This is a genomic window from Streptomyces sp. NPDC097129 (assembly GCF_055668065.1).
On sequence record NZ_JBVOQE010000001.1, the window covers coordinates 167,999 to 224,923 of the forward strand.

General features: G+C 72.6%; 52 protein-coding genes (2 of these 52 only partly in view). 20 read left to right on the forward strand and 32 right to left on the reverse strand.

Annotation, left to right across the window (positions count from 1 at the left end):
* Positions 1-362 carry the 3' end of a zinc ribbon domain-containing protein gene (locus AC0B9F_RS00785; RefSeq protein ID WP_471998039.1) on the forward strand. Its footprint begins 535 nt before the window's first position, so only the last 362 of its 897 coding nucleotides appear in the window; its start codon lies beyond the left edge, outside the window; its stop codon occupies positions 360-362.
* Here the strand turns inward: AC0B9F_RS00785 and AC0B9F_RS00790 are convergent.
* On the reverse strand, positions 359-2,794 hold the full coding sequence (locus AC0B9F_RS00790) for a polysaccharide lyase 8 family protein (RefSeq protein WP_471998041.1): 2,436 nt from the start codon (positions 2,792-2,794) through the stop codon (positions 359-361). The genes AC0B9F_RS00785 and AC0B9F_RS00790 overlap by 4 nt on opposite strands.
* A 225-nt stretch (positions 2,795-3,019) precedes the next feature.
* Here AC0B9F_RS00790 and AC0B9F_RS00795 point away from each other — a divergent pair, with 225 nt between their 5' ends.
* Positions 3,020-4,066, forward strand: a complete 1,047-nt coding sequence (locus tag AC0B9F_RS00795; protein ID WP_471998042.1) for a LacI family DNA-binding transcriptional regulator — start codon at positions 3,020-3,022, stop codon at positions 4,064-4,066.
* A gap of 174 nt (positions 4,067-4,240) precedes the next feature.
* On the opposite strand, the gene AC0B9F_RS00800 is transcribed toward AC0B9F_RS00795, so the two are convergent.
* Both AC0B9F_RS00800 and AC0B9F_RS00805 read right to left on the reverse strand, forming a co-directional pair.
* Positions 4,241-4,855 (reverse strand): TetR/AcrR family transcriptional regulator, encoded by a 615-nt coding sequence (locus tag AC0B9F_RS00800; RefSeq protein WP_471998043.1) that lies wholly within the window; start codon positions 4,853-4,855, stop codon positions 4,241-4,243.
* A 53-nt stretch (positions 4,856-4,908) separates the two neighbouring features.
* Positions 4,909-5,634, reverse strand: a complete 726-nt coding sequence (locus tag AC0B9F_RS00805) for a vWA domain-containing protein (protein ID WP_471998044.1) — start codon at positions 5,632-5,634, stop codon at positions 4,909-4,911.
* Positions 5,635-5,780: 146 nt separating this feature from the next.
* Between AC0B9F_RS00805 and AC0B9F_RS00810 the strand changes: the two genes are divergently transcribed.
* Entirely contained in the window at positions 5,781-6,704 is a 924-nt protein-coding gene (locus AC0B9F_RS00810) for a rhomboid family intramembrane serine protease (RefSeq protein ID WP_471998045.1), read from the forward strand.
* A gap of 19 nt (positions 6,705-6,723) precedes the next feature.
* Positions 6,724-7,623, forward strand: a complete 900-nt coding sequence (locus tag AC0B9F_RS00815) for a chitosanase (protein ID WP_471998046.1) — start codon at positions 6,724-6,726, stop codon at positions 7,621-7,623.
* Positions 7,624-7,725: 102 nt separating this feature from the next.
* On the opposite strand, the gene AC0B9F_RS00820 is transcribed toward AC0B9F_RS00815, so the two are convergent.
* The 3 genes from AC0B9F_RS00820 to AC0B9F_RS00830 form a co-directional block, all read right to left on the reverse strand.
* Complete coding sequence (locus AC0B9F_RS00820; RefSeq protein WP_471998047.1) at positions 7,726-9,189, reverse strand: glutamate synthase subunit beta; 1,464 nt, start codon at positions 9,187-9,189, stop codon at positions 7,726-7,728.
* Positions 9,182-13,777 carry a glutamate synthase large subunit gene (gene gltB / locus AC0B9F_RS00825; RefSeq protein ID WP_471998048.1) on the reverse strand — a complete coding sequence of 1,532 codons (4,596 nt, stop codon included), beginning with the start codon at positions 13,775-13,777 and terminating at the stop codon, positions 9,182-9,184. Before gltB ends, AC0B9F_RS00820 begins: the two co-directional genes overlap by 8 nt.
* Positions 13,778-14,162: 385 nt before the next feature.
* A complete protein-coding gene (locus AC0B9F_RS00830; protein WP_471998050.1) occupies positions 14,163-14,894 on the reverse strand; it encodes a VIT1/CCC1 transporter family protein in 732 nt (243 codons plus the stop codon).
* Between the two features lie 254 nt (positions 14,895-15,148).
* Here AC0B9F_RS00830 and AC0B9F_RS00835 point away from each other — a divergent pair, with 254 nt between their 5' ends.
* The 6 genes from AC0B9F_RS00835 (at position 15,149) to AC0B9F_RS00860 (ending at position 22,535) form a co-directional block, all read left to right on the forward strand.
* The gene (locus AC0B9F_RS00835; RefSeq protein WP_471998052.1) at positions 15,149-16,585 is read left to right on the forward strand and encodes an ADP-ribosylglycohydrolase family protein; all 1,437 of its coding nucleotides are present in this window, start codon (positions 15,149-15,151) and stop codon (positions 16,583-16,585) included.
* Positions 16,582-17,697 (forward strand): ADP-ribosylglycohydrolase family protein, encoded by a 1,116-nt coding sequence (locus AC0B9F_RS00840; protein ID WP_471998053.1) that lies wholly within the window; start codon positions 16,582-16,584, stop codon positions 17,695-17,697. The genes AC0B9F_RS00835 and AC0B9F_RS00840 overlap by 4 nt, the downstream gene beginning before the upstream one ends.
* A gap of 8 nt (positions 17,698-17,705) precedes the next feature.
* Positions 17,706-18,884 (forward strand): ADP-ribosylglycohydrolase family protein, encoded by a 1,179-nt coding sequence (locus AC0B9F_RS00845; protein WP_471998055.1) that lies wholly within the window; start codon positions 17,706-17,708, stop codon positions 18,882-18,884.
* Positions 18,872-20,227, forward strand: coding sequence for an ADP-ribosylglycohydrolase family protein (locus AC0B9F_RS00850; RefSeq protein WP_471998057.1), 1,356 nt, complete (start codon positions 18,872-18,874; stop codon positions 20,225-20,227). The genes AC0B9F_RS00845 and AC0B9F_RS00850 overlap by 13 nt, the downstream gene beginning before the upstream one ends.
* Positions 20,228-20,343: 116 nt before the next feature.
* Positions 20,344-21,543, forward strand: coding sequence for a CaiB/BaiF CoA transferase family protein (locus AC0B9F_RS00855; protein WP_471998972.1), 1,200 nt, complete (start codon positions 20,344-20,346; stop codon positions 21,541-21,543).
* Positions 21,540-22,535, forward strand: coding sequence for an HpcH/HpaI aldolase/citrate lyase family protein (locus AC0B9F_RS00860; protein WP_471998058.1), 996 nt, complete (start codon positions 21,540-21,542; stop codon positions 22,533-22,535). The genes AC0B9F_RS00855 and AC0B9F_RS00860 overlap by 4 nt, the downstream gene beginning before the upstream one ends.
* 68 nt (positions 22,536-22,603) lie before the next feature.
* Here the strand turns inward: AC0B9F_RS00860 and lgt are convergent, their stop codons facing one another.
* The 11 genes from lgt to hisI all read right to left on the reverse strand — a co-directional run bounded on the left by lgt (position 22,604) and on the right by hisI (position 31,522).
* Entirely contained in the window at positions 22,604-23,638 is a 1,035-nt protein-coding gene (gene lgt / locus AC0B9F_RS00865) for a prolipoprotein diacylglyceryl transferase (RefSeq protein WP_471998060.1), read from the reverse strand.
* Between the two features lie 102 nt (positions 23,639-23,740).
* Positions 23,741-24,517, reverse strand: a complete 777-nt coding sequence (locus tag AC0B9F_RS00870; protein ID WP_471998061.1) for a DsbA family protein — start codon at positions 24,515-24,517, stop codon at positions 23,741-23,743.
* A 120-nt stretch (positions 24,518-24,637) separates the two neighbouring features.
* Positions 24,638-25,456: a tryptophan synthase subunit alpha gene (gene trpA, locus AC0B9F_RS00875; protein WP_471998063.1), complete on the reverse strand. Its 819-nt coding sequence runs from the start codon at positions 25,454-25,456 to the stop codon at positions 24,638-24,640.
* Complete coding sequence (gene trpB, locus AC0B9F_RS00880; RefSeq protein WP_471998064.1) at positions 25,453-26,736, reverse strand: tryptophan synthase subunit beta; 1,284 nt, start codon at positions 26,734-26,736, stop codon at positions 25,453-25,455. Before trpB ends, trpA begins: the two co-directional genes overlap by 4 nt.
* Before the next feature lie 69 nt (positions 26,737-26,805).
* Positions 26,806-27,045, reverse strand: a complete 240-nt coding sequence (gene trpM, locus AC0B9F_RS00885; RefSeq protein WP_471998065.1) for a tryptophan biosynthesis modulator TrpM — start codon at positions 27,043-27,045, stop codon at positions 26,806-26,808.
* Between the two features lie 21 nt (positions 27,046-27,066).
* Positions 27,067-27,876, reverse strand: coding sequence for an indole-3-glycerol phosphate synthase TrpC (trpC, locus tag AC0B9F_RS00890; protein ID WP_471998066.1), 810 nt, complete (start codon positions 27,874-27,876; stop codon positions 27,067-27,069).
* 139 nt (positions 27,877-28,015) lie between these two features.
* A complete protein-coding gene (locus tag AC0B9F_RS00895; RefSeq protein ID WP_471998067.1) occupies positions 28,016-28,429 on the reverse strand; it encodes a DUF2752 domain-containing protein in 414 nt (137 codons plus the stop codon).
* A gap of 97 nt (positions 28,430-28,526) precedes the next feature.
* Positions 28,527-28,790, reverse strand: a complete 264-nt coding sequence (locus AC0B9F_RS00900) for an HGxxPAAW family protein (RefSeq protein WP_471998068.1) — start codon at positions 28,788-28,790, stop codon at positions 28,527-28,529.
* A 116-nt stretch (positions 28,791-28,906) separates the two neighbouring features.
* Entirely contained in the window at positions 28,907-29,554 is a 648-nt protein-coding gene (locus AC0B9F_RS00905) for a TIGR02234 family membrane protein (protein WP_471998069.1), read from the reverse strand.
* Between the two features lie 70 nt (positions 29,555-29,624).
* The gene (locus AC0B9F_RS00910) at positions 29,625-31,115 is read right to left on the reverse strand and encodes an anthranilate synthase component I (protein WP_471998070.1); all 1,491 of its coding nucleotides are present in this window, start codon (positions 31,113-31,115) and stop codon (positions 29,625-29,627) included.
* Positions 31,116-31,126: 11 nt separating this feature from the next.
* Positions 31,127-31,522, reverse strand: coding sequence for a phosphoribosyl-AMP cyclohydrolase (gene hisI, locus AC0B9F_RS00915; RefSeq protein WP_471998071.1), 396 nt, complete (start codon positions 31,520-31,522; stop codon positions 31,127-31,129).
* 70 nt (positions 31,523-31,592) lie between these two features.
* Between hisI and AC0B9F_RS00920 the strand changes: the two genes are divergently transcribed.
* Positions 31,593-32,228 (forward strand): TIGR03085 family metal-binding protein, encoded by a 636-nt coding sequence (locus AC0B9F_RS00920; protein WP_471998072.1) that lies wholly within the window; start codon positions 31,593-31,595, stop codon positions 32,226-32,228.
* Positions 32,229-32,330: 102 nt separating this feature from the next.
* Here AC0B9F_RS00920 and AC0B9F_RS00925 read toward each other — a convergent pair whose 3' ends face one another.
* From AC0B9F_RS00925 to hisD, 10 genes are all read right to left on the reverse strand, one after another.
* Positions 32,331-33,572 carry an MFS transporter gene (locus AC0B9F_RS00925; protein ID WP_471998073.1) on the reverse strand — a complete coding sequence of 414 codons (1,242 nt, stop codon included), beginning with the start codon at positions 33,570-33,572 and terminating at the stop codon, positions 32,331-32,333.
* Between the two features lie 40 nt (positions 33,573-33,612).
* Complete coding sequence (locus AC0B9F_RS00930; RefSeq protein WP_471998074.1) at positions 33,613-34,203, reverse strand: ArsR/SmtB family transcription factor; 591 nt, start codon at positions 34,201-34,203, stop codon at positions 33,613-33,615.
* 133 nt (positions 34,204-34,336) lie between these two features.
* A complete protein-coding gene (gene hisF / locus AC0B9F_RS00935) occupies positions 34,337-35,092 on the reverse strand; it encodes an imidazole glycerol phosphate synthase subunit HisF (protein WP_471998075.1) in 756 nt (251 codons plus the stop codon).
* A complete protein-coding gene (locus AC0B9F_RS00940; protein ID WP_471998076.1) occupies positions 35,089-35,499 on the reverse strand; it encodes a RidA family protein in 411 nt (136 codons plus the stop codon). Before AC0B9F_RS00940 ends, hisF begins: the two co-directional genes overlap by 4 nt.
* Positions 35,496-36,221 (reverse strand): bifunctional 1-(5-phosphoribosyl)-5-((5-phosphoribosylamino)methylideneamino)imidazole-4-carboxamide isomerase/phosphoribosylanthranilate isomerase PriA, encoded by a 726-nt coding sequence (gene priA, locus AC0B9F_RS00945; RefSeq protein ID WP_361639086.1) that lies wholly within the window; start codon positions 36,219-36,221, stop codon positions 35,496-35,498. Before priA ends, AC0B9F_RS00940 begins: the two co-directional genes overlap by 4 nt.
* Positions 36,218-36,871 (reverse strand): imidazole glycerol phosphate synthase subunit HisH, encoded by a 654-nt coding sequence (hisH, locus tag AC0B9F_RS00950; RefSeq protein ID WP_471998077.1) that lies wholly within the window; start codon positions 36,869-36,871, stop codon positions 36,218-36,220. Before hisH ends, priA begins: the two co-directional genes overlap by 4 nt.
* Positions 36,871-37,035 (reverse strand): hypothetical protein, encoded by a 165-nt coding sequence (locus AC0B9F_RS00955; protein WP_363269144.1) that lies wholly within the window; start codon positions 37,033-37,035, stop codon positions 36,871-36,873. The genes hisH and AC0B9F_RS00955 overlap by 1 nt, the downstream gene beginning before the upstream one ends.
* A 5-nt stretch (positions 37,036-37,040) precedes the next feature.
* Positions 37,041-37,634 carry an imidazoleglycerol-phosphate dehydratase HisB gene (hisB, locus tag AC0B9F_RS00960; RefSeq protein WP_055416452.1) on the reverse strand — a complete coding sequence of 198 codons (594 nt, stop codon included), beginning with the start codon at positions 37,632-37,634 and terminating at the stop codon, positions 37,041-37,043.
* Positions 37,631-38,740 carry a histidinol-phosphate transaminase gene (locus tag AC0B9F_RS00965; protein WP_471998078.1) on the reverse strand — a complete coding sequence of 370 codons (1,110 nt, stop codon included), beginning with the start codon at positions 38,738-38,740 and terminating at the stop codon, positions 37,631-37,633. The genes hisB and AC0B9F_RS00965 overlap by 4 nt, the downstream gene beginning before the upstream one ends.
* Entirely contained in the window at positions 38,737-40,062 is a 1,326-nt protein-coding gene (gene hisD / locus AC0B9F_RS00970; protein WP_471998079.1) for a histidinol dehydrogenase, read from the reverse strand. Before hisD ends, AC0B9F_RS00965 begins: the two co-directional genes overlap by 4 nt.
* Positions 40,063-40,310: 248 nt before the next feature.
* On the opposite strand from hisD, the gene AC0B9F_RS00975 reads away from it, so the two are divergent.
* The 4 genes from AC0B9F_RS00975 to ybaK all read left to right on the forward strand — a co-directional run bounded on the left by AC0B9F_RS00975 (position 40,311) and on the right by ybaK (position 44,530).
* Positions 40,311-41,888: an oxidoreductase gene (locus AC0B9F_RS00975; protein ID WP_471998080.1), complete on the forward strand. Its 1,578-nt coding sequence runs from the start codon at positions 40,311-40,313 to the stop codon at positions 41,886-41,888.
* 197 nt (positions 41,889-42,085) lie between these two features.
* Complete coding sequence (locus AC0B9F_RS00980) at positions 42,086-43,099, forward strand: hypothetical protein (protein ID WP_471998081.1); 1,014 nt, start codon at positions 42,086-42,088, stop codon at positions 43,097-43,099.
* 162 nt (positions 43,100-43,261) lie between these two features.
* Complete coding sequence (locus AC0B9F_RS00985) at positions 43,262-44,002, forward strand: LON peptidase substrate-binding domain-containing protein (RefSeq protein ID WP_471998082.1); 741 nt, start codon at positions 43,262-43,264, stop codon at positions 44,000-44,002.
* Between the two features lie 18 nt (positions 44,003-44,020).
* Positions 44,021-44,530, forward strand: coding sequence for a Cys-tRNA(Pro) deacylase (ybaK, locus tag AC0B9F_RS00990; protein WP_471998083.1), 510 nt, complete (start codon positions 44,021-44,023; stop codon positions 44,528-44,530).
* Between the two features lie 224 nt (positions 44,531-44,754).
* Here the strand turns inward: ybaK and AC0B9F_RS00995 are convergent, their stop codons facing one another.
* The 4 genes from AC0B9F_RS00995 to AC0B9F_RS01010 all read right to left on the reverse strand — a co-directional run bounded on the left by AC0B9F_RS00995 (position 44,755) and on the right by AC0B9F_RS01010 (position 48,615).
* Positions 44,755-45,429, reverse strand: a complete 675-nt coding sequence (locus tag AC0B9F_RS00995; protein ID WP_471998084.1) for an AAA family ATPase — start codon at positions 45,427-45,429, stop codon at positions 44,755-44,757.
* A 34-nt stretch (positions 45,430-45,463) separates the two neighbouring features.
* The gene (locus tag AC0B9F_RS01000; RefSeq protein WP_471998085.1) at positions 45,464-46,288 is read right to left on the reverse strand and encodes an ABC transporter permease; all 825 of its coding nucleotides are present in this window, start codon (positions 46,286-46,288) and stop codon (positions 45,464-45,466) included.
* 37 nt (positions 46,289-46,325) lie between these two features.
* Entirely contained in the window at positions 46,326-47,345 is a 1,020-nt protein-coding gene (locus tag AC0B9F_RS01005) for an ABC transporter ATP-binding protein (protein ID WP_471998086.1), read from the reverse strand.
* 64 nt (positions 47,346-47,409) lie between these two features.
* On the reverse strand, positions 47,410-48,615 hold the full coding sequence (locus tag AC0B9F_RS01010; RefSeq protein WP_471998087.1) for an NYN domain-containing protein: 1,206 nt from the start codon (positions 48,613-48,615) through the stop codon (positions 47,410-47,412).
* 222 nt (positions 48,616-48,837) lie between these two features.
* On the opposite strand from AC0B9F_RS01010, the gene AC0B9F_RS01015 reads away from it, so the two are divergent.
* Positions 48,838-48,999 carry a hypothetical protein gene (locus AC0B9F_RS01015; RefSeq protein ID WP_363267206.1) on the forward strand — a complete coding sequence of 54 codons (162 nt, stop codon included), beginning with the start codon at positions 48,838-48,840 and terminating at the stop codon, positions 48,997-48,999.
* Between the two features lie 102 nt (positions 49,000-49,101).
* On the opposite strand, the gene dnaE is transcribed toward AC0B9F_RS01015, so the two are convergent.
* A complete protein-coding gene (gene dnaE, locus AC0B9F_RS01020) occupies positions 49,102-52,641 on the reverse strand; it encodes a DNA polymerase III subunit alpha (RefSeq protein ID WP_471998088.1) in 3,540 nt (1,179 codons plus the stop codon).
* Between the two features lie 232 nt (positions 52,642-52,873).
* Between dnaE and AC0B9F_RS01025 the strand changes: the two genes are divergently transcribed.
* The 4 genes from AC0B9F_RS01025 to AC0B9F_RS01040 all read left to right on the forward strand — a co-directional run.
* Complete coding sequence (locus AC0B9F_RS01025) at positions 52,874-54,199, forward strand: DUF2252 domain-containing protein (RefSeq protein ID WP_471998089.1); 1,326 nt, start codon at positions 52,874-52,876, stop codon at positions 54,197-54,199.
* Positions 54,200-54,280: 81 nt separating this feature from the next.
* Positions 54,281-54,973 (forward strand): hypothetical protein, encoded by a 693-nt coding sequence (locus AC0B9F_RS01030; RefSeq protein WP_471998090.1) that lies wholly within the window; start codon positions 54,281-54,283, stop codon positions 54,971-54,973.
* 105 nt (positions 54,974-55,078) lie between these two features.
* Positions 55,079-55,903 (forward strand): thioredoxin domain-containing protein, encoded by an 825-nt coding sequence (locus AC0B9F_RS01035; RefSeq protein ID WP_471998973.1) that lies wholly within the window; start codon positions 55,079-55,081, stop codon positions 55,901-55,903.
* A gap of 101 nt (positions 55,904-56,004) precedes the next feature.
* A protein-coding gene (locus AC0B9F_RS01040; protein WP_471998091.1) for an alkaline phosphatase D family protein crosses the window boundary here: on the forward strand, positions 56,005-56,925 show its 5' portion. The gene runs 753 nt beyond the window's last position; only the first 921 of its 1,674 coding nucleotides appear in the window; its start codon is at positions 56,005-56,007; its stop codon lies beyond the right edge, outside the window.

The window sequence follows — 56,925 nt, forward strand, 5'->3', positions numbered from 1 at the left end:
TGCTGGCGAAGCGGTCGCTGCTGTTCGGGGAGGACCCCTCGACGTGGTTCACCAGCGCCCGGGCGTACGAGGCGTACGGCGCGGGGATGGCGCTGGCCCGGCTGGACGAGCGGCAGCCGCCGCTCACGGCGGCCGGCTGGGCGGGACGCCGGCGCTACGCGCGCGATCGCCGTCACGCGCAGGAGCACGCGCGCGTGACGGCGCCGGACGGCGTGCCGTACAGCTTCGCCCCGGACGGGCACGGGCCGTTGCGGGTGTCGTTCCCGTGCCCGACCTGCCATCAGCGGATCAGGGTGCCGGTGCGGGGGCGGGTACGCGCGCGGTGCGCGCTGTGCCGGACGGTGTGGGAGTGCGACACCTAGGCCAAGGTGAGCTGTGCTGTGTGTACGGCGCCGAGGGTGCCCGGGGTGATGCGCAAGGTCAGTGCGGTGCCGGTCGCGAGCACCTGCACCGTGGGGTCGGCCGACCGCACCGCGGACACCGGCCGGTTCCAGGTGACGTCGATGGGCGCGCCGTCGCGCAGCGGGCCGGAGACGCAGAGGGTGGCCGTGCCGCCGCCGCAGCGGATCATGACGCTCGCCGGGGTGCTCGCGGTGAGGTCGCCGACGGTGCCGGCGAGCCAGAAGTTGACGCCGGTGAAGCCGAGGGCGGGTGCGCGCACGGCCTGCTGGTCGCCGGTGTTGGCGAGGATCTTCAGCCGGCCGGCGTCGGCGGCGCGGGCGGCGGTCTGCCGGGCCGTGGCGCCGGGCAGGATCGCGTACGCGTAGTCGGCCGCGGCCGGGTCGGTGCCGTGGTCCGTCCAGAGGGTGAGGTAGCGGCGGGTGACGGGGTCGGTGGTGCCGCCGGTGTTGATGGCGGACCAGGAGCCGGTGCGGGCCTCGCGCAGCGTCTGCAGGGTGGCACCGCCGGGGAAGACGTAACCGCCGAAGCCGGCGAGGTGGGCCCAGCGGGCGCGGGGGAACGCGGTGTGCCGGCCGAGGGTGGTGGGCTGCGGGACGCCGTCGACGGTGAGGGCGTGGGTGCCGGTCGCGCCGAGGTTGCGGTTGTCGACGATCGTCTCGACGCCGGCCGCGTCGTCGCTCTGGATGCCGGCCCCCAGGCAGACGATCATGTCGTCGAGGAAGAACCAGGACTTCTTGGCCTGCAGGGTGGAGGACAGGCCCTTGAGGTGCTGGCCGACGGCCGCGTACGTGCCGTCGGTGGCGCCGCCGACCCAGCGCACGTCGGGACGGGCCGCGCCCCAGGCGCCGCCCTCGCCGTCGGCGAGCGGCTTGCGGGAGACGGTGGTGCCGGGCAGCCGCATGGGGTCGACGGTGGCCCAGAAGCTGTCGCTGTACTGGCCGTTGCCGAAGGTGTCGCCCCACCAGTAGAGCATTCCGGAGCCGCTGTGCCAGCCGTGCAGGTGCTCGCCGTTGCCGTTCTCGTAGTAGGTGATCCGGTTCGAGGCCATGGAGACGCTCGCGGCCCAGCCGGGGCGGCGGTGCACGGCCCGGTCCATGCCGGGGAAGAGGCGGTGGCCGGTGGGTTCGGGGGCGGCGGTGGTCGTGGTGGAGTCGGCGATCGACTTCAGGCGGGCCAGCTGGGCCACGTTCAGGGCGTCGCTGGTGAGGATCGGGCGGTAGGCGGCGCGGGCGATCCAGCCCTTGATCATGGCCTCCCAGCGGGTGCGTTCGGCCGGGGACGCGCTGTGGGCGAGCAGGGCGACGCAGGCGATGATGGCGTGTCCGCGCAGGTGGTCGTCCTGGAGGACGGCGCGGGTGTCGCTTTTCTGCACGCCCCGGCTGACCGCGCGTCCTGAGACGTTGTCGATGGCGAGGCCGTTGAAGAGGAACGGCGCGTACGCCTTCTCGACGGAGTCGAGGATGACCTGCCGGCCCGGGTCGGTGACCTCCCAGGCCGAGCCTTCCAGCAGGGCGAACAGCAGGGACAGCCCGCCGAGCATGACCGCGCCGTAGGAGCCGGCGTAGGGGACGTAGGTGTGCTGGATGAAGCTGCCGTCGGCGTAGAGGCCGTCGCCGGAGGTGACGTAGGGGAAGACGGGGCTGAGGGCGTCGCGGGCGAGGGCGAGCTTGGCGGGGTCCTTGCCGAGGACGCCGCGCAGGGCGATGACCCGGCACAGGTCGACGCGGTTGGCGCCGGTGGAGGTGCCGGTGTACTGCGCGACCGCGCTGTCGGGGACGAAGTGGTCGACGGCGGCGGCGTAGTCGGCGATCCGGGTGGCGCCGAGGCTGTCGTAGAGGTGGGTGGCGATGTCGAGCAGGGCCTGCGGGGCGCCGATCTGCCAGCTCCACCAGTTGCCGTAGCGGGCCTGGCCCGCGTTGTACACCTCGGTGTGCAGATGGTCGAGGCCGGTGACGATCCCGGCGAGCAGCGCGGCGTCGCCGGTGAGGCCGGTGCCGGGCTGGGCGTAGGCCTCGCTGAGGGTGCGCAGCCGGGTGTAGCTGGTGGCCATGTTGCCGGAGTACGTGTACGACGCGCTGTCGGTGTCCGGGTCGGGGTCGGCGTAGGGCAGGTCGGGCCACAGGGAGCCGGGCGCGGGGTTCATCGTGGCGCGCAGTCCGGCGGCGGTGGCGCCGAGGGCGGTGAGGCGGCCGGCGTAGGGCTCGGCGGTGGGGTCGAAGCCGGTGCCGAGCAGGAGGCTGCGCCATTTCAGGCGGAGGGTGTCGTAGGGGTCGGCCTGCGAGGGGGTGGTGTCGGCGGCTTGGGCGGTGCCGGGGAGGGCGAGGGCGAGGGGGGCCGCTGCGGCGGTGGTGAGGGCGGCGCGCAGTACGGCGCGGCGGGTCATGCGGGGCATGCGGTGTACCTCCGGTGCGAGGAGGGCGCGGACCGGGGTGGGGCGGCCCTGTCCGCGGTGAGGTGAAGCGGTTTCTAACACGAACGAACACGGGTCGGCAATGAATCGCACAAGGTGGCATGGATTTGTTCGTTCGCTCAGAAACGTTCAAATGCGGTCGGGTGCGGGCTAGGGTGCTGGTGAGGGTCAGGATGAGTTCGTGGTGCCGTCGTAAGGGGAGCTGACGTGGCGCACGCCAGGGAACGGCATCAGGAGATTCTGCGCAGGGTGCGGGAGAGCGGTTCCGTGCGGGTCAGTGACGTCGCCGCCACGCTGGGGGTCTCGGCGATCACCGTCCGACGGGATGTGGAGGCGCTCGCCGAGCGCGGGTTGCTCGTCCGGGTGCACGGGGGTGCGGTGCTGCCGGAAGCCGTCCCGGTGGCGCAGGCCGGGGCGCCCGGGTGGGGCGGGCGGGAGCCTGTCGTGGGGCTCGTCGTGCCTGCCGCGGACTACTACTACCCCGAGGTGATCAAGGGTGCGCGGGAGGCGGCCGCCGAGCGGGGGGTGCGGCTCGTCCTCGGCATCTCGCAGTACGACCCGGAGCAGGAGCGGGCGCAGGTGCGGCACATGCTCTCCGAGGGGATCGACGGGTTGCTGATCACTCCGTGCGAGCGGGTGGGTGAGGGCTTCCTGCCGGATGAACCCGGGGTGCCGTATGTGCTCGTGGAGCGGCAGCCGGGGGACGACGTCACGGACGCCGAGCAGGTGGTCAGCGACCATGCCTACGGTGCGCGGATCGCCGTGCGGCATCTGGCGGGGGGTGGCCGGTCGCGGATCGGGTTGTTGCTGCGGGACGACAGTCCGCACCGGGGGCTGGTGCGGGAGGGGTTCGTGGGCGGGCTCGCGGGGGTGGGGCTGCCCGGTGACGTCGTGATGCCGCTGCCGTCGCAGGGACGGGCCGGGGAACGGGAGCGGGTGCTGGAGGAGTTCACCGACGCGGTGGTGTCGGGGCGGGTCGATGCGGCGCTCGTGCACAACGACCATGACGCGATCGTGGTGCTGCAGCGGCTGCGGGCGCGGGGGGTCCGGGTGCCGGACGACGTGGCGCTGGTGGCGTACGACGACGAGGTCGCGGCGCTGGCCGACGTTCCGCTGAGCGCGGTGGCGCCGCGGAAGCGGGCGGTGGGGGTGGCAGCGGTCGAGCTGATCGCGTGGAGGCTGGCCGAGCCGGAGCGGGCCCGGCATCGGGTGGCGATTTTGCCGGAGCTGCGGGTGCGGGGGTCCAGTGGGTAGGCCTGCGGCGCCGGGTCGCCCTTTGTCTGAGGCTTTCGTTGTGGCTGGTCGCGCCCACGCGGCGGAGCCGCATATCGATACAGCCCAGCGTGCCCTCCGCCGGTGCCGGCCGCTGCGGGCGGACACCCCCCACCCCGTCCCCTCCCCGCCGCGGGCGGCTGCGGGCCGTCGTGTCTAACCGCCTACCGCGATGCCCTCCAGGACCATCGACAGGTACTGGCGGGCGATCTCCTCAGGGGTGTGACGGCCTCCGGGCCGGTACCAGGAGGCGGCGACCCAGACGGTGTCGCGCAGGAAGCGGTAGGTCAGGCGGAGGTCGAGGTCGGCGCGGAACTCCCCCGCGGCCACCCCGCGTTCCAGGGTGGACAGCCATGCCTGTTCGAAGCGGCGCTGCGACTCGGCGAGGAAGGCGAACCGCTCCTGGGTGACGAGGTGGCGGGACTCCTTCTGGTAGATGGCGACCGCGTCGCGGTGCCGGTCGATCTCCCGGAAGGACTCGGTGACCAGGGCCCGCAGCGTCTCGCCGGGGCCCAGCTCGGCGGCCAGGACGGTGTCGTAACCGGCCCAGAGCTCGTCGAGGAAGGTGCGCAGGATCTCCTCGAGCATCGACTCCTTGGAGTCGAAGTGGTAGTAGAGGCTGCCGGCGAGCATGCCCGCGTGGTCCGCGATGCGGCGGACGGTGGTGGCGTTGTAGCCCTGCTCGGCGAAGACCTCGGCGGCGGTAGCGAGGAGTTCCTGGCGGCGCTCCGGGGGGGCGGCGGTCACCTGCGGCTTCTTCTTGGTCGGCACGGGTCCATTGTGGCCGTACCCGGGCGGCTTCGGTTCGGCGGGCGGTGGCACGGTCAGGCGGGGCGCACGATGCCCTGGGCGCGGGCGGCCGCCAGCCACTGCGGGAACTCCCCCAGCAGGCGGTCGTACAGCTCGGTGTCGGAGATGGTGCGCGGGTCCGCGCCGGCGTGGAAGAAGCCGGCGTTGTCGACCGGCCGTTTGTCCGGTACGGCGAGGTCGTCGAGCTTGCGCAGGAAGTCGAACTGCCCGCTGTCCGGGTCGCCGAAGCCGACGAACTGCCAGAACAGCGGGAGGCGCGCCGACTTGCACAGGTAGCGTTCCGCGGCGAGCTTGTTGATCGGGCCGCCGTCGGTCTGGAAGACCACCAGGGCGGGTTCCCGCGCGCCGCTGTCGAGGTAGTGGTCGATGACGGTGTCCATGGCCAGGTGGTAGCTCGTCCGGCCCATGTGGCCGAGCCCGGCGACGATCCGGTCGATCCGGCCCCGGTGGTCGGCGAGCGCGATGTCGGTGACGGCGTCGACGTCCGTGGAGAAGAAGACGACCGGCACGCTGCCGTCGTCGTCGAGGTGCGCGGCCAGCCCCAGCACGCGGTCGGCGAGCGCCTGCACGCTGCCGTCCTTGTAGTACGGCTTCATCGAGCCCGAGTAGTCGATCACGAGGTGGACGGCCGCCCTGAGGCCGTCCAGGCCGTGCCGGGTGAGCGAGACCCCGGCGGACTTGTAGAGGCTCACCAGCGCGGGCGCGGTCTCCTCCACCTTCGTCAGACTGATCGCGGCCATGCGCGTCTCCCCCTCGGATGTGTGGTCATGGCTGCCGAGAGTACGTCGCAGACGCCCTGGCCTCCCCCGATCCACCGGCGTTCGTTATTTTGTTCGCCGCCGACCCCACCGGCTCACCGTCCGTCCCATCTCTGCAAGGAGCCTGCGTGGAACCCGAGTCCGCCGTCACCACCTGCTTTCGCCACCCCAAGGTGGAATCCCACGTCCGCTGCACCCGCTGCGAGAGGTTCATCTGCCCCGGCTGCATGCGCGAGGCGGCGGTCGGCCACCAGTGCGTGGAGTGCGTGAAGGAGGGCGCGCGTTCGGTGCGGCAGGCCCGTACCGTCGTGGGCGGCCGGGTGCCGGCGGCGCCGGTACTCACCTGCGTGCTGATCGGCCTGAACGTGCTCGCCTATGTGGCCGAGCTGGTGCGGCCGCAGACCGTGGAGCGGTTCTCCATGCTCGGCGCCCGGCTGGTCGGCCCGGACGGCGGCTACTACCTCTACGACAGCGGCTTCCCGGCGGACTACCACGCCCAGGGTGTGGTGGCCGGCGAGTGGGAGCGGCTGCTGACCGGCGCCTTCCTGCATCTGCCGCCCACCCAGGGCGCGTTCGGGATCGCGCACATCGTGATGAACATGCTCGCGCTGTGGCAGATCGGCCGCGTCGCGGAGGCCCTGCTCGGCCGGGTCCGCTACCTGGCGCTGTATCTGCTGGCCGCGCTCGGCGGTTCGGTGCTGGAGCTGCTCATCGCCGACCCGGCGACCGAGTCGGTGGGCGCCTCGGGGGCTGTCTTCGGGCTGGGCGCGGCGTACTACGTCCTGGCGCGGCGCATGGGCGGCGACCTCGGGCAGGTCAACCGGTACATGGGCGGGCTGCTGCTGTGGATGCTGATCTCGGCCGGTCTGACGTCCTGGCAGGGCCACCTCGGCGGTCTGCTGACCGGCGGAGCGGTGAGCCTGGCGTACGCCTACGCGCCGCGCGGCCGCTACCGCGGTCTGGTCCAGGCGGGCGCGTGTGTGGCGCTGCTGGCGCTGCTCGCGCTGTGCGCGTGGGGCAAGGTCGTCGAGCTGACCTCGGTCACGGCGTGAGCGGGAGGGGAGACACGCCATGAAACGCGCCGGTTGTCTGCTGTTCGCCGCCTTTCCCGTCGTCGCGACGGCGGCGTTCTACTTCCTCGCCCCGTCGGACGACGGCCGCCCGGCGCCGGCCGGGCAGCAGTCCCGCCAGGACGCCAAGGTCCGCGCGGAGCAGGGCCGCCGGCTGCGGTCGGAGGACGCCCAGGTGCCGGCCGACGCCCCGCCGGGGCTGGCCGCGCCCGCGAAGAAGGAGCTGGCGCAGAAGATCGTGGCCAGCGCCGAGAGCTCCACGCTCGACTGGCGGGCCTCCTACGGCTCCATCGAGGACAGCGGCGACGGCTGCGGCTACACGGCCGGCGTCATCGGCTTCTGCACCGCCACCCATGACCTGCTCGGCCTCGTCGAGCGCTACAGCAAGGACCACCCGGGCAACGGCCTGGCGCGCTATCTGCCGGCGCTGCGCGCGGTGGACGGCACCGACTCGCACGAGGGTCTCGACCCGGGTTTCCCGGCCGCGTGGAAAGCGGAGGCGAAGCTGCCGGCGTTCCGGCGGACGCAGGACCGCGAGCGCGACGAGGTGTACTTCGAGCCGGCGGTGCGCCTGGCCAAGCTGGACGGCCTGGGCACGCTGGGCCAGTTCGTGTACTACGACGCGATGGTGCTGCACGGGCCGGGCATCGACGCCGACGGCTTCTACGTGCTGCGTGAGCGGGCGATGCGGCAGGCGAAGACCCCGGCGCAGGGCGGCGAGGAGAAGACGTACCTCTCGGCCTTCCTGGACGTGCGCCGCGCGGCGATGAAGCAGCGCCGGACCACGCAGGACACCTCCCGCATCGACACGGCCCAGCGGCGCTGGCTCGGGGCCGGCAATCTGGCCCTGGACACCCCGCTGAGCTGGGAGGTGTACGGGGAGTCGTACCGGGTGCCGTAGGTGTGTGCGGAAAGGCGACGGCGCCTGCCCGGGGTCCGGTCGGGGACAGGGCAGGCGCCGTCTGTGTTCCGTACGCCGTTGTACGGGACGTATGCGGGGCCGTCAGACCGTCAGGGCGCGGTCGGTCGGCCGGATCGGGGCCGGCAGGTCGCTGGCTCCGGTCAGGTGGCGGTCGACGCCGCGGGCGGCCGAGCGGCCCTCCGCGATCGCCCACACGATCAGGGACTGGCCACGGCCGGCGTCACCGGCGACGAAGACACCGGGGACGTTGGTCTGGAAATCGGCGTCGCGGGCGATGTTACCGCGTTCGTCGAGGTCCAGGCCGAACTGCTCCACCAGGCCGTTGTCCCGGTCGGTGCCGGTGAAGCCCATCGCGAGGGTGACCAGCTGGGCGGGGATCTTGCGCTCGGTGCCCGGCTTGGTGGTCAGCCTGCCGTCGACGAACTCGACCTCGGCCAGGTGCAGCCACTGCACGTTGCCGTCCTCGTCGCCCTCGAAGTGGGTGGTGGAGGCGGAGTAGATCCGCTCGCCGCCCTCCTCGTGGGCCGAGGTGACCTTGTACAGGATCGGGAAGGTCGGCCAGGGCTGGTTCGTCGGGTGCCGCTCCTCGCTGGGGCGGGGCATGATCTCCAGCTGGGTGACGGAGGCGGCGCCCTGGCGGTGGGCGGTGCCCACGCAGTCGGCGCCGGTGTCACCGCCGCCGATGACGACGACGTGCTTGCCCTCGGCGGAGATCGGGGGCGCCACGAAGTCGCCCTCCTGGACCTTGTTCGCCAGGGGCAGGTACTCCATGGCCTGGTAGATGCCCTTGAGCTCACGGCCCGGCACGGGCAGGTCGCGGGCGGTGGTGGCGCCCACGGCGAGCACGACCGCGTCGTACCGCTTCTTCAGGTCCGTGGCCTTCAGGTCGCGGCCGATCTCGATGCCGGTGCGGAAGCGGGTGCCTTCCGCGCGCATCTGCTCGATACGGCGGTTGATGTGCCGCTTCTCCATCTTGAACTCGGGGATGCCGTAGCGGAGGAGGCCTCCGACGCGGTCCGCGCGCTCGTAGACGGCGACCGTGTGGCCGGCCCGGGTGAGCTGCTGGGCGGCGGCCAGGCCCGCGGGGCCCGAGCCGACGACGGCGACGGTCTTGCCGGACAGGCGCTCGGGGATCTGCGGGGCGACGTCCCCGGTCTCCCACGCCTTGTCGATGATCGAGACCTCGACGTTCTTGATGGTGACCGGCGGCTGGTTGATGCCGAGCACGCACGCCGACTCGCAGGGCGCCGGGCACAGGCGACCGGTGAACTCCGGGAAGTTGTTGGTCGCGTGCAGGCGCTCGGAGGCGGCGCCCCAGTCCTCGCGGTAGGCGTAGTCGTTCCACTCGGGGATGAGATTCCCGAGCGGACAGCCGTTGTGGCAGAACGGGATGCCGCAGTCCATGCAGCGGCTGGCCTGCTTGGAGATGATCGGCAGCAGGGAGCCGGGGACGTAGACCTCGTTCCAGTCCCTGACGCGCTCGGGCACCGGGCGGGACTTGGCGACCTCGCGGCCGTGGTTCAAAAAGCCCTTCGGGTCAGCCATTGATCGCCGCCTCCATCATCTTCTCGGTGATCTCGGTCTCGGACAGACCGGCTCGCTCGGCGGCGTCCTTGGCGGCGAGCACTGCCTTGTACGTGCTGGGGATGATCTTGCTGAAGCGCTCGACGGCGGTGTCCCACTCGGCCAGGAGCTTGGCGGCCACGGTGGAGCCGGTCTCCTCCTGGTGGCGGCGCACGACGTCGTGCAGCCACTGCTTGTCCGTCTCGTCCAGCGCCTCCACCGCGTCGAGGTTGCCGACGTTGACGTTGTCGCGGTCCAGGTCGATGACGTACGCGATGCCGCCGGACATGCCGGCCGCGAAGTTGCGGCCCGTCTCACCGAGGACGACCGCGTGACCGCCGGTCATGTACTCGCAGCCGTGGTCGCCCACGCCCTCGGAGACGACCAGCGCACCGGAGTTGCGCACGCAGAAGCGTTCGCCGGTCTTGCCGCGCAGGAACATCTCGCCGCCGGTCGCGCCGTAGCCGATGGTGTTGCCGGCGATGACGCTGTACTCGGCGAGGTGGTCGGCGGCCCGGTCCGGGCGGACGACGATCCGGCCGCCGGACAGGCCCTTGCCGACGTAGTCGTTGGCGTCGCCCTCCAGGCGCAGCGTGACGCCGCGCGGCACGAAGGCGCCGAAGGACTGGCCGGCGGAGCCGGTGAAGGTGATGTCGATGGTGTCGTCGGGCAGGCCCGCACCGCCGAACTTCTTCGTCACCTCGTGGCCGAGCATGGTGCCGACCGTGCGGTTGATGTTGCGGATGGCGACCTGGGCGCGGACCGGCTGTGCGTCCGTCGCGCTCCCGGCGGCCAGCGCGTCGGCGGCCAGCTTGATCAGCTCGTTGTCGAGGGCCTTCTCCAGGCCGTGGTCCTGGGCGATGACCTGGTGGCGGACCGCGCCCTCGGGCAGCTCGGGCACGTGGAAGAGCGGGTTCAGGTCCAGGCCCTGAGCCTTCCAGTGGTCGACCGCGCGCTCGACGTCCAGCACCTCGGCGTGGCCGACGGCCTCCTCGATGGAGCGGAAGCCCAGCTCGGCCAGCAGCTCGCGGACCTCCTGCGCGATGAACCGGAAGAAGTTCACCACGTACTCGGCCTTGCCGGCGAAGCGGTCGCGCAGCACCGGGTTCTGGGTGGCGATGCCGACCGGGCAGGTGTCCAGGTGGCACACGCGCATCATCACGCAACCGGAGACGACCAGCGGAGCGGTCGCGAAACCGAACTCCTCGGCGCCCAGCAGCGCGGCGATGACCACGTCACGGCCGGTCTTGAGCTGGCCGTCGGTCTGCACGACGATCCGGTCGCGCAGGCCGTTGAGCAGCAGGGTCTGCTGGGTCTCGGCGAGACCGAGCTCCCAGGGACCGCCCGCGTGCTTGAGCGAGGTGAGCGGGGAGGCGCCCGTGCCGCCGTCGTGGCCGGAGATGAGGACGACGTCCGCGTGCGCCTTGGACACACCGGCCGCGACCGTGCCGACGCCGACCTCGGAGACCAGCTTCACGTGGATCCGCGCCTGCGGGTTCGCGTTCTTCAGGTCGTGGATGAGCTGGGCGAGGTCTTCGATGGAGTAGATGTCGTGGTGCGGCGGCGGGGAGATCAGGCCGACACCCGGCGTGGAGTGACGGGTCTTCGCGACCCACGGGTAGACCTTGTGGCCGGGCAGCTGGCCGCCCTCGCCGGGCTTGGCGCCCTGGGCCATCTTGATCTGGATGTCGTCCGCGTTGACCAGGTACTCGGAGGTCACGCCGAAGCGGCCGGAGGCCACCTGCTTGATCGCCGAGCGGCGCGCCGGGTCGTACAGGCGCTCCGGGTCCTCGCCGCCCTCACCGGTGTTGGACTTGCCGCCCAGCTGGTTCATGGCGATGGCGAGGGTCTCGTGCGCCTCCTGCGAGATGGAGCCGTACGACATCGCGCCGGTGGAGAAGCGCTTGACGATCTCCGAGACCGGCTCGACCTCGTCGACCGGGATCGGTCCGCGGCCGGACTTGAAGCCGAACAGGCCGCGCAGCGTCATCAGGCGCTCGGACTGCTCGTTCACGCGGTCCGTGTACTTCTTGAAGATGTCGTAGCGGCCGCTGCGCGTGGAGTGCTGGAGGCGGAAGACCGTCTCCGGGTCGAACAGGTGCGGCTCGCCCTCGCGGCGCCACTGGTACTCGCCGCCGATGTCCAGCGCGCGGTGCGCCGGGGCGATGCCGGAGGCCGGGTAGGCCTTGGCGTGGCGGGCGGCGACCTCCTTGGCGACGACGTCGATGCCGACGCCGCCGATCTTGGTGGTGGTGCCGCTGAAGTACTTGGTGACGAACTCCTCGTCCAGGCCGACGGCCTCGAAGACCTGGGCGCCGCGGTAGGAGGCGACGGTGGAGATGCCCATCTTCGACATGACCTTCAGCACGCCCTTGCCGAGGGCGTAGATCAGGTTCTTGATGGCCTTCTCGGGCTCCAGGCCGTTCAGGAAGGTCCCCGCGCGCAGCAGGTCCTCCACCGACTCCATCGCCAGGTACGGGTTGACGGCGGCGGCGCCGTAGCCGATCAGCAGGGCGACGTGGTGGACCTCGCGGACGTCGCCGGCCTCGACCAGCAGGCCCACCTGGGTGCGCTGCTTGGTGCGGATGAGGTGGTGGTGGACGGCCGCGGTGAGCAGCAGCGACGGGATCGGCGCGTGCTCGGCGTCGGAGTGGCGGTCGGAGAGGACGATCAGGCGGGCGCCGTTGTCTATGGCGGCGTCGGCCTCGGCGCAGATCTCCTCGATGCGGGCCGCGAGGGCCTCGCCGCCGCCGTGCACCCGGTACAGGCCGGACAGGGTCGCGGCCTTGAAGCCGGGCATGTCGCCGTCGGCGTTGATGTGGATGAGCTTGGCCAGCTCGTCGTTGTCGATCACCGGGAAGGGCAGGGTGACCGAGCGGCACGAGGCGGACGTCGGCTCCAGCAGGTTGCCCTCCGGGCCCAGCGAGGAGCGCAGCGAGGTGACGAGCTCCTCGCGGATCGCGTCCAGCGGCGGGTTGGTGACCTGCGCGAACAGCTGGGTGAAGTAGTCGAAGAGCAGGCGCGGGCGCTCGGAGAGGGCCGCGATCGGGCTGTCGGTGCCCATGGAGCCGATCGGCTCGGCGCCGGCGCGGGCCATCGGGGCGAGGATGACGCGCAGCTCCTCCTCGGTGTACCCGAAGGTCTGCTGGCGGCGGGTGACCGAGGCGTGGGTGTGGACGATGTGCTCGCGCTCGGGCAGGTCGCCCAGCTCGATCTCGCCGGCCTCCAGCCATTCGGCGTAGGGGGCCGCGGCGGCGAGCTGCGACTTGATCTCGTCGTCCTCGATGATGCGGTGCTCGGCGGTGTCGACGAGGAACATCCGGCCGGGCTGCAGACGGCCCTTGCGGACGACCTTCGCGGGGTCGATGTCGAGGACGCCGACCTCGGAGCCGAGGACGACGAGGCCGTCGTCGGTGACCCAGTAGCGGCCGGGGCGCAGACCGTTGCGGTCGAGCACGGCGCCGACCTGGGTGCCGTCGGTGAAGGTGACGCAGGCGGGGCCGTCCCAGGGCTCCATCATCGTGGAGTGGAACTGGTAGAAGGCACGCCGGGCCGGGTCCATGGAGTCGTGGTTCTCCCACGCCTCCGGGATCATCATCAGCACGGAGTGCGGCAGCGAACGGCCGCCCAGGTGCAGCAGCTCCAGCACCTCGTCGAAGGACGCGGAGTCGGAGGCGTCGGGCGTGCACAGGGGGAAGATCCGCTCGATCTTCTCCTGCGGCCCGAACAGGTCGGAGACCAGCTGCGACTCGCGGGCGGTCATCCAGTTGCGGTTGCCCTTGACGGTGTTGATCTCACCGTTGTGCGCGACGAAGCGGTAGGGGTGCGCGAGCGGCCACGACGGGAAGGTGTTCGTGGAGAACCGGGAGTGCACGAGCGCGATCGCGGAGGCGAAGCGGCGGTCGGAGAGGTCCGGGAAGAAGGGCTCGAGCTGGCCGGTGGTCAGCATGCCCTTGTAGACGATGGTCCGCGCGGACAGCGACGGGAAGTAGACGCCCGCCTCGCGCTCGGCGCGCTTGCGCAGCACGAACGCCTTGCGGTCCAGGGCGATGCCGGTGCTGGCGCCCTCGGAGACGAAGAGCTGGCGGAAGACCGGCATGGTGGAGCGGGCGGTGGCGCCCAGCAGCTCCGGGGCGACGGGGACCTCGCGCCAGCCGAGGACGGTCAGGCCTTCGTCGGCGGCGATCGTCTCGATCTGTGAGACGGCGTCGGCGGCGCCGTCCTCCGGCAGGAAGGCGATGCCGACGGCGTAGGCGCCGGCCTCGGGCAGCTCGAATCCGGCCACCTCGCGGAAGAACGCGTCGGGGACCTGGGAGAGGATGCCCGCGCCGTCGCCCGAGTCGGGCTCGGAGCCGGTGGCACCGCGGTGCTCCAGGTTGCGCAGGACCGTCAGGGCCTGTTCGACCAGCGTGTGGGACGCCTCGCCGGTAAGGGTGGCGACGAAGCCGACGCCGCAGGCGTCGCGCTCGTTGCGGGGGTCGTACATACCCTGGGCAGCAGGGCGAGCATCCATGAAGGACCACTTCTGGCCATTCGCGGAATGCTGGGACGGCTGGCGCGGCGTACGCATCGGCTCTCCCGTCGTCGTCAAGTGGCATGTGCAGGTGCCGAGGGACGACGTTGGCCCTCTGCGTGATCGCAAAATTTCGTGCAGGTTACATGATGGAGCGGTTCTCGGGAACCGGATACTCCGTTCCATCATGCGGACGCCGCGGGGTGCGCGGGTGGGGGTGAAGCGACCCCGGACGGGAAGTGATGGGGGGTCCGGCGCGGGCAGATCGATGCCTGCCGGACCGAGACCGGGACGGGCGTCGTCGCACACCCCGGTGGGGGTACCGCGAGCTACCGCGAGCCTCATTGCCCGCAGCGCTTACGGCTCATGCCCCGCCGTCATGCAGCTGAAACCAGCGGGTAATGGAGAACTTATGCGCCCCTTCGCATAAGTACCAGCCGCGTCATCCTACGGCCGTTCCGAACAGGCTGCCCAGGGCGTACGTCACACCGGCCGCGGCACCACCCAGGACAAGCTGGCGCAAACCGCTGTACCACCAGCTGCGCGCGGTCACCTTGGCGACCACCGCGCCGCAGGCGAACAGCCCGAACAGCGCGAGCAGCAGGGAAGGCCACAGCACGGTCGCGCCGAGCAGATAAGGCAGCACGGGCAGCAGGGCGCCGAGCGCGAAGGAACCGAACGACGACACGGCCGCGACCAGCGGCGACGGCAGATCGCCCGGGTCGATGCCCAGCTCCTCGCGGGCGTGTATCTCCAGCGCCTGCTCGGGGTCCTGCGACAGCTGCCGGGCGACCTCACGGGCCAGCTCGGGCTCCACGCCCCGCGCCGCGTACAGGGCGGCGAGCTCCGCCTCCTCGTCCGCGGGGTGCTTGCGCAGTTCGCGCCGCTCCACGTCCAGTTCGGCCTCGACCAGCTCGCGCTGGGAGGCGACCGAGGTGTACTCGCCGGCCGCCATCGAGAAGGCGCCGGCGGCCAGGCCCGCGAGCCCGGTCAGCACGATCGTGTGCTGGCCGACGGATCCGCCCGCGACACCGGTCATCAGGGCGAGGTTGGAGACCAGGCCGTCCATCGCGCCGAAGACGGCGGGGCGCAGCCACCCTCCGTTGACATCACGGTGGGTGTGGTTGTCGCGGTGCGCCTCGTGCAGCGCCGCCCGGGTGTCGATGATGGCCATTGCGGTCCCCCAAGAAAGCTAAGGCAAAGCTAAGTCTGGACAGATTCCAAGTTCTGACAACGCCAAATCTAGCTCGGTGCTTCCTTCGCCGCCAGCAAGGAAAGGCTGCGCTAACCTGCGGCTTTACCCGCTCACCGGGGGACGGCCGACCGGGTGACACCGGGCCGGGACGCGCGAGGCGGGTCGGCCGCCGTGGCACACCTGGCGCAAAGGGCTGCACGCCCTCGACGGGACTCCCCGGAGGTGACGCCGCCATGGCCTCGATCCGTGAGCGGGCCCGCGGCGCCCTGCTCGGCCTCGCCGTCGGAGACGCCCTCGGGGCGCCCGCGGAGAACCTCAAGCCCTCCGAGATCCGCGCCCGCTGGGGCCGTATCACCGGATTCGTCGCCGCCGAGCCCGCCGGCACCGACGACACCGAGTACACGATCTTCTCCGGGCTGCTGCTCGCCCGGCACGGCTCGGCGCTGACCCCGGCCGACGTCGAGGCGGCCTGGCACGAGTGGATCGCCGACCGCGCCGAGGGCCCCTTCCGCGGCGCGGGCTTCAGCGAGCGCGGCACGCTGGAGAACCTGCGCCGGGGCCTGGCCGCGCCCATCTCCGCCCAGCACCGGCACGCCTGGAGCGACGGGCTCGCCATGCGCGCCGCGGTGTCCGGGGTGCACGCCGCGGGCCGCCCGGCGGAGGCGGCACGGCTCGCCGCGATCGACGGCTCGGTCAGCCATGAGGGCGAGGGCATCTACGGCGGCCAGGCGGTCGCGGCCGGGGTCGCGGCGGCGATGGGCGGCGCCGCGCCGGAGGCGGTCGTCGCGGCCGCGCTCACCGTCGTACCGGACGACTCCTGGACGGCCCGCTCCCTGCGGCGCGCGGTCATCGCCGCCCACCGCGGCGAACGCGCGGTGCGCACCGCCGTCGTCATCGGCGGCTACCCCTGGACCGACCTCGCCCCCGAGGCGGTCGCCCTCGCCTTCGGCGCCTACGCGGCGGCCGACGGCGACTTCCGCGACGCGGTGCTCACGGCCGTCAACATGGGCCGCGACGCGGACACGACGGCCGCGGTGGCGGGCGCCCTGGCGGGCGCGACGCAGGGGGTGGCGGCGATCCCGGCCGACTGGGCGGCGGCGATCGGCCCGGCCCGGGGCAGCTGCCTGCCGGCGATGAAGGGACGGCACGTACTGGAGGTGGCGGACCTGCTGGTGAGCGGCGCGAGCGGGGGCGACGAGGCAACCCACGGGGCCCGGGCCCGGGCCGACGGCGAGACCGGCGCGTGGGCGGCGCGGATCGTGGCGCCCGGCGGCGGGGTGCCGAGCGGAGTGACGCCGAGCGGCGGGGTTCCCATCGGCGTGGTGCCCGGCGGCGGGGTGCCCGACTTCGTGCCGGACGAGGTGCGGGAAGAGGTCAGGAACGAGGTACGGGAAGGGGGGCGGGGCGAGGCACCGGAAAAGGCGCGGGACGACGTGGGGGACGAGGCACCGGAAGAGGCGCGGGACGACGTGGGGGGCGAGGTACCGGAAGAGGCGCGGGACGACGTGGGGGGCGAGGTGCGGGAAGAGGTGCCGGGCTCCCCCGCGTCCGGCCCTCCCCCGGCCGAGCCGGCCGGCGGGTGGGCGGCGCCGTCCCGGGGTTCCCGGGCGCTGAACCCTCTCGTACCGGCAGTGGATCCCGGTGAGCCCGACGACGAGGTGAAGCCGTGACCCGCCGTATCGAAGGGCTGCTCCTCGGGCTCGCCGCCGGCGACGCGGCCGGATGGCCCGCCGCGCGGCACCGCGCCGCGCGGATGCCGGAGTGGACCCGTCGGCTCACCCGCGAGCTGGACACCTTCGCCGAGCAGAACGCCACGACCACCCTCCCCGTCCCCATCGCCCTCAACCAGCCCCCGGAACCGCTGCGGCTCGGCCCCTCCGACGACGCCGAGTGGGCGGCGTTCGCCGCCGAGGCGGTGCTGCGGGCCGGGGACGACCACGCCCTTGGCGACCTCAGCCGGGAGCGCCGGGTGCGCACCGCCCTCGACCTCACCTGGACCGCCGTGGCCGCCGAGGTCGCCGCCGCGGCGGAGCGGGCCGCAGAGATCGAGTCCGCCGTCCTGCCCCTGCGCGCCCGCATCTCCGTGCGCGCCGGCCTCGGCAATCTCGCCGCCGGTCTGCGCCCGCCCGCCACCGGCCACGACAACCCGCACTACTTCGACGACGCCGCCTGCGTGCGCGCCTGCGTCCTGGCCGCCGCGCACGTCGGCGACCCCCGGGCCGCCGCCGGCCTCGCCGAGTTCGACGCCCGCTACACCCAGGACGGCGACGGCGTGCACGGCGCCCGGGCGATGGCGGCGGCCCTGGCGCTCGCCCTCTCCGGCGCCGACACCGGCACCTGTGTGACCGCGGCCCTCGGTGAACTCCCGCCCGACACCGAGATCGGCCGCAACGCCCGGCACGCCCTGCACCTCGCCCACGACGCCGGCAGCGCCTTCGCCCTGGTCCCGCCGCTGGAGCACCAGATCGTCGACCACGTCTACAGCTACGGCATCGCCGCCGCCGAGACCGTGCCGGTCGCCCTCGCCCTGGCCACCGCGGCCGACGGCCGTATCGCCGCCGCCGTACCCGCCGCCGCGTGCCTGTCCCGGGTCGCCGACTCCGCCCCGGCCCTCACCGGCGCCCTGACCGGCGCGCTCGGCGGGGCGGACGCGATCCCCGAGACCTGGCGTGCCGCCTGCCGCACCCTCACCGGCTGCGCCCTGCCCCGGCTGACCGGCACCGACCTGGTGGAACTCGCCGAGCTGCTGGAAGCCGCGCAACCGGCCCTGCCAGGAGGATGATTCGGCCCATGACGCCCAAAGGAGAAGAAACCCCCGGGGCGGCGACGCTGGCGGACCGGATCACCGGCGCCCTCGTCGGCGCCGCGGTCGGCGACGCACTCGGCGGCCCGGTCGAGGGCTACTCCCCCGACCAGATCACCGAACGCCACGGCGGCCGCGTCCACGGCATCGTCGGCCCCTGGCACGGTGACGACTGGCGCACCGCCCGCCCCCTCGCGCCGTACCACAAGGGCGACGGGCACGTCACCGACGACACCCTGATGACCCACGCCCTGGTCCGGGTCTACGGCACGGTCCGCGACCACCTCGACGCCTACGCGGTCGCCGGCCACCTGGTCCCGGACCTGATGACCACCCCGCGCTGGATCCCGGAGCTGGAGGCGGAGGCGCTGCCGCTGCAGCGGATCTTCCTGGCGGAGAAGTGGCTGGTCGCCCGCCTGCACTACGGTCATGTCGACCCCCGCGAGGCCGGCGTCGGCAACCTCGTCAACTGCGGCGCCGCGATGTACATGGCCCCGGTCGGCCTGGTCAACGCGGCCAATCCGGCGGGCGCGTACGCCGAGGCGCTGGACGTGGCGGGCGCCCACCAGTCGTCGTACGGCCGGGAGGCGGCCGGTGTCCTCGCCGCGGCCGTGGCGGCGGCCTGTACGCCGGGCGCGACACCGGAGTCGGTGGTGCGCGCGTGCCTGGGCCTGGCCAAGGACGGCACCCGGGCGGCGATCGAGGCGGTGTGCGAAGTCGCCGCCCGGTACACGGACTTCGAGTCGGCGCTCGCCCCGCTGCGGGCGGCGGTCGCCCCGTTCGACACCGTGGGCCCCGACTACCGCTCCCCTTCGCTCGGCGCCCGCCGCCCCTCCCGGCTGCACGCGATCGAGGAACTGCCCGTCGCGCTCGGGATGGTGCTGGTGGCACGCGGCGACTACCGGCACGCCGTGCTCGGCGCGGTGAACTACGGCCGCGACTGCGACTCCATCGCGACGATGGCGGGCGCCCTGGCCGGCGCCCTCGGCTCCCCGGTCCCGGACGACTGGGCGAAGACGGTCGCCGAGGCCAGCCGTCTCGACCTGTGGGAGCCGGCCCGCACCCTCACCGGGGTCGCCCGGGAGGTCTTCCGGCGGGACGTGGAGCGCCGGCGCGTCCACGAGGAGGCGTTCGCGCGACTGGGAGGCGCCGGATGCGGCGACTGACCTGGGTCCAGCCGGAGGATCTGATCGGCCACGAGCTGCGCCAGGCGGCCCTGGACGGCCGCGAGCCGAAGGCGATCGCGGCGCGCTGGCGGGCGGCCGGCGGCCCGGACGCCCCCGAGCGGGCCGGGGCCTCCGAGCGGCGCGCCTCCCGCTATCTGCGGCAGCTCGCCGAGGACCTGCTGGACGAACTCGCCGATCTGCCCAGCCGGCTGGACGAGCCGACCGATCTGGAGCGGATCAAACGGCTCTGCCCCCACTGGCCCGCCCCCGCACCCCGTACGCCCGTCGCGCCGGAACGTCTGGAGGCGGCCTGGGTCGGCCGGGCCGCCGGCTGCCTGCTCGGCAAGCCCGTCGAGAAGCTCCCCCTCGACGGCATCCGCGCCCTCGCCCAGGCGGTCGGCAACTGGCCGCTGAGCACCTGGTTCACCGCCCGCGGCGTGCCCGCCGAGCTGCTCGCGGCCCACCCGTGGAACCGGCGGTCGGCCGCCACCTCCCTCGCCGAGTCCATCGAGGGCATGCCCGAGGACGACGACCTCAACTACCCGCTGCTGAACCTGCTGTTGCTCCAGCTTCACGGCCGCGCCTTCACCACCGCCGACGTCGCCGGCCTGTGGCTCGACGAGCTGCCGCCCGGCCGGGTCTTCACCGCCGAGCGCATCGCCCTGCGCAACCTGCTGCTCGGCCTCGAACCCCCGCAGACCGCCCGCCACCGCAACCCCTTCCGCGAATGGATCGGCGCCGTGATCCGCGCCGACATGCACGGCTGGACCAACCCCGGCGACCCGGCCGGCGCCGCCGAGCAGGCCCACCGCGACGCCACCCTCACGCATACCGCGAACGGCGTGTACGCGGCGATGTTCACCGCGGCCACCCTCGCCGCGGCCGCGTCCGGCACGAAGGACGTGCACGCCTGCCTGCGCACCGGCCTGACGGTGGTCCCGCCCGGCTCCCGGCTGGCGCAGGCGGTCCGGCACGCGGTCCGACTCGCCCACGAGCACGCCGACTTCGACACCGTCGTCGACCGTCTCCACGCCCGCTATGCCCTCACGCATCACTGGGTGCACGCGCTGCCCAACACCGCGCTGACGGCCGCCGCCCTCACCCATGCCGACGGGGACTTCGCGGGGTCCATCTGCCGTGCGGTGTCGGGCGGCTGGGACACCGACTCCAACGGCGCGACGGCCGGCAGCGTCGCCGGACTGCTCGCCGGTTCCCCCGCCGCGCTGCCCGACCGCTGGACGGCCCCGCTGAAGAACCGGCTCGCCACCTGTGTCGGCGGCTTCGACGGCACCGGCTTCGACGCCCTGGCCCACCTCACGCACCGGGAGGCAACCCGGCCATGACCCACGCACCGGGAGGCACCCCGGCCATGACCGACGTACCCGGAGGCATCCCATCCGTGAGCGACGCACCCGGAGGCATCCCGCCCGTGACCGACGTACCCGGAGGCAACGCGCCCATGACCGACGCGGCCGACGCCCCGCTCACCGGCCTGCGGGTGCTGGACCTCGCCACGCTCTTCGCCGGGCCCCTCGCGGCCACCCTCCTGGGCGACTTCGGCGCGGAGGTGATCAAGGTCGAGCACCCGGCGAAACCCGACCCGTCCCGCGGTCACGGCCCCGCGAAGGACGGCATCGGCCTGTGGTGGAAGGTGCTCGGCCGCAACAAGCGCACCCTCACCCTCGACCTGTCCACCCCGGGCGGCCGCACCACCCTGCTGCGGCTGGCCGCCGGCGCCGACGTCATCGTGGAGAACTTCCGCCCCGGCACCCTGGAGAAGTGGGACCTCGGCTGGGAGGAGCTGTCCGCCGCCAACCCGCGGCTGGTCCTCGCCCGGGTCACCGCCTTCGGCCAGTTCGGCCCCTACGCCCACCGGCCCGGCTTCGGCACGCTCGCCGAGGCGATGAGCGGCTTCGCCGCGATCACCGGCGAACCGGGCACCCCGCCCACGCTGCCGCCGTTCGGCCTCGCCGACTCCATCGCCGGGCTCGCCACCGCCTACGCGGTGATGTCCGCGCTGACCGCCCGGGAACGCACCGGCGCCGGACAGGTCGTCGACATGGCGATCATCGAGCCGATCCTGACCGTCCTCGGCCCCCACCCGACCTGGTACGACCAGCTCGGATACGTCCAGGAACGCACCGGAAACCGCTCCGCCAACAACGCCCCGCGCAACACCTACCGCACCGCCGACGGCGGCTGGGTGGCCGTCTCCACCTCCGCCCAGTCGGTCGCGGAGCGGGTGATGGAGCTGGTGGGCCGCCCCGAGCTGACCGCCGAGCCGTGGTTCGCCACCGGCGACGGCCGCGCCAGCCACGCCGACCTGCTCGACGAGGCCGTCGGCCGCTGGATCGCCGCCCGCCCCCGCGAGGAGGTCCTCGCCGCCTTCGAGAAGGCGGAGGCGGCGATCGCGCCGGTGCAGGACGTACGGGAGGTGATGACCGACCCGCAGTACCAGGCGCTCTCCTCGATCATCACCGTCGAGGACCCGGAGCTGGGCCCGCTGCGCATGCAGAACGTGCTGTTCCGGCTGTCCGCCACGCCCGGCGCGATCCGCTGGGCCGGCCGCCCGCACGGCGCCGACACCGACGCCGTCCTCACCGAGCTGGGGCTGACCGCGGCCGAGGTGGCCGCGCTGCGCGCGGAGGGCGCCGTATGACGAGCCCGCCACGCACCCCGTCCACCGCTGCCACGCCGACCGCGTCTTCCTCACCGGCCGCTTCTCGCTCCACCTCTTCGCCGCCGGCCGCTTCCCGCTCCACCTCTTCCCCGTCGGCCGCTTCCCCCTCCGCCGCTTCCCCACCGGCCGCTTCCTCGCGCGCCGCTTTCCCGCTCACCTGGCTGTACGCCCCTGGCGACCGGCCGCATGTCGTCGCCAAGGCGCTCGGCTGCGGGGCCGATGTGGTGGTCGTCGATCTGGAGGACGCCGTCGCCCCCGACCGCAAGGAGTACGCCCGCGCCGCCACCGCCGACCTCCTCGCCCGCCCGCACCAGGTGCCGGTGCACGTGCGGATCAACGCCCTGGACGGCCCGCTCGCGGAGGCCGACCTGAGGGCCCTCGCCCACCTGCCGGGCGTGGCGGGGCTGCGGCTGCCGAAGGTCGCCGGGCCCGAGCAGATCGTCCGGGTCGCCGAACGCACCGTGGCCGCGGACGGCGGGGCCTTGCCGCTGTACGCCCTTCTGGAGTCGGCGCTCGGCATCGAGCTCGCCCATGCCATCGCGACCGCTCACCGTGCCGTGCGCGGCATCGCGCTGGGCGAGGCCGATCTGCGGGGCGATCTGGGAGTCCGGGACGACGCCGGGCTGGACTGGCCGCGCTCCCGGGTGGTCGTCGCCGCTCGGGCGGCCGGGCTGCCGCCACCGGCCCAGTCCGTCCACCCCGACATCCGCGACCTGGACGGCCTCGCCGCGAGCTGCGCCCACGGCCGCGGCCTCGGCTTCCTCGGGCGCGCCGCGATCCACCCGCGCCAGCTCCCGGTGATCGAACGGGCCTATCTGCCGACCCCGGCGGAGATCGACGACGCGGAGGCGGTGATCCAGGCGGCGGCCGCGCACCAGGGCGCCCAGGCCCTGCCCGACGGCCGTTTCATCGACGCGGCGGCGGTGACGGCAGCCCACCGCACGCTGTCGCTGGCCGCGCGGCGCCACTGACGGCAGCGGATGAACGGCGAAGGGCGCCCGGAACACCGGACGCCCTCATCGCCGTACGACGCGACGGATCACGACTTCTTGGTCGCGGTCCCCGCCTCGTCCTTCGCCTCGTCGGCCACCGGAGACTCCTCCTCGGCGCCGGCCCCGGACTCGGCCGCGATCTCCGACCCGGTCTCGGACTTGGTCTCGGACTCGGCCTTCGTCCCGGTCGCGGAGTTGGTCGCGGGGACAACAGCGCCGTCCGCCTCGGCCTCGGCGTCTGCCTCGGCCGCACCGCCGGAGGCGTCCGTCTGCGGTTCCACGACCGCCTCACGGCCCGGCCGCTTCTTCGCCGACAGCACGATGTAGACCACCGCGAGCAGGAAGACGAACAGCGCGGTCCAGTTGTTCAGGCGCAGGCCGAAGATGTGGTGCGCGTCGTCCACGCGCAAGTACTCGGTCCAGAACCGGCCGACGCAGTACGCGGCGACGTACAGCGCGAACGCCCGGCCGTGCCCCAGCTTGAAGCGGCGGTCGGCCCAGATGACCAGCAGCGCGACGCCGATGCACCACAGCGACTCGTAGAGGAACGTCGGGTGGTAGGTGCCGGGCACCCGCCCGTCCGCCGAGGAGGTGATCTTCAGCGCCCAGGGCAGGTCGGTCGGCTTGCCGTACAGCTCCTGGTTGAACCAGTTGCCCCAGCGGCCGATCGCCTGGGCCAGGGCGATGCCGGGGGCGACGGCGTCGGCGTACGCCGGCATCGGGATGCCCCGGCGGCGGCAGCCGATCCACGCGCCCAGCGCGCCCAGGGCGATCGCGCCCCAGATGCCGAGGCCGCCCTCCCAGACCTTGAAGGCGTCCACCCAGTCACGGCCCGGGCTGAAGTACAGCTCGTAGTCCGTGATCACGTGGTAGAGGCGTCCGCCGACCAGGCCGAACGGCACCGCCCACACCGCGATGTCGGCGACCGTGCCGGCCCGCCCGCCCCGGGCGATCCAGCGCTTGTTGCCGAGCCAGACGGCAACGAAGACGCCGATGATGATGCAGAAGGCGTAGCCGCGCAGCGGAATGGGCCCGAGGTAGACAACCCCGTGCGACGGGCTGGGAATGAAGGCAAGTTCCATGGCAAGGTCGACGCTACCGTGCCGGACCCGGGCGACGGCAAGCCGCCTGGCTACGGGTCCATAACGGGGACGTGAGAAAACGCCGTGAGACGCCGCCCGGCCTCACCCCTTCGCGGCCTGCTGCACCAGCTGCTTCAGCTTCGCCGGGGTCATCGTCTGGTCCTGGTAGATGTTCTTTCCGTTGAGCAGCACGGTCGGCGTGCCCTGGAAGCCGGCCTTCTGGAACGCCTGGTGGGACTTGGCCACCCAGCTGTTGTGCTTGCCGTCCTGCACGCAGGAGCGGAAGGCGGGCGTGTCGAGCCCGGGGACCTTGCCGGCCAGCTCGATCAGCTTGCTGTCGCTCGCGAAGGCGTCGTCGGTCTCCTTCGGCTGGTTCTCGTACAGCACGTCGTGGTAGGCGGTGAACTTCCCCGCGTCCTGCGCGCAGGCCGCGGCGTTCGCCGCGTGCCGGGAGCCGCTGCCGCCGAGGTTGCCGTCGATGAGGGTGACCAGGTGGTACTCGCCTCTGAGCAGGCCGGCGCCGGTGAGCTCGTGGATCGTGGGGCGGTACGCCGCCTCGAAGGCCTGGCAGGCCGGGCAGCGGAAGTCCTCCCAGACGACGAGCGTGGACTTGGCGCTGTCCTTGCCGACCGGGATGGCCAGGGCGTCCTTGCCCTGCGCGCCCGAGGGCGCGACCACCGGGCCCGCGCTGCTGGAGCCCTTGTCCTTGCCCGAGTTGGCGGCGACCACGCCGATCACGGCCGCGAGGCCGAGGACGCACACCACGCTCGCCCCGACGATCAGGGCCCGCCGGCGTTTCTCGGCGGTCTTCTGCTTCTCGCGCTCCACCGCCAGCCGCTCCCTGGCGGTGCGCTTTCCGTCACGGTTCTTCTCGCTCACACCCCCAGAACGAACCGGGGAGGCGCATTGCGCCTCCCCGGTCCCAGGTCCACCCGTTCGAGTGACCGCTACGAAATGTCCCTGTCTGTTACGCCTGCGAGTACGCCTGCGGGCTGATGCCTACGCCTGTCCGCGCACGCCCTGCGCGAGCTCCCCGGCGAGGGCGCGCACCGCCTCCAGGCCGGCCGCCTCGTCCGGCGCGTCCAGCATCCGCTTGACGAAGGCCGAGCCGACGATCACGCCGTCGGCGAAGCCGGCGACCTCGGCGGCCTGGGCGCGGTTGGAGACGCCGAGGCCGACGCAGACGGGCAGGCCGCTGCCGGTGGCGCGGGTGCGCGCGACCAGGTCCTGGGCCTGCGCGCCGACCGACTCGCGGGTGCCGGTGACGCCCATGAGGGAGGCGGCGTAGACGAAGCCGCTGCCCGCCGCGGTGATCTCCCCGAGCCGCGCGTCCTTGCTGCTGGGCGCGACGACGAAGACGGTCGCGAGCCCGTGCTTGTCGGCGTGCTCACGCCACAGCGACGACTCCTGCACCGGCAGGTCGGGCAGGATGCAGCCCGCGCCGCCCGCCTCGGCCAGCTCGGCGGTGAACCGCTCGACGCCGTAGCGGTCGATGGGGTTCCAGTACGTCATGACCAGGACGGGCTTGCCGGTCGCGTCGTGGGCTTCGCGCACCGTGCGCATCACGTCGGCGATCTTCACGCCGCCGCGCAGGGCGATGTCGTCGGCGGTCTGGATGACCGGGCCGTCGAGGACGGGGTCGCTGTGCGGCAGGCCCACCTCGACGACGTCGGCGCCGCCGTCGAAGACGGCCTTGATCGCCTCGATGCCGCCGTCCACCGTCGGGAAGCCGGCCGGCAGGTAGGCGATGAGCGCGGAGCGGCCCTCCGCCCTGGCGGCGGCGAGGGTGTCGCGCAGCAGCTGAATGTTCCCGCTCACTTGGCGTCCCCCTCGATCTCCGCCGTGTCGGCCTGGTTCGCCGCCACCTCCGCGTCGGTGTCGTACAGCCCGAAGTAGCGGGCGGCGGTGTCCATGTCCTTGTCGCCGCGGCCGGACAGGTTGACCACGATCAGCGCGTCCTTGCCCAGCTCACGGCCGACCTCCAGGGCGCCGGCGAGGGCGTGGGCGCTCTCGATGGCCGGGATGATGCCCTCGGTCCTCGACAGCAGGCGCAGCGCCTGCATGGCGGCGTCGTCCGTGACCGCGCGGTACTCGCCGCGGCCGGAGTCCTTGAGGTAGGAGTGCTCGGGGCCGATGCCGGGATAGTCCAGACCGGCCGAGATGGAGTACGGCTCGGTGATCTGGCCCTCCTCGTCCTGCAGGACGTAGGAGCGCGAACCGTGCAGGATGCCCGGCTCGCCCGCGGTCAGCGTGGCCGCGTGCTCACCGGTCTCTACGCCGTGGCCGGCGGGTTCGCAGCCGATGAGGCGGACGCCCTCGTCGGGGATGAAGGCGTGGAAGAGGCCGATGGCGTTGGAGCCGCCGCCGACGCAGGCGATCGCGGCGTCGGGCAGGCGGCCGGCCCGCTCCAGGAGCTGGCGGCGGGTCTCGACGCCGATGACGCGGTGGAAGTCGCGGACCATCGCCGGGAAGGGGTGCGGACCGGCGACCGTGCCGAAGAGGTAGTGGGTGCGGTCGACGTTGGCGACCCAGTCGCGGAACGCCTCGTTGATGGCGTCCTTCAGCGTGCGGCTGCCGGACTTCACCGCCACGACCTCGGCGCCGAGCATGCGCATGCGGGCGACGTTGAGGGCCTGGCGACGGGTGTCGATCTCACCCATGTAGATCGTGCACTCGAGGCCGAACAGCGCGCAGGCGGTGGCCGTGGCGACACCGTGCTGGCCGGCGCCGGTCTCGGCGATCACGCGGGTCTTGCCCATGCGCTTGGTGAGCAGGGCCTGGCCGAGCACGTTGTTGATCTTGTGCGAGCCGGTGTGGTTGAGGTCCTCGCGCTTGAGGAACACCCGGGCGCCGCCGGCGTGTTCGGCGAAGCGGGGCACCTCGGTGAGCGCCGACGGGCGGCCGGTGTAGTTCACCAGCAGGTCGTCGAGCTCACGCGCGAACTCGGGGTCGTTCTTGGCCTTGTCGTACTCGACGGCCACCTCGTCCACGGCGGCGACGAGGGCCTCCGGGATGAACTTGCCGCCGAATGCTCCGAAGTAGCCTGCGGAGTCGGGGACCTGACCCTGCGGGTCGGGGATGAAGAAATCGCTGGGCATGCGTGTACCTCACGGTGAGTGCGTGGAAAAAACACTATTCGCCGTGGGGGCGGAGCTTGTCGTTCGACCTCAGGCCGTGTGTGCCTGGCCGCGCTCGCGCGGCGGTCGCCGCAGATCGAACAGAGCCCCGCGCCCCTGAGGGGCGCGCTGCCATCGGCGTCCGTTCACTTGTCCCGGTTCGTCTCCGATGACGTAGCGGACCCTGCGGCCGTGTACCCGGCGGGCGGGCGCGCGGCAGCCACGCGGGCGGCAACCGCGCGCGAGGCGCGCGTACCGGTCCGTCGTGGTCGCAGGGGTCGTCGCAGTCATCGGGGAAACCCTACCGGCGTCTCAGCCCCGGCCGTGGCGCAGTGCCGGGTGCTCGCCCGCGGCGACGAGGTCGGCGACCGCGGCCTTGGGGTCCTTGCCGGTGACCAGGGACTCGCCCACGAGGACGGCGTCGGCGCCGGCGTTGGCGTAGGCGATCAGGTCGTGCGGGCCGCGGACGCCGGACTCGGCGACCTTGACCAGGTGGTCGGGGATCTCCGGGGCGAGCCGCTCGAACGTGCCGCGGTCGACCTCCAGCGTCCTGAGGTTGCGCGCGTTGACACCGATGATCTTGGCGCCGGCGTCCACGGCCCGCTCGACCTCGTCCTCGTCGTGCACCTCGACCAGCGGGGTGAGGCCGATGGAGACGGCGCGCTCGATCAGCGACTCCAGGGCCGGCTGCTCCAGGGCGGCGACGATCAGCAGGGCGAGGTCGGCGCCGTAGGCCCGGGCCTCCCAGAGCTGGTACGACGTGACGATGAAGTCCTTGCGCAGGACCGGGATGTCCACGCGGGCGCGGACGGCCTCCAGGTCGTCCAGCGAGCCGCCGAAGCGGCGCTCCTCGGTGAGGACGGAGATGACGGCCGCGCCGCCCGCCTCGTAGTCCGCGGCCAGCCCGGCCGGGTCGGCGATCGCGGCCAGCGCGCCCTTGGAGGGGCTGGAGCGCTTGACCTCGCAGATCACCTTGACGCCGTCGCCCTTGAGCGCGGCCACCCCGTCCTTGGCCGCGGGGGCCTTCGCCGCGCGCTCCTTGAGCTCGTCGAGGCTGACGCGCGCCTGCCGCTCCGCGAGGTCGGCACGGACTCCGTCGATGATCTCGTCGAGCACACTCACGCGAGCGGCCCCCTTCCAGACGGTTGACAGTTCCAGCGACCAGGGGGGAACCATTGGTCACTGCGATGGTATCCGCCCGAAGGCCATGACTTCGCATCCGGTGGATGCCGGTCCCACCACCTGGACATTCGACGGCCGGTCAAGGATGGAGCCAACCGCCGGACGGCAGGTTCCGGACAACCGTGAAGACCAGCAGCAGCCCGCCCAGCGTCCACAGCTGGACGGGCCGGGGGTCGGGCCGGAAAGGCCGTCCGCGCACCGCGTGAACCACCCAGACGGTCCACAGCACCGCGAAACCCAGATAGCCCACCACGGCGGCCGCGTTGTCGTGCAGCGCCCCCATGAGGTCGCCGTGCACGACGGCGTGCGCACTGCGCAGCCCGCCGCAGCCGGGGCAGTAGACGCCGGTGAGGCGCAGCAGGGGACACACGGGGTAGTGGCCGGGCTCGTTGGGGTCGACGGCGCCGACATAGGCGAAGGCGCCCGCTACGGCGGCGAGGACGGCGGCGGGCGCCGCCAGCCGCTCCTGGAGTCCGTGTCTCACGTCTCGCATTGTGCGCCCAGTTGGCCGGGGACGCCGTGAGGGGCGCCGCGGCACGTGTGTGTGCCGCGGCGCCCCTCACGGCGTCGTCCGGGGTCGTCCGAGGGCTTTAGCCCTTGGCGACGGCCGCCTCGCGGTTGGCGGTGGGCTGGTCGGCCATCACCAGCGGCTCGGAGGCGGACTTCGGGGCACCCATGCCCATTGCGCGCATGATGCCGCCGACGACACCGCCGAGCACGATGACGCCCATGCTGACCCAGAAGCCGACCGGCTGGGCCGCCACCACGAAGGCGCCGGCGGCGCAGAAACCGATGAAGGCGATGATGACACCGGTCCAGGCGGCCGGGGTGTGTCCGTGGCTGCTGCCCGCCATTGCTAGCTCCTCGTTGCCGTGTACGTGTCGTACGTGTCCGTGACGGACGTTGTGTTCGGCTCCATTGTCCCGTACGCGCGCGTGCGCCGTGCGCCGGGGTGGGCCGTCGGAGCGGGTCAGGCCGGGCCGGTGCCCGTCGGGTCCTCGCCGCGGTCCAGAGCCTTCCACAGGTCCTCGGGACGGTCGGGGTCGACGGCCGGCGCGGCGCGGCGCGGGCGGGGGGCGCCGGAGCGCTCGTAGCGGCCGGACATCGCGGGCCACAGCGTGCCGTAGCGCAGGGCGAGCAGACCGGCCAGCAGGATCAGCGCGCCGCCGGCGGCGGCGACGTAGGGCCAGGCCGTGTGGGTGAGGGCGGCGACGGTGGCGGAGGTGTCGCCGGAGGCCGCGGCGGCCTTGTCGTCGAGGGCGGCGCTGTCGTTGGCTCCGATCAGGGCGGCGGCGACGGTCCCGGCGCCGGACAGGGCGAGGACGGCGGCCACCAGCAGCCGGCCGGCCCGGCGTACGGCGAAGACGGCGACGAGCGCGGCCAGGCCCACTATGGCGAGCGCCGCGGGCACGCCGGTGACGTCGCTGCCCTTCGCGGTGAGCGGGAAGGCGCCGCCGGCCACCGTCGCGGTGCCGTCGGCCCAGCGCTGCCGGGTGGCCAGCAGTGCGACGGCCGCGCCGAGCGCTCCGCACAGCAGGGCGAGGGCGAGGCTGCGGCGGCCCGACCGGGCGGGGGCGGCTTCGGTACGGGGGTGAGGTACGGCAGTCACGTACTCCACTATCGCCCGGACCCCGGGTGAACCGTCACCCGGGGTCCCGTGAGAAGCGCCCCACGGCGCCGGCCGGCGCCTACTCGCCGAGCCGGTTGGCGGTGTGCACGGCGCGCAGGACGGCGGCCGCCTTGTTGCGGCACTCGGTGTCCTCGGCGACCGGGTCGGAGTCGGCGACGACGCCGGCGCCGGCCTGGACGTAGGCGGTGCCGTCGCGCAGCAGGGCGGTGCGGATCGCGATGGCGGTGTCGGAGTCGCCGGCGAAGTCCAGGTAGCCGACACAGCCGCCGTACAGTCCGCGCCGGGACGGCTCCAGCTCGTCGATGATCTGCATGGCCCGCGGCTTCGGGGCGCCGGAGAGGGTGCCGGCCGGGAAGCAGGCGGTGAGCACGTCGAAGGCGGTGCGGGCGGGGGCGACGCGGCCGGTGACGGTGGAGACGATGTGCATCACGTGCGAGTACCGCTCGATGGACATGAAGTCGACGACCTCCACCGAGCCGGGCTCGCAGACCCGGCCCAGGTCGTTGCGGCCGAGGTCGACGAGCATGAGGTGCTCGGCGCGCTCCTTGGGGTCGGCGAGCAGCTCGTCGGCGAGGGCCTGGTCCTCCTGCGGGGTGGCGCCGCGGTGCCGGGTGCCGGCGATGGGGTGGACCATGGCCCGCCCGTCCTCGACCTTGACCAGGGCTTCGGGCGAGGAGCCGACGACGTCGAACCCGTCGAAGCGGAACAGGTACATGTACGGCGAGGGGTTGGTGGCCCGCAGCACCCGGTACACGTCCAGCGCGCTCGCCGTGCACGGCGTCTCGAACCGCTGCGAGGGCACGACCTGGAACGCCTCGCCGGCCCGGATGCGCTCCTTGACGTCCTCCACGGCGGCCTGGAAGTCCTCGCCGCCCCAGCGGGCGGTGTACTCGGGCAGCTCGGAGGGCGGCAGGACCGCGGGCGGCTGGGCGACGGCGCGGGAGAGGTCGGCCTCCATGGCGTCGAGGCGGGCGACCGCGTCGGCGTGGGCCTCCTCCACGCCGGTCTGGAGGTCGTTGTGGTTGATCGCGTTGGCGATCAGCAGGACCGAGCCCTCCCAGTGGTCCATGACGGCCAGGTCGCTGGTGAGGAGCATGGTCAGCTCGGGCAGCTTCAGCTCGTCGTGCTCGCCGGGGCCGATCTTCTCCAGGCGGCGGACGATGTCGTAGCCGAGGTAGCCGACCATGCCGCCGGTGAAGGGCGGCAGGTGCAGGTCGTGGGCGAGGTCGCGCGGGGTGTGCAGCGCCTCGAGGGTGGCGCGCAGCGCGGCCAGCGGGTCGCCGTCGGTGGGGACGCCGACGGGCGGGGTGCCCAGCCAGTGCGCCTGCCCGTCGCGGGCGGTGAGGGTGGCGGCGCTGCGCACGCCCACGAAGGAGTAGCGGGACCAGGAGCGGCCGTTCTCCGCGGACTCCAGCAGGAAGGTGCCCGGGCGCTCGGCGGCGAGCTTGCGGTAGAGGGCGACCGGCGTGTCGCCGTCGGCGAGGAGCTTGCGGGTGACCGGGATGACCCGGCGGTCGGTGGCCAGCTTGCGGAACGTCTCGAGGTCCATGGCGGCCGACCCTACTGATCCGAGCCCGGTACGCCGGAATCGGCGTCCTTGAGCAGCACGTCGACGTCGAAGCAGGTGCGCGCGCCGGTGTGGCAGGCGGCGCCGACCTGGTCGACCTTGACCAGCACGGTGTCGGCGTCGCAGTCCAGGGCGACGGACTTCACCCACTGGAAGTGCCCGGAGGTGTCGCCCTTGACCCAGTACTCCTGGCGGCTGCGGGACCAGTAGGTGCAGCGGCCGGTGGTGAGCGTGCGGTGCAGGGCCTCGTCGTCCATCCAGCCGAGCATGAGCACCTCCCCGGTGTCGTACTGCTGGGCGATCGCGGGCAGGAGGCCGTCGGGGCTGCGCTTGAGCCGCGCGGCGATCTCCGGGTCGAGGCTGCTGGGCCGGGGTGTGCTGCTGGTCATGGGTGCCATTGTGCCGCCCGGGGGTGACAACGCCCGTGCCGTGTCCACGGGCTGGTCGTAGGCTGACGGCATGTCGACCTTCGCCAAGCGTGAACGACTCCTGCTCGCCGATCTGCTGGAGACCGCCGGACCCGACGCCCCGACCTTGTGCGAGGGCTGGCAGACGCGTGATCTCGCCGCCCATGTGGTGGTGCGCGAGCGCCGCCCGGACGCCGCCGGGGGCATCCTGATCAAGCCGCTGGCGTCCCGCCTGGAGAAGGTGATGGAGGAGTTCACGGGCAGGCCGTACGACGAGCTGATCCGCCTGATCCGCACCGGCCCGCCGCGGTTCTCACCGTTCCAGCTCAAGCAGCTCGACGAGGCGTCCAACACGGTCGAGTTCTACGTCCACGCCGAGGACGTCCGCCGCGCCCAGCCGGACTGGTCGACGCGCGAGCTGGACCCGGTGTTCCAGGACGCCCTGTGGTCCCGGCTGGAGCGCACGGCCCGGCTGATGGGCCGCGGCGCCCCGACGGGGCTGGTGCTGCGCCGCCCGGACGGCCAGACGGCGGTCGCCCACCGCGGCGCGCCGGTGGTCACGGTGACGGGCGAGCCGTCGGAGCTGCTGCTGTTCCTGTACGGCCGGCAGAGCGCGGCGAAGGTGGTGCTGGACGGCGAGGAGGACGCGATCACCAAGCTGCACGAGGCGAAGGAGCTGGGCATCTAGCCCTGTCGTTTGGAGCACGCCGGCGTCGCGGGGTCAGGTGCGGTGCCTTTGGCCGGCCCGGTCTCGGCCGGCCCGGGCGCCTTCGTGCGCCCGGACCTCGCGCTACGGCAGTTCGGCGCGGCGCAGGTCGCGGGCGCCCAGGACGACGATGCCGGCGAGGGCGCTGACGCCCGCGCACACCGCGAACACCGGGCCGGTGCCCCACAGGGTCACGGCCCCGCCGACCAGCGGGAAGGTGAGGGGTGCGACGCCGAAGCCCACCAGGGTGGAGACGGACATGACCCGGCCGAGGTAGGCGGCGCCGGCCCGGACCTGGACGAGTGCTCCGCACAGGGCGCCGGACAGTCCGGCGGTCACGCCGATGAGCGCGGCCACGCCGGCCGCGGCGGCGACGGACGGGACCTGGGCGAGCGCGGCGATGGCGAGGGCCGCCACCAGGTTGGTCACCGCGGCCACCACCGCGGCGTGGGGTATCCGGCCGCGCCAGGTGAGCAGCAGCGCGGACCCTGCCGCGCCGGTGCCGAAGCCGGCGAGCACCCAGCCCATGCCCGCGGAGCCCCAGCCGCGCTGCTGGGCGAGGACGGTCAGGCCGAGGTTCATCGGGCCGACGAAGCCGAGGTCGCTGAGGGCGGCGGCGAGGACCAGCGGGCGCAGCACCGCGTCCTGCCGGATGTGCCGCAGCCCGTCCCGCAGTTCGGCGAGCACGGGCCGCCGGTCCTGGCGTTCGTCCGGCGGCAGCGCACCGACCCGCACGCCCAGCAGCAGCGGCAGGGACACCCCGACGAGCAGCGCGGCCAGGCCGAAGGCGCCGGCGGTGCCGCCGACGGCGACGCCGAGGCCGCCGAGCGGTCCGCCGAGGACGTTGGCGAGCCGGGTGGCCATGCCCCGCATGCCCTGGACGCGGGTGAGCTGGTCGCGGGGGGTGATCCGCGCGGGCAGCGCGCCGGCCGCGGGCAGGAAGACGGCGTCGACGATGCCGAAGAGCGCGGCGACCGCGCCGAGCGCCCACAGTCCCGGGCTGGTGACGAGCAGCAGGGCGGCGGCGGTGAGGACGAGGGCGCTGCGGGCGGCGGAGGAGCCGAGGACGACCCGGCGCGGACCGTAGCGGTCGGCCACCACTCCCCCGCCGAGCATCAGCAGGGCGCGCGGCACGGCGCCGGCCGCGGTGACGAGCCCGGCCTGGGCGGGGGTGCCGTGCTGGACGGCCGCCCAGGACAGGGCGATGTAGTAGACGTTGTCGCCGACCGCGGAGGAGGCGTAGGCGCCGAGCCAGCGCAGCACGTTGGGGTCGCGGTGGGCGGGTCTGCCGACCGGGCGGGCGGGTGACGCGAGGGCGCTGGTCACGCGGACCGTCCTCTCGAAGAGGATCCCGGGTCGCGGGATCTCAGGTGCGGAAGGGGAAGCCGTACGTGTGCACCGCGACGTTCTCGCGGCCTTCCGTGTCGCCCGCGTCGGCGGCGGCACGGCCGAGCTCCTCGTACTTGCGCACGAGGTCGTACATCTCCTTGGACAGCCGTGCCAGTTCGTCCGGGGTGAGCTTGAGCAGCCACTCGGAGGAGTCGGAGGCGGCGTTCCACGCGGCGCCCCAGTGGGCGCGCTCGTCGAGGAAGCGGCGGTAGGTGTCGGCGCGCTGCTCGAAGAAGAGGCGGCTGGCGGCGGTGTGCGCGGCGGCCTTCTCCGGGGCGTCGCGGAAGTCCTCGTCGCGGATGGAGACGCCGTCGGTGGAGGGCTGCCACCAGCGTTCGCGGGCGTCCGTGCTCTGGTTCTCGGCCTCTTCGATCAGGCCGTGCTCGGCGAGTTTGCGCAGGTGGTAGCTGACCAGCGACACGGCCTCGTCGACCTGCTCGGCGAGCTGGGACGCGGTGGCGGTGCGGGCGATGGTCAGCGCCCGGTACAGCTTCATCCGCAGGGGGTGGGCGAGCGCCTTGAGCGTGCCCAGGTCGCGGATGCGGCGGTCTCTCTCCCTGTCTGGCATGCCTCCACGCTAGGTACGAAAGGAAAGTTGCGCAATATATATTGCACAACTTTCCTTTCGCGTCTGCCGTGAAAAAACCCCGGCCGGTCGCGGGGACCGGCCGGGGCCTGCGTGACGCCTTCGTCGTGCGGGGTCAGCGGACGGGGTGGCCCGCCTCCCGCAGCGTCTGCTTCACCTCGCCGATGCGCAGATCACCGAAGTGGAACACCGACGCGGCCAGCACCGCGTCCGCGCCCGCCTTCACGGCCGGCGGGAAGTCGCCGAGCTTGCCGGCGCCGCCGGAGGCGATCACCGGGATCGTGACGTGCTGACGCACGGCCGCGATCATCTCCAGGTCGTAGCCGTCCTTGGTGCCGTCGGCGTCCATGGAGTTCAGCAGGATCTCGCCGGCGCCCAGCTCGGCCGCCCGGTGCGCCCACTCGACGGCGTCGATGCCGGTGCCACGCCGGCCGCCGTGCGTGGTGACCTCGAAGGTCCCGCTCGGCGTGCGGCGCGCGTCGACCGACAGGACCAGCACCTGCCGGCCGAACCGCTCGGCGATCTCCCGGATCAGTTCCGGACGGGCGATCGCGGCCGTGTTCACACCGACCTTGTCGGCGCCCGCCCGCAGCAGCCGGTCCACGTCCTCGGCCGTGCGCACGCCGCCGCCGACGGTGAGCGGGATGAACACCTGCTCGGCGGTGCGGCGCACCACGTCGTACGTCGTCTCCCGGTTCCCCGAGGACGCGGTGATGTCCAGGAAGGTCAGCTCGTCGGCGCCCTCGGCGTCGTACACCTTGGCCATCTCGACGGGGTCGCCCGCGTCGCGCAGGTTCTGGAAGTTGACGCCCTTGACGACCCGGCCGTTGTCCACGTCCAGGCAGGGAATGACTCGGACGGCCAGGGTCATGCGGTCACTCCGTGCTCTGCGCCGGGGCGGTACGCCTCCACCTCGACCTGGACGACCAGAGAGGGGTCGACGAAACCGGAGACGATGATCACCGACGTGGCGGGCCGGACGGCGCCGAACAGCTCCTTGTGGGCGCGGCCGATCTCGTCGACGTCCCGGGCGTGCGTGAGGTACAGGCGCGTGCGCACGACGTCGCCACGGCCGAGCCCCACCTCCTCCAGCGCCGCCAGGGCGACCTGGAAGGCGTTGACGGTCTGCTCGTACGGGCCGCCCCCGGCGATCTGCCCGTCCACGATGGACGTGCAGCCCGAGACCAGCACCAGGCCGTTCGGCAGCTCCACCGCGCGGGAGTAGCCGAACTGCTCCTCCCAGGGCGCGCCGGTCGACACGCGTCGGACATCGCTCACTTGGCTACCGCCTCCAGAGCCTCTTCGAGGGTGAACGCCTTTGCGTACAGCGCCTTCCCGACGATGGCGCCCTCCACACCGAGCGGTACGAGGCCGGCGATGGCGCGCAGGTCGTCCAGCGAGGACACGCCGCCGGAGGCCACGACCGGGCGGTCGGTGGCCGCGCAGACGTTCTTCAGCAGCTCCAGGTTGGGGCCCTGCAGTGTGCCGTCCTTGGCGATGTCGGTGACGACGTAGCGGGCGCAGCCCTCCTTGTTCAGGCGGTCCAGCGTCTCGTACAGGTCGCCGCCGTCGCGGGTCCAGCCGCGGCCGCGCAGCGTGGTGCCGCGCACGTCGAGGCCGACGGCGATCTTGTCGCCGTGCTCGGCGATGACCTTGGCGACCCACTCCGGGGTCTCCAGGGCGGCCGTGCCCAGGTTGACGCGGGTGCAGCCGGTGGCCAGCGCGGCGGCCAGGGTGTCGTCGTCGCGGATGCCGCCGGACAGCTCCACCTTGATGTCCATGGCCTTCGCGACCTCGGCGATCAGCTCACGGTTGTCCCCGGTGCCGAAGGCGGCGTCCAGGTCGACCAGGTGCAGCCACTCGGCGCCGGAGCGCTGCCAGGCGAGGGCGGCCTCCAGCGGGGAGCCGTAGGAGGTCTCGGTGCCGGACTCTCCGTGCACCAGGCGGACGGCCTGGCCGTCGCGGACGTCGACGGCGGGGAGGAGTTCGAGCTTGCTCACAGGGTTCCGATCCAGTTGGTGAGGAGCTGGGCTCCGGCGTCGCCGGACTTCTCGGGGTGGAACTGCGTGGCCCACAGAGCGCCGTTCTCCACGGCGGCCACGAAGGGCTTGCCGTGGGTGGCCCAGGTGACCTTGGGGGCCGCGATGACCGGGTTGGTGACCTCGAGGCTCCAGTCGTGGACGGCGTAGGAGTGCACGAAGTAGAAGCGGGCGTCCGCGTCCAGGCCGGCGAACAGCTCCGAGCCGGCCGGGGCGTCCACGGTGTTCCAGCCCATGTGGGGCACGATGTCCGCCTGGAGCGGCTCGACCGTGCCCGGCCACTCGTCCAGGCCGTCGGCCTCGACACCGTGCTCGATGCCGCGCGAGAAGAGGATCTGCATGCCGACGCAGATGCCCATCACCGGGCGGCCGCCGGCCAGCCGGCGTTCGACGATCCAGTGGCCGCGCGCCTCCCTGAGCCCCGCCATGCAGGCGGCGAAGGCGCCGACGCCGGGCACGAGCAGGCCGTCGGCGTTCATCGCCCGGTCGTAGTCGCGGGTGATCTCGACGTCAGCACCCGCGCGTGCCAGGGCGCGCTCGGCGGAGCGCACGTTCCCGAAGCCGTAGTCGAAGACGACGACCTGCCGCCTCCTCCCGACTGGGGTGCTCATCAGCTCCACACCTCCAGCCGCATCACGCCCGCGACCAGGCACATGGCCGCGCCGATGGACAGCAGCACGATCAGGCTCCGCGGCATCTGCTGCTTGACGAAGGAGATGATGCCGCCGATCAGGAACAGACCGACGACGATCAGGACGGTGGACAGACCGTTCATCGCTTTTACAGCGCACCCTTCGTGGACGGGAGGATGCCCGCCGCGCGCGGGTCGCGCTCGGAGGCGTAGCGCAGGGCCCGGGCCAGCGCCTTGAACTGGCACTCCACGATGTGGTGCGCGTTGCGGCCGTAGGGCACGTGCACGTGCAGCGCGACCTGGGCCTGGGCCACGAAGGACTCCAGGATGTGCCGGGTCATCGTGGTGTCGTACTCGCCGATCATCGGCGCCATCTTCTCCGGCTCGGTGTGCACCAGGTAGGGGCGGCCGGACAGGTCGACGGTGACCTGGGCGAGGGACTCGTCCAGCGGGACCGTGCAGTTGCCGAAGCGGTAGATGCCCACCTTGTCGCCGAGGGCCTGCTTGAAGGCGGCGCCCAGCGCGAGGGCGGTGTCCTCGATGGTGTGGTGGGAGTCGATGTGCAGGTCGCCGTCGGTCTTCACGGTCAGGTCGAACAGACCGTGCCGGCCGAGCTGGTCGAGCATGTGGTCGTAGAAGCCGACGCCGGTGGCGATGTCGGTCTTCCCGGTGCCGTCGAGGTCTATCTCGACGAGGACCGAGGTCTCCTTGGTCGTACGCTCCACGCGTCCCACGCGGCTCATGTGTTCAGCTCCTTCTTCAGCTCACGGACCGCGTCGAGGAACGCGTCGTTCTCCTGCGGGGTGCCGGCGGTGACCCGCAGCCACCCCGGTACGCCGTTGTCCCGGACCAGGACGCCCCGGTCGAGGATCTTCCGCCAGACCTCGTGGGCGTCGTCGAACCGGCCGAACTGCACGAAGTTGGCGTCCGAGGCCGTCACCTCGTAGCCGATCGCCCGCAGTTCGCTCACCAGCCGGTCCCGCTCGGCCTTCAGCTGCTCGACGTAGCCGAGCAGCGTGTCGGTGTGCTCCAGGGCGGCCAGCGCGGTCGCCTGGGTGACCGCCGACAGGTGGTACGGCAGCCGCACCAGCTGGACGGCGTCCACGACGGCCGGGTGCGCGGCGAGATAGCCGAGGCGCAGACCTGCCGCGCCGAACGCCTTCGACATCGTGCGGGAGACGACGAGGTGCGGGCGGCCCTCGAGCAGCGGCAGCAGCGAGTCGCCGTGGCTGAACTCGATGTACGCCTCGTCCGCGATCACGATCGACGGCTTGGCGGCCTGCGCGGCCTCGTACAGCGCGATCACGGTCTCGGGCGGGACGGCCGTGCCCGTGGGGTTGTTGGGGGTGGTGATGAAGACGACGTCGGGCCGGTTCTCGGCGATCGCCTTCTCGGCGGCGGCGAGGTCGATGGTGAAGTCGTCGTTGCGCGGCCCGGAGATCCAGCCGGTGCCCGTGCCGCGCGCGATGAGCGCGTGCATCGAGTACGACGGCTCGAAGCCGATGGCGCTGCGGCCGGGCCCCCCGAAGGTCTGCAGCAGCTGCTGGATGACCTCGTTGGAGCCGTTGGCCGCCCAGACGTTCGCCAGGCCCACCTCGTAGCCGCACGTGCCGGTCAGGTACTCGGCCAGCCTGGTGCGCAGCTCCACGGCGTCGCGGTCCGGGTAGCGGTTGAGCGTGCGGGCCGCCTCGCGCACCCGCTCGGCGATCCGCTCCACCAGCGGCTCGGGCAGCGGGTAGGGGTTCTCGTTGGTGTTCAGCCGTACCGGGACGTCCAACTGGGGCGCGCCGTAGGGGGACTTGCCGCGCAGCTCGTCCCGGACGGGAAGATCGTCGATCCGGACGTTCACTTGCTCTTCGGAACCTTCCAGTCGAACCGTGCCTTGATCGCCGCGCCGTGCGCGGGCAGGTCCTCCGCCTCCGCCAGCGTCACCACGTGGTGCGCGATCTCGGCCAGCGCGTCCTTCGTGTAGTCGACGATGTGGATGCCGCGCAGGAAGGACTGGACGGACAGGCCCGAGGAGTGGCAGGCGCAGCCGCCGGTGGGCAGGACGTGGTTGGAGCCGGCCGCGTAGTCGCCGAGCGACACCGGCGCCCAGGGGCCGATGAAGATCGCGCCGGCGTTCTGCACCCGGTCGGCGACCGCGGCGGCGTCGGCGGTCTGGATCTCCAGGTGCTCGGCGCCGTAGGCGTCGACCACGCGCAGGCCCTCGTCGATGCCGTCGACCAGCACGATCGCGGACTGCCGGCCCTTGAGGGCGGGCACGATCCGGTCGTCGACGTGCTTGGTGGCCGCGACCTGCGGCTTAAGCTCGCGCTCGACGGCGTCGGCCAGCTCCACGGAGTCGGTGACCAGGACGGCGGCGGCCAGCGGGTCGTGCTCCGCCTGGCTGATCAGGTCGGCGGCGACGTGCACCGGGTCGGCCGTGGCGTCCGCGAGGATCGCGATCTCGGTCGGGCCGGCCTCGGCGTCGATGCCGATCTTGCCGGTGTAGTAGCGCTTGGCGGCGGCGACCCAGATGTTGCCGGGGCCGGTGACCATGTTGGCGGGTGCGCAGGACTCGGTGCCGTGGGCGAACATCGCGACGGCGGTGGCGCCGCCCGCGGCGTACACCTCCTCGATGCCGAGCAGCGCGCAGGCGGCGAGGATCGTCGGGTGCGGCAGCCCGCCGAAGTCGGCCTGGGCCGGCGAGGCGAGCGCGATCGAGGGGACCCCGGCCTCCTGCGCCGGTACGACGTTCATCACCACGGACGAGGGGTAGACGGACCGGCCGCCGGGCACGTAGAGGCCGACGCGCTCGACCGGGACCCACTTCTCGGTCACGGTGCCGCCGGGCACGACCTGGGTGGTGTGCGTGGAGCGGCGCTGCTCGCGGTGGACGAGGCGGGCGCGGCGGATGGACTCCTCCAGGGCCGCGCGCACGGCCGGGTCCAGCTCGTCCAGCGCCTCGGTGAGCGCCTCGGCCGGCACCCGGACCCGTTCCAGCCGGACGCCGTCGAATTTCTCCGCGAAGTCGATCAGTGCCGCGTCGCCGCGATGATGCACGGCCTCGCAGATCGGACGCACCTTCTCCAGGGCGGCCGAGACGTCGAAGTCGGCTCGGGGCAGCAGGTCACGCAGGGCGGGGCCCTCAGGAAGGGCGTCGCCGCGCAGATCGATTCGGGAGATCACGGTCTCAATTCTCTCAGACCCGTGCAGCGTGCCGTGCGGCCGTATCAATGGCTGATACACGACGTGGTACGACGCGGGGGTGCGGGCGCGACGACGGCGGGCGTGCGGACGCGGTGAAGGGGGCGTGCGGGGCGCTCGTTCTGTCCGGAAGACGACCGTCACTTTGGGTGTTCGGGGGGTCACCCACCGGGCATGAACGGCTGTACGAAGACCAGAACCCGCGAGTAGCCGGGGAGGAAGTGAGCGCCGTGACCGAGGAGGTGGGCCTCCACGACACCGGCGATCTGCCCGAGGACCTGACCGCCGCGGAAGCCGGCATGTGGCTGGCCTTCCGCAACGGCAGCGAGTACGACCTGAGCAGCGGCGACCGCGTCGTCGACGACCCGCACGGCGGGCACCCCTGGGGGCCGGAGCGCACGGTGCGCGCGCGGATCGTGGCCTGGCTGCTGCTGGACGGCCCGCCCGCCCTCGCGGGCCGCGTCCCCGCGCTGAAACTGGTGGGGGTGCAGCTCAGCGGCGCGCTCGACCTGGCGGGCGGCACCGTCGCGCCGTACGTGGAGCTGCGCGACTGCCGCTTCGAGAACGACGTGCTGCTGCCGGAGGCCCATTTCAGCACGGTGCGGCTGGTGAACTGCTCGGTGCCGCGCCTGGAGGCGGCGCGGCTGCACACCGAGGGCGACCTGTACATGCCGCACTGCCGCTTCCACCGCGGTATCCGGCTCACCGACGCGCACATAGGCACCGACCTGATGCTCAACGAGGCGATCGTGCACCGAGACCGCACGGGCCGGTCCCTCGCCGGGGACGGCCTGAGCGTCGGCCAGGACCTGCAGGCGGAACTCCTCCAGTCGGACGGCGAGCTGAGCCTGCGCGGCGCGAAGATCGGCGTGTCGCTGAGCCTGCGCGGGGCGCGGCTGGCCAACCCCTACGCCCGGCACGCGCTGAACGCCCCGCAGCTGACCGTCGAGCGCACGCTGTATCTGACCCCGGCGGGAATCGGCCAGGCGCTGATGGGGGTGACACCGGCGCAGGGGACGCGGATCCAGGCGTTCGAGTGCCGGGGCGGGGTGCGGCTGGACGACGGGCGGTTCGGGGACGCCGTGGACTTCGAACGGGCCCGGTTCGCGCTCGACGAGGAGCAGGAGCTGTCGCTGCGCCGGGTGCAGACGCCGGAGCTGCGCTTCCTCGGGGAGCAGCCGCGGCTGGGGCGGGTGGTGCTGTCCGGGGCGCGGATCGTCACCCTCATCGACCGGGCGAGCGCCTGGCCGGGTCCGGGGCGGCTGCAGATGGCCGGCTTCACCTACGAGTGCCTGGTGCCGCACGGTCCGTTCCCGCTGTCCGAGCGGCTCGCCTGGGTGGCCGCCGCGACCGCCGAGTACAACCCGGAGCCGTACGAGCGCCTCGCGGCGGTGCTGCGCGCCGCCGGCGAGGACGAGGACGCGCGCGAGGTGCTGCTCGCCAAGCAGCGCCACCGCCGCGAGACGCTGTCGCTCGCCGCGAAGCTGTGGGGGTACGCCCAGGACTGGACGGTGGCCTACGGCTACCGGCCGGGGCGGGCGGCGCTGTGGCTGGCACTGCTGTGGGCGGCGGGTTCGCTGGCCTTCGCCCAGGCGGGACCGCCGCCGGTGCAGCGCGACGAGCACCCGGCGTGGGATCCGGCGCTGTTCGCCCTGGACCTGCTGCTGCCGGTGATCGACCTGGGTCAGGTGGGCCAGTGGCAGCTGACCGATGGCTGGCAGTGGCTGGCCGCGGCGCTGGTCCTGCTGGGCTGGGTCCTGGCGACGGCGGTGGCGGCGGGGGCGACGCGACTGCTGCGGCGGGGCTGACCTGACCGCCGCCGCGAGGGGGAACCGAGCCGATCGCCGCCGCGAGAGGGACCCCACCTGCGGTTACCCGGGGTACTCGGTACAGGGGTTCGATAAGTTGAGGAAAGGTCACGTTTTGCTCTTCCTTGACCTCGAGGCGTACAACTTTCGGGAGGTTCCGTGTAGCCACTGGCGCCGCCACGACCTGCGGCTTTTCAATGGTCGGCACCATGGCTCTGCTGCTGCCGTTCATCCGCTCGGGCCGGATGACCCCCACCGCCGCGTACTCCGCCGGGCCCGACACGGACGCCCCCCAGGTCCCTGACGGCGAGGTGCTCCTCGACGCGCCCGACTCCCGGCTGGCCCCCGTGCTGGTCGCGGCCGCGCGCGGCGATCACGCGCCCGCCGCCGGGCTGCTCGGCGCGACCCGCGCCGCCGCCGAGTGGGAGCGCCGCGACCGGTACGCCCTGCGGCTCGCCGCCTTCGCGCGCTCCCGCCCCGAGTGGCTGCACGCCTGGCGTACGGCCGACCCGCACGACCCGCACGGGCTGGTGGTCGAGGCCCAGCTCGCCGTGGACCGCGCCTGGCGCTCCCCGGCCCGCGCCGAGGCGCTGCGCGAGGTGAGCCCGCTGATCACCCGGGCCGCGCGCGTCGACGACGGCGACCCGGTGCCGTGGCGCATCGCGCTGGACCACGCCCGGGGCGCGCGGGCCGGGCACCGGTACTTCGAGGAGCTGTGGGAGGCGGCGGTGCGGCGCGCTCCGCACCACTACGGCTGCCATGTGGCCGCGCTGCGGTATCTGGCCGCCTCCGGGCGGGACGCCTACCGCGCCTGCTTCGACTTCGCCGACCGGGCCGCCCAGGACGCTCCGGCCGACTCCTTCGTCCAGGCGCTGCCGTTGCGGGCGGCCTTCGCCTTGCTGTCCGGCCCCAGCGGTTCGCATGGTGCGCACGCATCGCCGGTGGAACGCGAACGGCTGGACGCGGCGGCCGATCGGGGAATCGCGCTGTCGGCGCGGCTGGGGCCGGCCGATCCGTGGCCCGCGCCCATCCGGAACCTGCTGATCCATGTCCTGGCCCTGCTGGACCGGCCGGGCGAGGCGCTGGAGCAGCTGCGGATGAACGGCCCGTACGCCACGTCGTTTCCCTGGGAGCGCGAGTCGGACGACCCGCTGGGGCGCTTTCTGCAGATGCGGGAGGAGCTGCGGGGGGCGGTCGCGGGCGCGGGGTGACCTCTGTGGCCAGGGTCGCCGGAGGTGTCTGCCGCGGGGCCCGGTGACGGCTGCGACGCGGGCACCTGGGTCCCTGTTGCGGAGGCGTTGTGAAGGGTCCTGGTGTCCGTAGCGCGGGCGGGGCGGACACGTGTGCCCCGTCGGCGATTAGGCTGTGGCGCCGTGACCACCGTCCGGCTCCCGCTCTTTCCCCTGAACTCGGTGCTGTACCCCGGGCTCGTCCTCCCGTTGAACGTCTTCGAGGAGCGATATCGCGCCATGATGCGCGAGCTGCTCAAGACGCCCGACGACGAACCACGCCGCTTCGCCGTCGTGGCGATCCGCGACGGCCGCGAGGTCGCGCCCAGCGTGCCCGGCATGCCGGACCAGACCGCGCTGCCCGAGCGCGGGCCCGCCGCCGGATTCGGCGCCGATCCGACGAAGGCCTTCCACACGGTGGGCTGTATCGCGGACGCGGCGACGATCCGGGAGCGCGCCGACGGCACCTTCGAGGTGCTGGCGACCGGCACCACGAGGGTGCGGCTGCTGTCCGTGGACGCCTCGGGGGCCTTCCTGACCGCGGAACTCGAGGAGCTGCCCGAGGAGCCCGGCGACGAGGCCGGTGCGCTCGCGGAGGGGGTGCTGCGGGCCTTCCGGCAGTACCAGAAGCGGCTGGCGGGCGCTCGGGAACGCTCGCTGTCGACCGGCGCGGATCTGCCGGACGAGCCGTCCGTGGTGTCGTACCTGGTCGCCGCGGCGATGATGCTCGACACGCCCGCGAAGCAGCGGCTGCTGCAGGCGCCCGACACGGCGTCCCGGTTGCGGGACGAGCTGAAACTCCTGCGCGCCGAGACGGCGATCATCCGTACGCTGCCGTCGCTGCCCGCGGCGGAGCTGACCCGCGGGCCGACGAGTCTGAACTGATCCTGGGGAACGGCCGGCATGGCGAAGAAGGCGAAGAAGCAGCAGCAGTCCGGGACCGGCGGGACGCCCGCGACGGTGGCCCTCGCGGCGGCGGGCGTGGACTTCACGGTCCACTCCTACGACCACGACCCGGGCCACCCCTCGTACGGCGAGGAGGCGGCCGAGGCGATGGGCGTCTCCCCGGAACGGGTGTTCAAGACGCTCGTCGCGGACGTGGACGGGGTGCTGACGGTCGCGGTCGTGCCGGTGGCCGGGCAACTGGACCTCAAAGCGCTGGCCTCGGCGGTGGGCGGCAAGCGGGCCGCGATGGCCGACCCGGCGCTGGCCGAACGCACGACGGGGTATGTGCGCGGCGGGATCTCCCCGCTCGGGCAGCGCAAGCGGCTGCGGACGGTGCTGGACGCGTCGGCGCCGGCGTTCGACACGATCTGCGTTTCCGCGGGCCGCAGGGGCCTGGAAGTCGAACTGTCCCCGGGGGACCTGGCGAAGCTGACGGAAGCGGTTCTGGCGCCGATCGGGCGGGGGTAGGTCTGCGGGTGCGGGTGCGGGTCCGAGATCGTCTGCGGGTTCGTCGCGGCTGGTCGCGCCCACGCGGCGGAGCCGCCTGCCGACACAGCCCCGCGCCCCTTGGATGCCTGCGGCGGCCCGTTGCGGTCGCGTCGTGGCGTACGTGGGCACCGGCCGGTTCCTGAGGCGTGGCCGGCCGCGCGTCCCACCCCGGCCGGCGCCGAACGCCGGTCACCTCGAAACGGCTACGCCGGCGGTACCCCGTAACCGCCCAGGGGCTCGGGGTCGCGGGGGCCGAAGAGGGCCGTGAGGGCCAGGTGGAACAGGAGGGCCGCCAACGGCCACGTCAGCAGCGCGCCCTTCGCTCCCAGCTTCAGCGGCGCGGAGAACGTGACGCCCTCGCCGACCGCCTTCGCGTGGGCGATGACGTCGGATGCCGGGCCGAGCCATACGCCGAGGCGCCATGCCAGCAGCGACGCGAGCAGGCCGCCGACGCCCAGGCCGGCCACCAGCGGCACGCCCCCGCGCCGGCGCCACAGGAACACGGCAGCCCCGCTGAGCGCCCCGAAGGCCAGCGCCAGCAGCGTGAACGTTCCGTCGACGCCGATCGCCTGCTCGCCCTCGCTGTCCTTGAGGTAGACGACCCAGCTGTTGCCGGTCACGCTGCCCACCAGCGGCACGTGCGGTGCGAGCCACCACCACAGCAGCCCGAGCAGCACACCGCCGGCCGTCACCCCCACGGTGACCACGGCGGCCTCACGCACTTCCGTCTTCATCCCGGGCCCGTCCTGTCCGTACACGGCGTCCTGCGGCGCGGGAGTCGCATACCCGTATCCGTCCGCGGCAGGCGGACCGGCCTGGCCGGAGGGGGACGAGGAGTGGTTGTGCGGCCCGGTGGGCGGTGTCAGCGGTGCGGTCACCCCCACATCGTGCCAGGTGCGCCGAAGCGCCGCGTCACCGGACGGCGGCCCGCCGGTAGGCCCATGTGGCGACGGCCAGGGAGGCCACCCCGACCCCGGCGCACACGGCGAGGTCACCGAGCACGTGCGCCCAGTCGGGGCTCGCCGCGAAGGTCCGCGCGAGCGCCTCGACGCCGTAGGTGGACGGCAGCAGGTCACGGGCCAGCCGTACGGCCTCGGGCATCCGGTCGGCGGGCAGGACGCCCAGCAGCAGCGCCGCCGACATGCCCAGCTGGCCCAGGAGCGTGGCCAGTTCCGGGCGCGGGGCCAGCAGGCCGCAGGCCGCGCCGAGCCCGGACAGCGCGGCGCCGGCGAGCGGGATGACGGCGACCAGCACCCACAGGTGGGTCAGCGGCAGTCCGAACAGCGCGCATCCGAAGACGGCGGTGACCACCGTGCCCGGCACGGTGAAGGAGGCGTACGCGGCCGCCGCGCCGAGCACCACGGCGGCGGGCGGCACCGGCAGCGTGGCGTAGTGGTCGAGGCCGCCGCTCGCGCGCAGCTGCCCGAAGTACTGCGCGAGCAGGTTGAGCGCGACGAACGCGACGACCAGCACCGCGGACCCGGCGACGACCGGCTCGGCCTCGTTGCCGCCCTCCACCACCCCGCGCATCATGATCAGGATGCCGACGGACTGGAACGTCGCCACGAACAGCAGCGGCATCCGCGCCACCCGGGCCCGGGACAGCTGCGCCCGGTAGACGGCGCCCAGCGACGGCCACAGCCGGGCGCGCGGCCCGAGCTCGGCGGGGGCCGGGGCGGCGGCCCGTGCCGCGCCCCGGGCGCCGCCCGACAGACTCTCGGCGGGTACGACACTCAACGGAAGCTGCTCCTTGTCCGTACGGCCCTCGCCTGCCTCATGCCTTCACCAGCCCCTGCCGTGCGGCGCCGCCGAGGGCCAGGTAGACGTCCTCCAGGCTGGGCGTGGCGAGCGTGAAGTCGTCCAGCGCGGCGAACGCGGCCCCGCCGGTGACGGTCGCGACGACGGCGCGGGCCTCCTCCGGCGCGAGCCGGAGCGTCCAGCGGCGCCCGGACTCGGTGGCCCGGTCGCGCAGCGCGGCGACCTCCGGCACGTCGAGCGGGGCGCGCTCACGCCACACCAGTTCGACCCTGACCTCGTCGGCGACCTGTTCCTTGAGGCCGGTGGGCGTGTCGCAGGCGATGATCCGCCCCTGGTCGAGGACGGCGACCCGGTCGAGGACGGTCTCGGCCTCGATGACGTTGTGAGTGACCAGCAGGACGGTGGTGCCGCGTTCGGCGCGGCGGCGGTCGACGGCGGACCACACCGCGCGGCGGGCCACGGGGTCCATGCCGGTGGTGGGTTCGTCCAGGACGAGCAGCTGCCGCTCGCCGACCAGCGCGGCGGCGAAACAGGCGAGCCTGCGCTGGCCGCCGGACAGCTTCTTCAGGGGGCGTGCGGCGATCGGCGTGAGGCCCAGCTCGTCCAGTACGGCGTCCCGCTCGGCGCGGGCCTGCCGGATGTCCAGGCCGCGCAGCCGTCCCGTGGTCTCGGCGGCCAGCGACACGGTCAGTTCGTCCAGGGCGGTGGACTCCTGGCCGAGGTAGGCGAGGATGCGGGCGGCTCGCTCCGGGTGGCGGACGATGTCGTGCCCGAGGATCTCCACGCTGCCCGAGTCGGGGCGCATCAGCCCGGTGAGCTGGCGGACCAGGGTCGACTTGCCGGCGCCGTTCGGCCCGAGCAGGCCGAAGATCTCGCCGCGCCGGATGTCCAGGCGTACGTCGTCGGTGGCGCGGACCTCGGGCGTACCGGGAGCACCGCGCCGGGACCGGACGGCCCGATAGGTCTTGGTCAGTCCGCGCACCGCACAGACGACCTCACCGAGGGGCCGTTCTGATGCTGCCGTGCGCGTACTCACAAGGGACGAGACTACGGGGTCGGCGGGCTTTACTCGCCGTTGGGGCGGGCTACCGCTCCCCGGCTCACTCCCCCGCGGGGACGGGTTCGGCTGTCGTCGGGACGTCGATCTCTCTCCAGAAGCCCGCCCGGATGGCGTAGCGGTCGTGTTCGTCGATCTGGTCGTCCTTGTGGGCGAGGAGGCCGAAGCGGGCGGCGTAGCGCAGCAGCTCGCCGTCGATGCGGTGCGGGATGCGGGGGTACATCCCGGACAGCCGCTGGAGGTGGCCCGGGTCGCCGAGGCGGGAGATCCAGCGGCGGGCGAAGACCTGGCCGACCTCGTAGGGGTCGCCGCCGACGGTGGTGATGTCCTCCTCGCGGTCGGCCCAGCGCTGCTCGGCCGTGGTCACCTGGGCGAGCGTGGGCATGGCGGCGGCCTCCGGCGGCTCGGCGGGGGTGCCGGGGCGGTCGACCCAGCCCTTGTCGGAGGACCAGCGCAGGGTCGCGGTGGCGGGGTGCTGGGGGGCGGGCGCGCCGGCGCGCAGTGCGGCGAGGTCCTTCGGGGTGGGGACGCCCTTGGAGCCGGGGAGGCGGTCCTGGGCGTCGTTCTGCGGGGCGGCCGCGGCGGGCCCGGCCTCGCGTGCGGGCCGCTCGGCGCCGGGCGCGGACTCGGGCAGGGGGGCGGAGAGGATCGCGGCGATCTCGGGGCGGGGCGCGGGCTGCGGGGCGCACACGCCGGTGAGTTCCTTGGCGCGTACGGCGCGGGTGATCCAGACCCGGTCCAGCACGCGCCGCTCGTCGGCCTCGGCGACCAGGTCCTCGGACTGGTTGTAGTCGCCGTCGGCGGCCTGGACGGCCCACAGATGGACGGCGACGCCGTGCTCCTTGGCGGACATCATGCCGGGCAGCAGGTCGCCGTCGCCGGTGACGAGGACGATGTCGGAGCAGGCGCGGTTGCGGGCCAGCTCGGTCAGCTCGGCGTGCATGGCGGCGTCCACGCCCTTCTGCGCCCAGCGGCCGTCACTGCGAGTGAGGGCGCCCAGGCGGACGGTGACCCGGGGCATGACGCGCAGCCGGCGGTGTTCGGGCTGGGGCACGCGGTCGGGGGCGCCGTCGAACCAGTAGATGCGCAGCAGCGGCTGCTGGGTGTCGGCCTCGGCGCGTTCGCGCAGGCCCTGGATGAGGGCGGCGTGGTCGACGGTGATCCGGGACCGGGAGGGCTCCCCGGCGAGGAGGCTGGCGGCCGCCCCCAGCAGGTACCCGGCGTCCACCAGGACGATGCAGCGGTCCACGCGACTCACCCTCTTCCTGGGAGGTTTGCTTCGGGCTTCCTTCGAGTCTGCCCGACCGGGCGGAGGTTAACGGCCGGAACTCGATCTTCGGCGTGGCGTTTCGGCGCGGTGCGGCTCCAGACTCCTTGTCACGCACGGTAATTGTCCGATATGCGCTTGTTGTCAGTCTATGTGAATCTGGTCGCGGCCCTGGCCCCTAGATCCCCCACAGGAGGCATCACCATGGCCAAGAACAAGAACCGTGATCGTAAGCAGCGTCCGACCGAGCGTGGTCAGCAGGCGACCCGGCAGCCGGCGATGGACACCGAGTCGCAGCCCGAGGTGGAGGCGACCCCCGGCGACGTGGCCACCCGCAAGCGGAAGCGCAGCTTCGGCCACAACTGAATCCGCGTGACGGGTCTGTTGCGATCCGGGCAATGACAAGGGGCGCACCCGGTGACCGGGTGCGCCCCTTATGCGTGTACGCCGCTTATGCGTGTACGCCGCTCAGCCGGCCAGGCAGGACGGGCCCAGCAGCACCTTCAGGTCGCCGAACAGCGCCGGATCGGGCTTGACCCGGTGCCGGTCCAGGCGCAGCACGGTCGTCCTGGTCGGGCCCTGGAGCCTGATCCGGACCTCGCTGTCGCCCTTGTGGTGGCTGAGGATCTCACCGAGCCGGCTGACCATGGGCGGAGTGATCCTGGTGGCGGGGATGGTGAGCACCACCGGCGCGTTGGTGCCCGCGTTGGACAGGTCCGGGACCAGCAGCTCCATGGCGACCAGCCGCGGCACGTCCTCGCGCTTGTCGAGCCGCCCCTTGACGAACACGACGGCGTCCTCGACCAGTTGGGTGGACACCAGCTGGTAGGTGGCCGGGAAGAACATGCACTCGATGGAGCCCGCGAGGTCCTCCACGGTGGCGATCGCCCAGGCGTTGCCCTGCTTGGTCATCTTGCGCTGCAGACCGGAGATGATGCCGCCGATCGTCACGACCGCGCCGTCCGCGTGCTCACCGCCGGTGAGCTGGGAGATGCCCGCGTCGGCCTTGTCGGACAGGATGTGCTCCAGGCCGAACAGCGGGTGGTCGGAGACGTACAGACCGAGCATCTCCCGCTCCTGGGCGAGCAGATACGTCTTGTCCCACTCCTCGTCCGTGAACTGCACGTCGAGTCCGAAGCCGGGCTCGCTGGAGGTGTCCTCGCCCATCCCGCCGAAGAGGTCGAACTGCCCCTCGGCCTCCTTGCGCTTGACCGCGACCACGTTGTCGATCATCGGCTCGTACTGCGCCGTCAGGCCCTTGCGGGTGTGGCCCATCTCGTCGAAGGCGCCGGCCTTGATCAGCGACTCGGTGGTGCGCTTGTTGCAGACGACCGCGTCGACCTTGTCGAGGTAGTCGGGGAAAGAGGTGTACTTCCCCTTCGTCTTGCGGCACTTGATGATCGACTCGACGACGTTGGTGCCGACGTTGCGCACGGCGGACAGGCCGAAGAGGATCACGTCGTCGCCCTGCGCGGCGAAGTTCGCCTCGGACTCGTTGACGTTCGGCGGGAGCACCTTGATGCCCATGCGCCGGCACTCGTTGAGGTAGACGGCCGACTTGTCCTTGTCGTCCTTGACGGAGGTCAGCAGCGCGGCCATGTACTCGGCGGGGTGGTTCGCCTTGAGGTAGGCGGTCCAGTAGGACACCAGGCCGTACGCGGCGGAGTGCGCCTTGTTGAAGGCGTAGCCGGCGAAGGGGACCAGCACGTCCCACAGCGCCTGGATCGCCTCGTCGCTGTAGCCGTTCTTGCGGGCGCCGGTCTGGAAGATGGTGAAGTTCTTCGCCAGCTCGTCGGGCTTCTTCTTGCCCATCACGCGGCGGAGGATGTCGGCCTCGCCGAGCGAGTAGCCGGCGATGATCTGGGCGGCCTTCTGCACCTGCTCCTGGTAGACGATCAGGCCGTGGGTGACGTCCAGGACCTCCTTGAGCGGCGCCTCCAGCTCGGGGTGGATCGGCGTGATCTCCTGCTGCCCGTTCTTGCGCAGCGCGTAGTTCGTGTGGGAGTTCATGCCCATCGGGCCCGGGCGGTACAGGGCCGACACGGCGGAGATGTCTTCGAAGTTGTCGGGCTTCATCAGCCGCAGCAGCGAGCGCATGGGGCCGCCGTCGAACTGGAAGACGCCGAGGGTGTCGCCGCGCTGGAGCAGGTCGAAGGTCGTGGGGTCGTCGAGCGGGAGGCTGAGGAGATCGATGTCGATCCCCTTGTTCGCCTTCACCATCTTGACGGCGTCGTCCATGATCGTGAGGTTGCGCAGGCCCAGGAAGTCCATCTTCAGCAGGCCGAGCGACTCGCAGCTCGGGTAGTCCCACTGGGTGATGGTGACGCCGTCGGTGTGCCGCACCCAGACCGGGACGTGGTCGACGATGGGCTCGCTGGACATGATCACGCCGGCCGCGTGCACACCCATCTGCCGCACCAGGCCCTCCACACCGCGCGCGGTGTCGATGACCTTCTTCACGTCCGGTTCGTTCTCGTACATCCCGCGGACCTCGCCGGCCTCGCTGTAGCGGGGATGGGCGGGGTCGGTGATGCCGGACAGCGGGATGCCCTTGCCTAGGACGTCGGCGGGCATCGCCTTGGTGATGCGGTCGCCCATCGCGTACGGGTAGCCCAGCACGCGCGCTGAGTCCTTGATCGCGTTCTTGGCCTTGATGGTGCCGTAGGTGCCGATCATGGCGACCTTGTCGGCGCCGTACTTCTCGGTCACGTACCGGATCACCTCGACGCGCCGGCGCTCGTCGAAGTCGATGTCGACATCGGGCATGGAGATGCGCTCGGGGTTCAGGAACCGCTCGAAGATCAGGCCGTGCGGGATCGGGTCGAGGTCGGTGATGCCCATGGCGTAGGCGACGATCGAGCCGGCCGCGGAGCCTCGGCCGGGGCCGACGGCGATGCCCTGCTTCTTGGCCCACATGATGAAGTCGGCGACGACGAGGAAGTAGCCCGGGAAGCCCATCGAGATGATGACGTCCATCTCGTACTCGGCCTGCTTCTGACGGTCCTCCGGGACGCCGCCGGGGAAGCGGCGCTCCATGCCGCGGCGGACCTCCTCCTGGAACCACGTGACCTCGGTGTAGCCCTCCGGGATGTCGAACTTGGGCATGAGGTCGCGCTTCTCGAACATGCCGGTGGTGTCGACCATCTCGGCGACCAGCAGCGTGTTGGCGCAGCCCTCCTGCCATGCGTCCGAGGAGTCGATGGCGTACATCTCGTCCGTGGACTTCAGATAGTAGCCGGTGCCGTCGAACTTGAAGCGGTCGGGGTCGGAGAGGTTCTTGCCGGTCTGGATGCACAGCAGCGCGTCGTGCGCCTGCGCCTCGTGCGCGTAGGTGTAGTGCGAGTCGTTGGTGACCAGCGGCGGGATGCCGAGCTTCTTCCCGATCTCCAGCAGGCCGTCGCGGACCCGGCGCTCGATCTCGATGCCGTGGTCCATCAGCTCCAGGAAGTAGCGGTCCTTGCCGAAGATGTCCTGGTAGTCGGCCGCGGCCTTGAGGGCCTCGTCGAAGTGGCCGAGACGCAGCCGGGTCTGGACCTCACCCGAGGGGCAGCCGGTGGAGGCGACGATGCCCTCGGACCACTGGGCGATGGTCTCCTTGTCCATCCGGGGCCACTTCTGCAGCCAGCCCTCGGCGTAGGCGTCGGAGGAGAGCCGGAAGAGGTTGTGCAGGCCGGTGCTGCTCACCGCCCACATCGTCTTGTGGGTGTAACCACCCGAACCCGAGACGTCGTCCCTCTTCTGGTGTGGCTGGCCCCACTGGATCTTGCGCTTGTTGCGCCGGGACTCCGGGGCGACATACGCCTCGATCCCGATGATCGGGGTGATTCCGGACTTCTGCGCGGTGTGGAAGAAGTCGTACGCACCGTGGAGGTTGCCGTGGTCGGACATGGCGATGTGCGTCATGCCCATCTCGTTGCACGCGTTGAACATGTCCTTCAGCCGCGCGGCACCGTCCAGCAACGAGTACTGGGTGTGGACGTGCAGGTGCGTGAACGGCGGCTTCGACACTGTGTGGCCTCCAGCGGAAACAGTCGGCGACGGATGGGCGGACGATGGTGGATTCAGCGTCGAAGTCTATGCCGGAGGACTGACAGCGGACATGATTGCGGCGGCGCGCAGCGCCCCGATGAGGGGTGGAGGCCGGGTGACGGGCGGGCACTACGGCGTACCTTCATCCGTTGGAAGCGGCGAAGACGCTTCGTACACCCACTGCACCACCTGCACCAGGAGGCACCCAGCGATGTCGGCACCCCAGCTCAGCGACGAGCAGCGCGGTGAGGAGATTCTCACCGTCTTCGACACCGCCTTCGGCGAGCTCCTGGCCGCCGACCCGGCCGCGTTCCGGGTGAAGTTCCGCAAGATGGCGGCCTCGGCGTTCGCGTTCTACCGGGGTACGGCGTGCCTCTTCTACCACGACGTCGACACGGACCGGCGGGGCGGCCCGTACCTGGACGAGCGCACCTCGCGCGTGTGGATCCACGGCGATCTGCACGCGGAGAACTTCGGCACGTACATGGACTCCACGGGCCGGCTGATCTTCAACGTCAACGACTTCGACGAGGCCTACGTCGGCCCCTTCACCTGGGACCTGAAGCGTTTCTCCGCCTCCATCGCGCTGGTCGGGTACGCGAAGGCGCTCGGCGACGAGCAGATCACGGAACTGGTGCAGATCTACGCGGGCGCGTACCGCGAGCGGATCCACGCCCTGGCCACCGGCGCCAAGAGCGACGAGGTGCCGCCGTTCACCCTGGACACCGCCCAGGGCCCGCTGCTGGACGCGCTGCGCGACGCCCGCTCGCTGACCCGGTTCGGGCTGCTGGACTCGATGACGGAGATCCGGGACTTCGAGCGCCGCTTCGCCCCCGGCGGCGGCGCCATCGAGCTGGACGCGGCCACCCGCTACAAGGTGCTGGCCGCCTTCGACGGCTACCTGGAGACGCTGCCGGAGACCTCGCTGGCCCGCCCGGACTCCTACCGCGTCAAGGACGTCGTCGGCCGCCGCGGGGTCGGCATCGGCTCGGCCGGGCTGCCGTCGTACAACATCCTGCTGGAGGGGCACAGCGACGCCCTGGAGAACGACGTCGTGATCTACATCAAGCAGGCGCAGACGCCGGCCGTCTCCCGGCACATCACGGACCAGGCGATCCGTGACTACTTCCAGCACGAGGGCCACCGCACGGTGATCTCGCAGCGCGCCCTGCAGGCGCACGCCGACCCGTGGCTGGGCTGGACCGAGCTGGACGGCTCCGGCCAGCTGGTCGCCGAGGTGTCGCCGTACGCGGTCGACCTGGACTGGGGCGACATCGACGACCCGGAGGAGATCGCGAGCGTCGTCGCCGACCTCGGCCGGGCCACGGCCGCCATGCACGCGGCCGCCGACGACACCTCGGGCGAGTCGCTGGTGCCGTTCTCCACCGAGCGGGCCATCGACGCGGCGATCGCCGCCGACGAGGAGGGCTTCGCGCCGCTCCTGGTCGACTTCGCGCACGGCTACGGCGCACGCGCGCGTGCCGACCACCAGATCTTCCTCGACCTGTTCCGCAACGGCCGCATACCGGGGCTGTGAGCCGCTCGATGCCGGTGTGAGCTCTCACAGGGACCCTTTAGGGGTCTCTTACCGGAGCTCGTGCCACACTCTTGACTCGCTATGGACATATCCGGGACCCACCTCAGAGCGCTCCGCGCGGCGCTGTTCACGGCACTGGTCGTGACGGTCAGCTCCGCGTCGCACGTGCTGCTGTCCCGGGTCCCCCTGCCCGCCAACACGGTCGCCGCGGTCGCGGTGGCCGTGTTCGCGCTCGCCTACGCGCTGGCGGGCCGCGAGCGGGGCTTCGGCCGGATCGCCGCGCTGCTGATCCCGCTGGAGCTGGCCGCGGACACCCTGTTCACCACGGGCCAGCACCTCTGCTACGGCGCGGCGGGCGGCCCGGTCGCCGGGCCGCTGCGCTCGGTCGGCTGGGACGTGCTGTGCGGCAACCGCGCCGACGTGGGGTCTCCGCTGGCCCGGATGACGGGCACGGACACCGAGCGGCTTCCCGCCCTGCTCTCCCACGCGGACCCGGCCACGGCCTGGCTGCTGCTCGCCGCGCACGTGGGCGTCGGTCTGCTCGCCGCCGCCTGGCTGCGCCGGGGCGAGCGGGCCCTGGCCCAGCTGGTGCGGGCGGTGGCCGCGACCACGTTCCGGCCGCTGCTGCTGGCCGTCGCCGCGGTGGCCGTCCGGCCGGCCGGGCCGGCGCGCCGGCTGCCGCGCCCCGTCCGCCGTACGGCCGCCCTGCGCGGCCCGCTGCTCGCGCACTCCCTGGGACGGCGCGGACCGCCCTGCTCACCGCTGTTCGCCTGACCGTTCGCAACCGAACGCTCACCGCAGGCGAACGCCCGGGCACCGGCAGTCCCCTTCACGCATCCGCGCACGACGGTGCGCGTGACATCCACGGAGATCATCACCATGAGCAAGCGGAACAGCCAGACGGCCAAGACGGCGGCGCGCGAGCGGCTGCGCGCCGAGCGCGAGCGCGACGCCAAGCGGGCCAAGGTCAAGCGGCAGGTCACCGTCGCGGTGTCCGTCGTCGCCGTCCTCGCGGCGGCCGGCGGCATAGGTTACGCGGTCGTCCAGGCCAACAAGCCGGGCCACTGGGAGGCCGTCAAGGACCAGAAGCTCGTCAAGCCGGCCCACACCACCGGCGCGGACGGCACGACCGTCGTCATCGGCAAGAGCACCGCCAAGAAGACCCTGGCGATGTACGAGGACCCGCGCTGCCCGGTCTGCGCGGCCTTCGAGCAGGGCGTGGGCCAGACGGTCAAGAAGGACGTCGACGAGGGCAAGTACAAGATCCAGTTCGTCGGCGCCACCTTCATCGACACCAACATCCCCGGCGAGGGCTCCCGCAACGCGCTCAGCGCCCTCGGCGCGGCGCTGAACGTCAGCCCCGAGGCGTTCCTCGAGTACAAGAGCGCCCTGTACTCGGCGAAGTACCACCCCGACGAGCAGGACGACAAGTTCAAGGACGACGCCTATCTGCTGAAGGTGGCGGACACGGTCGGCGCGCTGAAGAACAACGCGGCGTTCGAGAAGGCCGTCAAGGACGGGACCTACGACAAGTGGGCCCTGGTGATGAGCGACAAGTTCAACACCGACGGCCAGAAGTACGACTTCCAGGGCACCCCGACCCTCGTCATGGACGGCAAGAAGGTCACCGGCCCGGACGGCAAGAACGCCCCCATGTCGGTGGACGAGTTCAACACGGCGATCGACAAGGCGCTCAAGGGCTGACCCAGCGGCACACGGGCCGACCACGACGGCACACCCAACAGCGGGCGAACTTTCGCCGGTTCGCCCGCTGTCGCGCGTACCGATCAGTAACCTGATCGGTCGTGACCAGTCGATACAGAGCCGATTCCGCTCCCGCCCCCGAGGCGAACTCCTTCACCCCTCGCCGCCGTACGGTCGTCAAGGCCGCGGCGGCGACGGCTGTGCTGGCCGGGCCGCTCGCCGCCGCCCTGCCCGCCCGGGCCGCGTCCGCCGCCCCCGCCTTCCTGCACGGCGTGGCCTCCGGCGACCCGCTGCCCGACGGCATCCTGCTGTGGACCCGCGTGACGCCCGTGCCGGAGGCGATACCGGGCTCGGGCGTGGGCCCGGACACCGAGGTCGCGTGGGTCGTCGCCACGGACCGGGCGCTGACGAACGTCGTCGCCCGGGGCTCCGTCACCGCGACCGCCGCCTCCGACCACACCGTCAAGGCCGACGTCCGCGGCCTGAAGCCGGCGACCGACTACTGGTTCGGTTTCTCCGCCGGCGGCACGGACTCCCCCGTCGCCCGCACCCGCACCGCGCCCGCCGCCGACACCGCCGTGGCGAACCTGCGCTTCGGCGTGGTCTCCTGCGCCAACTGGGAGGCCGGTCACTTCGCGGCGTACCGCCATCTCGCGGCCCGCTCGGACCTGGACGCCTGGCTGCACCTCGGCGACTACATCTACGAGTACAAGTCGGGCGAGTACGCCGCCCGCGGCACGGTCGTCAGGCCGCACGCGCCCGCGCACGAGATCCTCACTCTCGCCGACTACCGGCTCCGGCACGCGACCTACAAGACCGACCCCGATCTGCAGGCGCTGCATCTGCGGGCGCCGGTCGTGGCGATCTGGGACGACCACGAGTTCGCCGACAACTCCTGGTCGGGCGGCGCGGTCAACCACACCGAGGGCGCCGAGGGCACCTGGGCCGCGCGCCAGGCCGCCGCCAAGCAGGCGTACTTCGAGTGGATGCCGGTGCGTCCGGCGCTGGCCGGCACCACCTAC

Coding starts and splice junctions, on each gene's coding strand:
- AC0B9F_RS00815 (WP_471998046.1), top strand. CDS start 6,724: ATGAAACGCGCCGGTTGTCTGCTGTTCGCCGCCTTTCCCGTCGTCGCG.
- AC0B9F_RS00980 (WP_471998081.1), top strand. CDS start 42,086: ATGGTCGGCACCATGGCTCTGCTGCTGCCGTTCATCCGCTCGGGCCGG.
- AC0B9F_RS01015 (WP_363267206.1), top strand. CDS start 48,838: ATGGCCAAGAACAAGAACCGTGATCGTAAGCAGCGTCCGACCGAGCGT.
- trpM (WP_471998065.1), bottom strand. CDS start 27,045: ATGACTGCGACGACCCCTGCGACCACGACGGACCGGTACGCGCGCCTC.
- AC0B9F_RS01035 (WP_471998973.1), top strand. CDS start 55,079: ATGAGCAAGCGGAACAGCCAGACGGCCAAGACGGCGGCGCGCGAGCGG.
- ybaK (WP_471998083.1), top strand. CDS start 44,021: ATGGCGAAGAAGGCGAAGAAGCAGCAGCAGTCCGGGACCGGCGGGACG.
- AC0B9F_RS01025 (WP_471998089.1), top strand. CDS start 52,874: ATGTCGGCACCCCAGCTCAGCGACGAGCAGCGCGGTGAGGAGATTCTC.
- lgt (WP_471998060.1), bottom strand. CDS start 23,638: ATGGAACTTGCCTTCATTCCCAGCCCGTCGCACGGGGTTGTCTACCTC.
- hisI (WP_471998071.1), bottom strand. CDS start 31,522: ATGACCAGCAGCACACCCCGGCCCAGCAGCCTCGACCCGGAGATCGCC.
- trpB (WP_471998064.1), bottom strand. CDS start 26,736: ATGCCCAGCGATTTCTTCATCCCCGACCCGCAGGGTCAGGTCCCCGAC.
- AC0B9F_RS00820 (WP_471998047.1), bottom strand. CDS start 9,189: ATGGCTGACCCGAAGGGCTTTTTGAACCACGGCCGCGAGGTCGCCAAG.
- AC0B9F_RS00805 (WP_471998044.1), bottom strand. CDS start 5,634: ATGGCCGCGATCAGTCTGACGAAGGTGGAGGAGACCGCGCCCGCGCTG.
- AC0B9F_RS00895 (WP_471998067.1), bottom strand. CDS start 28,429: ATGCGAGACGTGAGACACGGACTCCAGGAGCGGCTGGCGGCGCCCGCC.
- AC0B9F_RS00930 (WP_471998074.1), bottom strand. CDS start 34,203: ATGCCAGACAGGGAGAGAGACCGCCGCATCCGCGACCTGGGCACGCTC.
- AC0B9F_RS00845 (WP_471998055.1), top strand. CDS start 17,706: ATGACGCCCAAAGGAGAAGAAACCCCCGGGGCGGCGACGCTGGCGGAC.
- AC0B9F_RS00790 (WP_471998041.1), bottom strand. CDS start 2,794: ATGCCCCGCATGACCCGCCGCGCCGTACTGCGCGCCGCCCTCACCACC.
- AC0B9F_RS00955 (WP_363269144.1), bottom strand. CDS start 37,035: ATGAACGGTCTGTCCACCGTCCTGATCGTCGTCGGTCTGTTCCTGATC.
- hisH (WP_471998077.1), bottom strand. CDS start 36,871: ATGAGCACCCCAGTCGGGAGGAGGCGGCAGGTCGTCGTCTTCGACTAC.
- AC0B9F_RS00850 (WP_471998057.1), top strand. CDS start 18,872: ATGCGGCGACTGACCTGGGTCCAGCCGGAGGATCTGATCGGCCACGAG.
- AC0B9F_RS00920 (WP_471998072.1), top strand. CDS start 31,593: ATGTCGACCTTCGCCAAGCGTGAACGACTCCTGCTCGCCGATCTGCTG.
- AC0B9F_RS00910 (WP_471998070.1), bottom strand. CDS start 31,115: ATGGACCTCGAGACGTTCCGCAAGCTGGCCACCGACCGCCGGGTCATC.
- AC0B9F_RS00830 (WP_471998050.1), bottom strand. CDS start 14,894: ATGGCCATCATCGACACCCGGGCGGCGCTGCACGAGGCGCACCGCGAC.
- AC0B9F_RS00855 (WP_471998972.1), top strand. CDS start 20,344: ATGACCGACGCGGCCGACGCCCCGCTCACCGGCCTGCGGGTGCTGGAC.
- hisB (WP_055416452.1), bottom strand. CDS start 37,634: ATGAGCCGCGTGGGACGCGTGGAGCGTACGACCAAGGAGACCTCGGTC.
- AC0B9F_RS00835 (WP_471998052.1), top strand. CDS start 15,149: ATGGCCTCGATCCGTGAGCGGGCCCGCGGCGCCCTGCTCGGCCTCGCC.
- gltB (WP_471998048.1), bottom strand. CDS start 13,777: ATGCGTACGCCGCGCCAGCCGTCCCAGCATTCCGCGAATGGCCAGAAG.
- AC0B9F_RS01030 (WP_471998090.1), top strand. CDS start 54,281: ATGGACATATCCGGGACCCACCTCAGAGCGCTCCGCGCGGCGCTGTTC.
- AC0B9F_RS00860 (WP_471998058.1), top strand. CDS start 21,540: ATGACGAGCCCGCCACGCACCCCGTCCACCGCTGCCACGCCGACCGCG.
- AC0B9F_RS00900 (WP_471998068.1), bottom strand. CDS start 28,790: ATGGCGGGCAGCAGCCACGGACACACCCCGGCCGCCTGGACCGGTGTC.
- hisF (WP_471998075.1), bottom strand. CDS start 35,092: ATGACCCTGGCCGTCCGAGTCATTCCCTGCCTGGACGTGGACAACGGC.